Source organism: Mycobacterium nebraskense (assembly GCF_002102255.1).
GTDB classification, from domain to species: domain Bacteria; phylum Actinomycetota; class Actinomycetes; order Mycobacteriales; family Mycobacteriaceae; genus Mycobacterium; species Mycobacterium nebraskense.
In genome coordinates this window covers 1-56,392 of sequence record NZ_LQPH01000114.1, presented here as the reverse complement: position 1 = coordinate 56,392, position 56,392 = coordinate 1, and the positions used below count along the sequence as shown (strand labels likewise).

Annotated in this window: 54 protein-coding genes and 1 pseudogene; 40 read left to right on the top strand and 15 right to left on the bottom strand. The window is 62.9% G+C overall.

What is annotated here, in order from left to right:
• Nucleotides 1–653: 653 nt before the first annotated feature.
• On the bottom strand, nucleotides 654–1,109 hold the full coding sequence (locus AWC17_RS13625) for a nuclear transport factor 2 family protein (protein ID WP_009953895.1): 456 nt from the start codon (nucleotides 1,107–1,109) through the stop codon (nucleotides 654–656).
• A gap of 331 nt (nucleotides 1,110–1,440) precedes the next feature.
• On the opposite strand from AWC17_RS13625, the pseudogene istB reads away from it, so the two are divergent.
• From istB to AWC17_RS13600, 4 genes and pseudogenes are all read left to right on the top strand, one after another.
• Nucleotides 1,441–2,029, top strand: a pseudogene (istB, locus tag AWC17_RS13615) (IS21-like element helper ATPase IstB); the annotation flags it as partial.
• 834 nt (nucleotides 2,030–2,863) lie between these two features.
• Nucleotides 2,864–3,097 carry a hypothetical protein gene (locus AWC17_RS13610; RefSeq protein WP_014379546.1) on the top strand — a complete coding sequence of 78 codons (234 nt, stop codon included), beginning with the start codon at nucleotides 2,864–2,866 and terminating at the stop codon, nucleotides 3,095–3,097.
• A 140-nt stretch (nucleotides 3,098–3,237) separates the two neighbouring features.
• Nucleotides 3,238–3,717, top strand: coding sequence for a hypothetical protein (locus AWC17_RS13605; RefSeq protein ID WP_231614138.1), 480 nt, complete (start codon nucleotides 3,238–3,240; stop codon nucleotides 3,715–3,717).
• 203 nt (nucleotides 3,718–3,920) lie between these two features.
• Nucleotides 3,921–4,526 carry a TetR/AcrR family transcriptional regulator gene (locus AWC17_RS13600; RefSeq protein WP_225323321.1) on the top strand — a complete coding sequence of 202 codons (606 nt, stop codon included), beginning with the start codon at nucleotides 3,921–3,923 and terminating at the stop codon, nucleotides 4,524–4,526.
• A 272-nt stretch (nucleotides 4,527–4,798) separates the two neighbouring features.
• Here the strand turns inward: AWC17_RS13600 and dmpG are convergent, their stop codons facing one another.
• From dmpG to AWC17_RS13585, 3 genes are all read right to left on the bottom strand, one after another.
• Nucleotides 4,799–5,878: a 4-hydroxy-2-oxovalerate aldolase gene (dmpG, locus tag AWC17_RS13595; protein ID WP_009953902.1), complete on the bottom strand. Its 1,080-nt coding sequence runs from the start codon at nucleotides 5,876–5,878 to the stop codon at nucleotides 4,799–4,801.
• 48 nt (nucleotides 5,879–5,926) lie between these two features.
• Nucleotides 5,927–6,859, bottom strand: coding sequence for an acetaldehyde dehydrogenase (acetylating) (locus AWC17_RS13590; RefSeq protein ID WP_009953903.1), 933 nt, complete (start codon nucleotides 6,857–6,859; stop codon nucleotides 5,927–5,929).
• 405 nt (nucleotides 6,860–7,264) lie between these two features.
• Entirely contained in the window at nucleotides 7,265–10,729 is a 3,465-nt protein-coding gene (locus tag AWC17_RS13585; RefSeq protein ID WP_141224620.1) for an indolepyruvate ferredoxin oxidoreductase family protein, read from the bottom strand.
• Between the two features lie 157 nt (nucleotides 10,730–10,886).
• Here AWC17_RS13585 and AWC17_RS13580 point away from each other — a divergent pair, with 157 nt between their 5' ends.
• The 9 genes from AWC17_RS13580 to AWC17_RS13540 all read left to right on the top strand — a co-directional run bounded on the left by AWC17_RS13580 (nucleotide 10,887) and on the right by AWC17_RS13540 (nucleotide 18,064).
• Nucleotides 10,887–11,387, top strand: a complete 501-nt coding sequence (locus tag AWC17_RS13580) for an Lrp/AsnC family transcriptional regulator (RefSeq protein WP_014379553.1) — start codon at nucleotides 10,887–10,889, stop codon at nucleotides 11,385–11,387.
• Between the two features lie 311 nt (nucleotides 11,388–11,698).
• Nucleotides 11,699–13,102: an aromatic ring-hydroxylating oxygenase subunit alpha gene (locus tag AWC17_RS13575; RefSeq protein WP_009953907.1), complete on the top strand. Its 1,404-nt coding sequence runs from the start codon at nucleotides 11,699–11,701 to the stop codon at nucleotides 13,100–13,102.
• On the top strand, nucleotides 13,099–13,686 hold the full coding sequence (locus tag AWC17_RS13570) for a 3-phenylpropionate/cinnamic acid dioxygenase subunit beta (RefSeq protein WP_009953908.1): 588 nt from the start codon (nucleotides 13,099–13,101) through the stop codon (nucleotides 13,684–13,686). Before AWC17_RS13575 ends, AWC17_RS13570 begins: the two co-directional genes overlap by 4 nt.
• 50 nt (nucleotides 13,687–13,736) lie before the next feature.
• The gene (locus AWC17_RS13565) at nucleotides 13,737–13,994 is read left to right on the top strand and encodes a hypothetical protein (RefSeq protein ID WP_196771120.1); all 258 of its coding nucleotides are present in this window, start codon (nucleotides 13,737–13,739) and stop codon (nucleotides 13,992–13,994) included.
• The gene (gene hcaB, locus AWC17_RS13560; RefSeq protein ID WP_009953911.1) at nucleotides 13,991–14,797 is read left to right on the top strand and encodes a 3-(cis-5,6-dihydroxycyclohexa-1,3-dien-1-yl)propanoate dehydrogenase; all 807 of its coding nucleotides are present in this window, start codon (nucleotides 13,991–13,993) and stop codon (nucleotides 14,795–14,797) included. Before AWC17_RS13565 ends, hcaB begins: the two co-directional genes overlap by 4 nt.
• A gap of 37 nt (nucleotides 14,798–14,834) precedes the next feature.
• Nucleotides 14,835–15,032, top strand: coding sequence for a ferredoxin (locus AWC17_RS13555; protein WP_009953912.1), 198 nt, complete (start codon nucleotides 14,835–14,837; stop codon nucleotides 15,030–15,032).
• Nucleotides 15,032–16,276: an NAD(P)/FAD-dependent oxidoreductase gene (locus AWC17_RS13550; RefSeq protein WP_009953913.1), complete on the top strand. Its 1,245-nt coding sequence runs from the start codon at nucleotides 15,032–15,034 to the stop codon at nucleotides 16,274–16,276. The genes AWC17_RS13555 and AWC17_RS13550 overlap by 1 nt, the downstream gene beginning before the upstream one ends.
• A gap of 7 nt (nucleotides 16,277–16,283) precedes the next feature.
• Nucleotides 16,284–17,069 carry an IclR family transcriptional regulator gene (locus tag AWC17_RS13545; RefSeq protein WP_009953914.1) on the top strand — a complete coding sequence of 262 codons (786 nt, stop codon included), beginning with the start codon at nucleotides 16,284–16,286 and terminating at the stop codon, nucleotides 17,067–17,069.
• Nucleotides 17,066–18,064, top strand: a complete 999-nt coding sequence (locus tag AWC17_RS13540; protein ID WP_036390486.1) for a substrate-binding domain-containing protein — start codon at nucleotides 17,066–17,068, stop codon at nucleotides 18,062–18,064. Before AWC17_RS13545 ends, AWC17_RS13540 begins: the two co-directional genes overlap by 4 nt.
• Nucleotides 18,065–18,085: 21 nt before the next feature.
• Here AWC17_RS13540 and AWC17_RS13535 read toward each other — a convergent pair whose 3' ends face one another.
• From AWC17_RS13535 to AWC17_RS13525, 3 genes are all read right to left on the bottom strand, one after another.
• The gene (locus AWC17_RS13535) at nucleotides 18,086–19,066 is read right to left on the bottom strand and encodes an amidohydrolase family protein (protein ID WP_052955271.1); all 981 of its coding nucleotides are present in this window, start codon (nucleotides 19,064–19,066) and stop codon (nucleotides 18,086–18,088) included.
• A 28-nt stretch (nucleotides 19,067–19,094) separates the two neighbouring features.
• Nucleotides 19,095–19,670 carry a MarR family winged helix-turn-helix transcriptional regulator gene (locus tag AWC17_RS13530; protein ID WP_020415598.1) on the bottom strand — a complete coding sequence of 192 codons (576 nt, stop codon included), beginning with the start codon at nucleotides 19,668–19,670 and terminating at the stop codon, nucleotides 19,095–19,097.
• A 100-nt stretch (nucleotides 19,671–19,770) separates the two neighbouring features.
• The gene (locus AWC17_RS13525) at nucleotides 19,771–21,264 is read right to left on the bottom strand and encodes an aldehyde dehydrogenase family protein (protein ID WP_014379557.1); all 1,494 of its coding nucleotides are present in this window, start codon (nucleotides 21,262–21,264) and stop codon (nucleotides 19,771–19,773) included.
• Nucleotides 21,265–21,618: 354 nt separating this feature from the next.
• Between AWC17_RS13525 and AWC17_RS13520 the strand changes: the two genes are divergently transcribed.
• Genes AWC17_RS13520 through AWC17_RS13500 form a run of 5 tightly spaced genes read left to right on the top strand, consistent with a single transcriptional unit; the run spans nucleotide 21,619 to nucleotide 25,774 of the window.
• A complete protein-coding gene (locus AWC17_RS13520) occupies nucleotides 21,619–22,545 on the top strand; it encodes a VOC family protein (protein ID WP_009953924.1) in 927 nt (308 codons plus the stop codon).
• Nucleotides 22,545–23,339 (top strand): 2-keto-4-pentenoate hydratase, encoded by a 795-nt coding sequence (locus AWC17_RS13515; protein WP_047322053.1) that lies wholly within the window; start codon nucleotides 22,545–22,547, stop codon nucleotides 23,337–23,339. Before AWC17_RS13520 ends, AWC17_RS13515 begins: the two co-directional genes overlap by 1 nt.
• The gene (locus AWC17_RS13510; protein WP_009953926.1) at nucleotides 23,336–24,121 is read left to right on the top strand and encodes a 2-keto-4-pentenoate hydratase; all 786 of its coding nucleotides are present in this window, start codon (nucleotides 23,336–23,338) and stop codon (nucleotides 24,119–24,121) included. Before AWC17_RS13515 ends, AWC17_RS13510 begins: the two co-directional genes overlap by 4 nt.
• 4 nt (nucleotides 24,122–24,125) lie before the next feature.
• Nucleotides 24,126–24,323, top strand: a complete 198-nt coding sequence (locus tag AWC17_RS13505) for a tautomerase family protein (RefSeq protein WP_009953929.1) — start codon at nucleotides 24,126–24,128, stop codon at nucleotides 24,321–24,323.
• Entirely contained in the window at nucleotides 24,320–25,774 is a 1,455-nt protein-coding gene (locus AWC17_RS13500) for an aldehyde dehydrogenase (protein ID WP_009953930.1), read from the top strand. Before AWC17_RS13505 ends, AWC17_RS13500 begins: the two co-directional genes overlap by 4 nt.
• A 336-nt stretch (nucleotides 25,775–26,110) precedes the next feature.
• On the opposite strand, the gene AWC17_RS13495 is transcribed toward AWC17_RS13500, so the two are convergent.
• Nucleotides 26,111–27,076 (bottom strand): dihydrodipicolinate synthase family protein, encoded by a 966-nt coding sequence (locus AWC17_RS13495; RefSeq protein WP_225323274.1) that lies wholly within the window; start codon nucleotides 27,074–27,076, stop codon nucleotides 26,111–26,113.
• Between the two features lie 2 nt (nucleotides 27,077–27,078).
• A complete protein-coding gene (locus AWC17_RS13490; protein WP_009953932.1) occupies nucleotides 27,079–28,191 on the bottom strand; it encodes a cupin domain-containing protein in 1,113 nt (370 codons plus the stop codon).
• Nucleotides 28,192–28,559: 368 nt separating this feature from the next.
• Between AWC17_RS13490 and AWC17_RS13485 the strand changes: the two genes are divergently transcribed.
• Nucleotides 28,560–29,138 carry a TetR/AcrR family transcriptional regulator gene (locus AWC17_RS13485; RefSeq protein ID WP_009953934.1) on the top strand — a complete coding sequence of 193 codons (579 nt, stop codon included), beginning with the start codon at nucleotides 28,560–28,562 and terminating at the stop codon, nucleotides 29,136–29,138.
• Between the two features lie 29 nt (nucleotides 29,139–29,167).
• On the opposite strand, the gene AWC17_RS13480 is transcribed toward AWC17_RS13485, so the two are convergent.
• Entirely contained in the window at nucleotides 29,168–29,392 is a 225-nt protein-coding gene (locus AWC17_RS13480; protein WP_009953936.1) for a ferredoxin, read from the bottom strand.
• A 477-nt stretch (nucleotides 29,393–29,869) separates the two neighbouring features.
• On the opposite strand from AWC17_RS13480, the gene AWC17_RS13475 reads away from it, so the two are divergent.
• The 10 genes from AWC17_RS13475 (at nucleotide 29,870) to AWC17_RS13430 (ending at nucleotide 37,259) form a co-directional block, all read left to right on the top strand.
• The gene (locus AWC17_RS13475; protein ID WP_014379561.1) at nucleotides 29,870–30,097 is read left to right on the top strand and encodes a hypothetical protein; all 228 of its coding nucleotides are present in this window, start codon (nucleotides 29,870–29,872) and stop codon (nucleotides 30,095–30,097) included.
• A gap of 112 nt (nucleotides 30,098–30,209) precedes the next feature.
• Nucleotides 30,210–31,391, top strand: a complete 1,182-nt coding sequence (locus AWC17_RS13470; RefSeq protein ID WP_009953938.1) for an acyl-CoA dehydrogenase family protein — start codon at nucleotides 30,210–30,212, stop codon at nucleotides 31,389–31,391.
• Between the two features lie 34 nt (nucleotides 31,392–31,425).
• Complete coding sequence (locus AWC17_RS13465; RefSeq protein WP_009953939.1) at nucleotides 31,426–31,857, top strand: nuclear transport factor 2 family protein; 432 nt, start codon at nucleotides 31,426–31,428, stop codon at nucleotides 31,855–31,857.
• A 26-nt stretch (nucleotides 31,858–31,883) separates the two neighbouring features.
• Entirely contained in the window at nucleotides 31,884–32,291 is a 408-nt protein-coding gene (locus AWC17_RS13460) for a nuclear transport factor 2 family protein (RefSeq protein ID WP_009953941.1), read from the top strand.
• Nucleotides 32,292–32,328: 37 nt separating this feature from the next.
• Nucleotides 32,329–32,907 carry a VOC family protein gene (locus tag AWC17_RS13455; protein WP_009953942.1) on the top strand — a complete coding sequence of 193 codons (579 nt, stop codon included), beginning with the start codon at nucleotides 32,329–32,331 and terminating at the stop codon, nucleotides 32,905–32,907.
• Nucleotides 32,907–33,725, top strand: coding sequence for an SDR family NAD(P)-dependent oxidoreductase (locus AWC17_RS13450; RefSeq protein ID WP_009953943.1), 819 nt, complete (start codon nucleotides 32,907–32,909; stop codon nucleotides 33,723–33,725). Before AWC17_RS13455 ends, AWC17_RS13450 begins: the two co-directional genes overlap by 1 nt.
• Before the next feature lie 19 nt (nucleotides 33,726–33,744).
• Nucleotides 33,745–35,151: an aromatic ring-hydroxylating oxygenase subunit alpha gene (locus AWC17_RS13445; protein WP_225323276.1), complete on the top strand. Its 1,407-nt coding sequence runs from the start codon at nucleotides 33,745–33,747 to the stop codon at nucleotides 35,149–35,151.
• The gene (locus tag AWC17_RS13440; RefSeq protein WP_225323277.1) at nucleotides 35,148–35,744 is read left to right on the top strand and encodes an aromatic-ring-hydroxylating dioxygenase subunit beta; all 597 of its coding nucleotides are present in this window, start codon (nucleotides 35,148–35,150) and stop codon (nucleotides 35,742–35,744) included. The genes AWC17_RS13445 and AWC17_RS13440 overlap by 4 nt, the downstream gene beginning before the upstream one ends.
• A 100-nt stretch (nucleotides 35,745–35,844) precedes the next feature.
• Nucleotides 35,845–36,420, top strand: coding sequence for a YceI family protein (locus AWC17_RS13435; protein ID WP_029384520.1), 576 nt, complete (start codon nucleotides 35,845–35,847; stop codon nucleotides 36,418–36,420).
• Nucleotides 36,421–36,464: 44 nt separating this feature from the next.
• Nucleotides 36,465–37,259 (top strand): fumarylacetoacetate hydrolase family protein, encoded by a 795-nt coding sequence (locus AWC17_RS13430; protein WP_014379563.1) that lies wholly within the window; start codon nucleotides 36,465–36,467, stop codon nucleotides 37,257–37,259.
• A 4-nt stretch (nucleotides 37,260–37,263) separates the two neighbouring features.
• Here AWC17_RS13430 and AWC17_RS13425 read toward each other — a convergent pair whose 3' ends face one another.
• Nucleotides 37,264–37,866, bottom strand: a complete 603-nt coding sequence (locus tag AWC17_RS13425; protein WP_225323278.1) for a TetR/AcrR family transcriptional regulator — start codon at nucleotides 37,864–37,866, stop codon at nucleotides 37,264–37,266.
• A gap of 660 nt (nucleotides 37,867–38,526) precedes the next feature.
• A complete protein-coding gene (locus AWC17_RS13420; RefSeq protein WP_231614137.1) occupies nucleotides 38,527–38,922 on the bottom strand; it encodes an integrase in 396 nt (131 codons plus the stop codon).
• Between the two features lie 508 nt (nucleotides 38,923–39,430).
• On the opposite strand from AWC17_RS13420, the gene AWC17_RS13415 reads away from it, so the two are divergent.
• From AWC17_RS13415 to AWC17_RS13370, 10 genes are read left to right on the top strand one after another with little or no spacing between them, the layout of a single operon-like run.
• Nucleotides 39,431–40,201: an MlaE family ABC transporter permease gene (locus AWC17_RS13415; RefSeq protein ID WP_009953951.1), complete on the top strand. Its 771-nt coding sequence runs from the start codon at nucleotides 39,431–39,433 to the stop codon at nucleotides 40,199–40,201.
• The gene (locus tag AWC17_RS13410; protein ID WP_009953952.1) at nucleotides 40,198–41,058 is read left to right on the top strand and encodes an ABC transporter permease; all 861 of its coding nucleotides are present in this window, start codon (nucleotides 40,198–40,200) and stop codon (nucleotides 41,056–41,058) included. The genes AWC17_RS13415 and AWC17_RS13410 overlap by 4 nt, the downstream gene beginning before the upstream one ends.
• Before the next feature lie 36 nt (nucleotides 41,059–41,094).
• On the top strand, nucleotides 41,095–42,459 hold the full coding sequence (locus tag AWC17_RS13405; protein WP_080552511.1) for an MCE family protein: 1,365 nt from the start codon (nucleotides 41,095–41,097) through the stop codon (nucleotides 42,457–42,459).
• Entirely contained in the window at nucleotides 42,456–43,484 is a 1,029-nt protein-coding gene (locus tag AWC17_RS13400) for a virulence factor Mce family protein (protein WP_009953955.1), read from the top strand. The genes AWC17_RS13405 and AWC17_RS13400 overlap by 4 nt, the downstream gene beginning before the upstream one ends.
• Complete coding sequence (locus AWC17_RS13395) at nucleotides 43,481–44,806, top strand: MCE family protein (RefSeq protein WP_014379567.1); 1,326 nt, start codon at nucleotides 43,481–43,483, stop codon at nucleotides 44,804–44,806. Before AWC17_RS13400 ends, AWC17_RS13395 begins: the two co-directional genes overlap by 4 nt.
• A complete protein-coding gene (locus AWC17_RS13390) occupies nucleotides 44,803–46,131 on the top strand; it encodes an MCE family protein (RefSeq protein WP_225323279.1) in 1,329 nt (442 codons plus the stop codon). The genes AWC17_RS13395 and AWC17_RS13390 overlap by 4 nt, the downstream gene beginning before the upstream one ends.
• Complete coding sequence (locus AWC17_RS13385; RefSeq protein ID WP_009953958.1) at nucleotides 46,128–47,267, top strand: MCE family protein; 1,140 nt, start codon at nucleotides 46,128–46,130, stop codon at nucleotides 47,265–47,267. The genes AWC17_RS13390 and AWC17_RS13385 overlap by 4 nt, the downstream gene beginning before the upstream one ends.
• A gap of 1 nt (nucleotide 47,268) precedes the next feature.
• Nucleotides 47,269–48,723, top strand: a complete 1,455-nt coding sequence (locus AWC17_RS13380; RefSeq protein ID WP_026071521.1) for an MCE family protein — start codon at nucleotides 47,269–47,271, stop codon at nucleotides 48,721–48,723.
• A gap of 42 nt (nucleotides 48,724–48,765) precedes the next feature.
• Nucleotides 48,766–49,371, top strand: coding sequence for a hypothetical protein (locus AWC17_RS13375; RefSeq protein ID WP_009953960.1), 606 nt, complete (start codon nucleotides 48,766–48,768; stop codon nucleotides 49,369–49,371).
• A complete protein-coding gene (locus AWC17_RS13370) occupies nucleotides 49,368–50,030 on the top strand; it encodes a hypothetical protein (RefSeq protein WP_009953961.1) in 663 nt (220 codons plus the stop codon). Before AWC17_RS13375 ends, AWC17_RS13370 begins: the two co-directional genes overlap by 4 nt.
• 694 nt (nucleotides 50,031–50,724) lie before the next feature.
• Here the strand turns inward: AWC17_RS13370 and AWC17_RS13365 are convergent.
• Nucleotides 50,725–52,371, bottom strand: a complete 1,647-nt coding sequence (locus AWC17_RS13365) for a ParB/RepB/Spo0J family partition protein (protein ID WP_047322052.1) — start codon at nucleotides 52,369–52,371, stop codon at nucleotides 50,725–50,727.
• A gap of 1,115 nt (nucleotides 52,372–53,486) precedes the next feature.
• Between AWC17_RS13365 and AWC17_RS13360 the strand changes: the two genes are divergently transcribed.
• Nucleotides 53,487–54,338, top strand: coding sequence for a hypothetical protein (locus AWC17_RS13360; RefSeq protein ID WP_047322051.1), 852 nt, complete (start codon nucleotides 53,487–53,489; stop codon nucleotides 54,336–54,338).
• Nucleotides 54,339–54,608: 270 nt separating this feature from the next.
• Here the strand turns inward: AWC17_RS13360 and AWC17_RS13355 are convergent, their stop codons facing one another.
• Complete coding sequence (locus AWC17_RS13355; protein WP_047322050.1) at nucleotides 54,609–54,869, bottom strand: hypothetical protein; 261 nt, start codon at nucleotides 54,867–54,869, stop codon at nucleotides 54,609–54,611.
• Between the two features lie 504 nt (nucleotides 54,870–55,373).
• Entirely contained in the window at nucleotides 55,374–56,246 is an 873-nt protein-coding gene (locus tag AWC17_RS13350; protein ID WP_082147492.1) for a pentapeptide repeat-containing protein, read from the bottom strand.
• Between the last annotated feature and the right edge of the window lie 146 nt (nucleotides 56,247–56,392).

The following is a 56,392-nucleotide window of genomic DNA, read 5'->3' as shown; positions in this document are numbered from 1 at the left end:
GCCACCGCATAGGATCATCAACGCAAGCGAGCGGAACCTATGTCAGACCACTTTTACACCGCTCCTGGGACGCCACCAGTCGGCCGGGGCGAGGGCTACGGGCAAGTCATGGGTGAGGTCAAGAGTGACGTCACCCCCAACGATGAGTTCGCGGCTAATTACCTAGTCTCCTATGCGGTTAACTTGCTTTGCCCTGAGCTGATATGGCAGCTGCGGAACTCAGCCGCTGGCTACCAACCTCCGGGCGGAGCATCCGCGCCCGGTACCTATTACTGAGGCAACCTTTTTGTACTCACTCAGGGCCTGACTACCCGCACTCGATGTTACGACAAGCGATGGCTCGCAGGCAGCCACCGGGTCTGCTGCACGATCAGGTCTACATGTCACCTATCCGTGCAGCAGACCCGTGTTCTGCACCAAGGATATTGGCGTCTGCGACTGAAGAATCGCGTGTGTCCACTAGACTGGCTGGTGTGCGGGTCACATTAGACCGGGGTCGATCGCGAGCGCCTTCCAGCACTTAGGTCATTATCGGCGAGCCTGCGTTACCCTGACCACTTATCTTCTAGATAGATCGTCATTGAATCCTCTTGTCTGCGAGAGGATGTCCCGTGTTCAGTGGAACTTCGGTGGCGCTCAGTGAGCATCGGCGGTTACTCCTGGCGGGTCCGGTCGTCGGCGTAAAGCCCTGACGGCAATCGTTCGTCGTCAGGCAGCGCGTCGCCGGTTTTCACCGTGATGTGCTTGGACAGTAGCCAGCGCCCATTTTCACGACGAAGGTGATCGTGATAGCGCCCTACAAACGACATCTCGGCGGGGCCCTCTTCAGGTACCAGCGACACGATCACATCGCTCCAGGCTCTGGCATCGTTTCCATAGATCTCGATTACCGGTGCGTACACGAAATGTTTGATCCTGTGCGGGATCTTCGGTTGCGTCCCGGGCAGTCCCTCGATGATCTCTTTGCGCCCCCGAAACGTGTTTCCACCCCACGGCAGCACACCATCCGGGCAAAATAACGCCGCAAGTTCGGGCCATCGACGCTCATCGAGTAGCTGAGCGTGCAACGCGATAACGCGTCTGATCGCTTCGTAGTCGTTCACGACCATCCTCTCTGAAGGCGCACAAGCACCGATTTAGCCGACTAGGGCTGGCCCAGCAACAACTCGAAGATATCCCGAGCTCCGTGGAACTTCGGTGGCGGTCCGGTGAGCACCAGGTTGCGCCTGTTGACGACGGTTGAAGACCCGGCCAGTTGCGACGGTTGAAAAGTAGGCCACCCGATCAGATTGGATGGGGTGATCTCTTGGAAGACTGGGCCTTGATCAGGCATCTTCACCGCAGCGAGGGTTTGTCGCAGCGGGCTATCGCACGACAACTTGGCATCGCGCGTGACACCGTGGCGGCCGCGGTGGCCAGCCATGGTCCGCCGAAGTACGAGCAGGATTCCCGACCCGCAAATCGTTGGGGGACATCAACTTCGATCATCAACCCGCACTCAACCGGGACATGGTCGCTCATCTGGGTACAGGGGCGTTCCTGGGCAAGGCCCGCAACGTGGTGCTGCTCGGCCCGCCGGGCACTGGCAAGACCCACCTCGCGATCGGGTTGGCGATCAAGGCCGCACAGGCCGGGCACCGAATCGCGTTCGCCACCGCGGTGGACTGGGTCGCCCGGCTCAAAGGCCGCCCACAACGCCGGGCGACTACCGGCCGAGCTGGCCAAGCTGCGCCGCATCGGGCTGCTCGTCGTCGACGAGGTCGGCTACATCCCCTTCGAACAGGACGCCGCGAACCTGTTCTTCCAACTGGTCTCCCGCCGCTTCGAGCACGCCTCGCTGATCTTGACCTCCAACCTGCCCTTCGCCCGCTGGGGTGATGTGTTCGGAGATCAAGTGGTAGCCGCGGCCATGATCGACCGCATCGTCCACCACGCCGACGTCCTGACCCTCAAAAGCTCCAGCTGCCGCCTCAAAGACACCGGAATCGACACCTTGCCCTCCGCCAGAGCCGACAACACGGCACAATAACCACGACCACGTGGCCTACTTTTTCACCGTCGCTCCTGGCCTAGTTTTCGACCGTCGTCAACAGCGCCCACCTCGTCATCGTGCACGACAACTCCAGGTTCGGAGATCTCACGTTCCGGCGCGGCAGGAAGCGTCGGTCGGTGCGGGTGCACACTTTTCGACCGGAATCACCTGCTCACTTTTCGACCGGAACCGACAGACCGGCACCCGTCGTCCGCCCAGCGCCTTGACCGCGCTACTGGAAGCGGCTGAAGAAGCTGCTCGAGGGCGCATTGATTAAGGTGTCGGGCGGTGGCCAGTCGAAACTAGATACCGTCTCGGTGCGCGACATGCTCGCGGCGTCTGATCGCTGGCGAGCGCGACGCCCGACGACTCGCTGACTACCCAGTGCCCGGATGCGGATCAAACACGGCGCCTTGATTGGCACCCTCTGAGCGCGCGGATCGACACCTTCAACACTGGCGAGGATGACCAACTGGGCGCCCTCACCAATGTGGCAGCCGAAGCGGCGACTCCACTGCCAGCGGGGCCGGCGGCGGGCCAGGCCAGATCGTCGTCGACGACACCATCGCCGCCCGGCCGAGCGCCAAAGTCCTGCGGGCCTTCGCGCAGCGCGCTACGCTGCGCCAGGTTGTTGGAGTGCGGGTCGATACTGTCGTGGCCGCCTCGGCACTGCCAACCCGAGACGGAGATCGAGGATCGTTACCTGCCCCTATACCTGGAGCGTAGAGGCCGGTTGGATGATTACCTGCAGCGAATGCCATCTGGGCCCATGGGTTCGCCACCGGCGCGTGGACGCGCTGCCGCGCTGCGGATATGTGGAGGTGATCGTGAATGGCTACCAGTGGAGATGACGTCGACCGGATGCAGGCGGCGATCCTGGCGGCCATGATGGACCACGACACGTCAGCCTTGAGCACTCGTGATGATGACTTGTCCCGCATCAGCGTCGCGGCCCTGGTCGCTGACGACGCCCTCGGGCGAACAGTGTCTTCGCGTGACGACATCCGCATAAGGGGCGACGGCGTGACCGGGGTGTCGGGCGGGTGTTCGAAGTTGCCTGCGTGATGGCCGGATTTCAACGCCTGGCCACCGCGGTCGGGGTAGCCCAACAGGGCGATAAAGCGCTCGGACACCAACTCGACGCCGATATACGCCGCCGCACCGACCTGCTGCTGAGGTCCCCACCCGGCGCCGGATCGATCATTTTGACCCTCACCCCCGCGACCTCACCGATCGCCGAAACCGGCCACGACGGCGGAAAGGTCGGCATGTTCGCCGAACTCTCGAAACTGAAGGCCAGTTGCTCGACACCGCAACCGGTACGGCGATCGATGTGTTCAGCGCCGCCAACGACATCGGACCCAGCCCGCACCATTGGGCTTTGTGCAACAGCTCACCGAGATGGGCCGCGTACTGCCTCAGCCCTACGCGATCTGTCCAAAACGCTGGACCGCGCCCGCTGCGACATCGAAATCGACTGGCAGCAACCATCGCGCGCCATCCACCGCGTCATGGTGTCGTCAACTGCAGCCGCCCACGTCGCCGCCACTGTCGAAACGCCGACTTCGATGAACAACCCGTACACATCTTCGGCGAATACCGCGCTATCAACGCCGTCTCGTGGCTCATCCAGCAAGACGACGGCGACACCATCACCGGCAAACTCGGAGAAATGGGATGGATGAAGCCGCCGGCCTCGCCGTCGGCGACCGCGTCGGTATCGAGGCTCATGAATATCGAAAACATCCGCGGCGGCAGTATCAAACCGCCTACACCGCCCAGCCGTCCACGGCTCGGCGACCGACATTGAGTCTAAGTTAGCCAGGAGGCTTTATCCTCCCGGCGAGCCGGTGGTCCAATCGCTTTAGCAAATGACAGAGGAGAGCAAATGGCTGTTGACCGCCAGCGATCCAATAGTGCTGTGCAGAAGATTCTGACAGGCACTATGAAGGCGCTTAACCGAAAGGGCACCCAGAAGCTCTCGGTGAGTGACATTTGCGCGGCGTCACAGGTAGCGCGTGGCACTTTCTATCGTTATTTCGACAGCAAAGACGACGTTTTGAGGCACCTGGGACGCCACTTCGAGGAGGGCGCCGCAGAGGCGTTCGCAAAAGCTATCGCGGCTACTCCCGATCCTTCATCGCGGGTCAAAGTCGTTATGGATACTCTGACCGGCTATAACGCCGCCGGAGCGGATCTGACTCGGATGTTTGACGTAGCACCAGAGTTCACGTTGTCGTTAATCCGTGACATATTCCCGAACTTGATTGACTTGGTCGTCGAAGCGCTTGGTCCGGCCACCCACGAGTCACCGCTGGTGATGAGTGGAGCATTGACGGAACGCCAACTTGCAGATCTCTTTCTGCGCAGTGTGATATCGACTTTGCTCCTGCCCGGAAGCCAGCAGGATGAGGTTCCCGCGGTCGTGACGGCGCTGTTCGCCGCGAGCCCAAACAGCACTGAGGCAAGGCCGGCAGCGGCGACCTCTACCTGATCGGAGGACTCGGCGAGGCCGCACGGCAGTCCCGTACCGGCACTTCGTCGAATGGTGAGTAGGCAGGGCCAAGGCACCCGGCGAAGCCGGGTCATGCGGTATCTGTTTGAGATGCGGATCACGCGGCGGTGTCGGTAACGACTGCTTTGCCGTCGCGGATGACGAGATGCTGACAGGTGTGGCTGTGGTGGTGCGCGAGCCACGTAGTTGCCTAACTGTGTGTGCTCACCGCCTTCGGCCACGCGAGTCGCCTGATGCTCGAAAGAATTCGGTTAGGCCCCCTGCGGTGTCTGGTCAACGGTGACGGCCTTGACGGTGTGGTGCTCGCGTTTGATCTCCAGCGCGATGTCGATGAGCTGGTCTTCCTGGCCGCCGATGAGTTTGCGCTGGCCCGCCCGGTGCAGCAGCTGGTGGGCCGGCACACCGTAGCGCTCGGACTGGCGGATGGCGTGCTTGAGGAAGCTCGAATACACGCCGGAGTAGCCCATGATCAGGGCGTTGCGGTCGAGCAGGCACTCGGCGGGCATGGCGGGGGCGACCACCTCTTCGGCGGCGTCGGCGATGTCGAAGAAGTCGATCCCGGTCTTGACGCCGATCTTGTCGAACACCCCGATCAGGGCTTCGACGGGCGCGTTGCCGGCCCCGGCGCCGAACCGGCGGCAGGAGCCGTCGATCTGCTTGGCGCCCGCCCGGACGGCCTCGACGCTGTTGGCGACGCCGAGCCCGAGGTTCTCGTGGCCGTGGAAGCCGACCTGGGCGTCGTCGCCGAGCTCGGCGACCAGCGCGGCGACCCGGTCACGCACGCCCTCGAGGACCAGCGCCCCGGCCGAATCGACCACGTAGACGCACTGGCAGCCCGCGTCGGCCATGATGCGGGCCTGGGCGGCCAGCTTCTCGGGGGTGATGGTGTGGCTCATCATCAGGAACCCGACGGTCTCCAGGCCCAGTTCGCGGGCCAGCCCGAAGTGCTGGATCGACACGTCGGCCTCGGTGCAGTGCGTGGCGATCCGGCAGATCTCCCCGCCGTTGTTCTGGGCCTCTTTGATGTCCTCCTTGGTGCCCACACCGGGCAGCATCAGAAAGGCGATCTTGGCTTCTTTGGCCGTGTCGGCGGCCAGCTTGATCAGCTCCTGCTCGGGTGTCTTGGAGAACCCGTAGTTGAAGCTCGAGCCGCCCAGGCCGTCGCCGTGGGTGACCTCGATGACGGGCACCCCCGCGGCATCCAGGGCGGCCACGATGGCGCCGACCTCGTCGGTGGTGAACTGGTGACGTTTGTGGTGGGAGCCGTCCCGCAACGACGTGTCGGTCATCCGGACGTCCCAGATCGGGTTGAAGAAGATGTCAGAAGTCATAGCGCCGCTCCTCCTCATCGCTTCGCTCTGCATCGTCGACGGCGCGGCTCATGATTGCGCTCCTCCGGCCGTCGCGCTCAAGGACTCCTTGGCGATCTCCTCGCCGACTTTGGTGGCCGCGGCGGTCATGATGTCGAGATTTCCAGCGTAAGGCGGCAGATAGTCGCCCGCACCCTCCACTTCGACGAACGTGGTGACCAGTGCCTGGCCCCCGGAGTGGATCGACGGGTCATCGAACTGGGGCTCGTTGAGCAGCCGGTAACCCGGCACGTAGGTCGCCACCTCGGCCACCACGTCGTGAATCGACTTGGCGATCGCGTCCCGGTCGGCGTCCTCCGGGATGGCGCAGAAGATGGTGTCGCGCATGATCATCGGCGGGTCCGCCGGATTCAAGATGATGATCGCCTTGCCACGCTTGGCGCCGCCGATGGTCTCCACACCCCGGCTGGTGGTCTTGGTGAACTCGTCGATGTTGGCGCGGGTGCCGGGGCCGGCCGACAGCGAGGCGACCGAGGCGACGATCTCGGCGTACGGCACGCCGCCGAGGTCGGCGACGGCGCGCGACACCGCGTAGACGATCGGGATGGTGGCCTGCCCGCCGCAGGTGATCATGTTGACGTTCGGCGCGTCCAGGTGCGCGCGCAGGTTGGCCGGCGGGATCACCGCGGGGCCCACCGCGGCCGGGGTCAGGTCGATGGCCCGGATGCCGGCGGCCTCGTACTTGGGGGCCGCGTCGCGGTGCACGTAGGCGCTGGTCGCCTCGAACACCAGGTCGGGCTTCTCGGACTGGGCCAACAGCCAGTCCACACCCTCGTGGGTGGTCTCCAGACCCAGCTTGCGGGCCCGGGCCAAACCCTCGCTCTCCGGGTCAATGCCGACCATCCAGCGCGGTTCCAGCCAGTCCGAACGCAGCAGTTTGTAAAGCAGGTCAGTGCTGATGTTCCCCGACCCGACAATGGCGATGGACGACTTAGACGGCATATGTGCTCCTCATAATGGCGTGCAGCGTTTGAAAAGAATTGGTTCAGCCAGCGCGACTGGAATCTCCGACTGAGCCCGAACTTCACCCGGCCGCCGTTGGTCGTGGTTTGAGGTCGACCCTGGCCACGTCTCCGATGGCGGCAACAGGTGGACGCCCAGCACGAGAACCACGGTGACCCGAGCAGGATTGGGCTCCAGCGTTGCAGTTCACGCCGAGCCCGCTGCGGATTAGCGCTTCATTGCACCGACTTCGGGGATGTGCGCGCGCACAGCAAGTTCCGGATCGGGTACCAGGGTTAGTCGGCGCAGCTGACCGGGATGCGGTCGGCGCGCCAGGATCATGCGTTGTGGTCGTGTTCCAGCACGCGGCCCCGGCTGCGCCAACAACAAGCCGCCCGTCGTCCGTCACGTGAGCGGCAGCGCGTCGGTAGCGATCCCAAGTTCGTCGAGACGTGCCAGATAGGCGCCAAGGTTACGCACCTTGACTTCCTCGTAGCCGCGAATGAGATCGGGGGCTGAGGCGACGGCCAGTGCCCATTCGTAGGAGTCGCGTGTGAGCGACCGCAGGAGGTCGTTGATGGTTGCTTCGTAGTGGGTGATCAACCGACGTTCGAGCCGTCGCATCTCGGTGTAGCCGAAGGGGTCCAGAGGCGTTCCCCTGAGACGTTTAGCCTTCGCCAGGAGCCGAAGCGCTACGTGGGTGCGCGGACCCATGCTGATCTTCTTCTTGCGACCGAGTGCCTTCAATATCGGTGGGTGCAGCTTGAAGGTCAGGTTTTCCCCGCCGGGGACCTGTGACCGCACCGATGCGAGGAACACCGGGTCGGTGAGCATGCGGGCGACCTCGTACTCGTCCTTGTATGCGATGAGCTTGAAGAAGTTTCGGGTTATGGCTTCAGACAGGTCGGTGCGCTCGGTGATTTCGCGCTCCTGATCCCACGCACGTTGTGTCAGGTTGATCAGCCGAGCAGCCGTGTGGTCGTCCTGGTATGCGACCAGGTCCGCCGCCCGCCGTTCCAAGAGTTCACGCACGGCGCCCGTGACCGTGCTCGTCGTGAAGAGATGGCTCGGCACCTGAGGCGTCGGGTCGTCGGCCGGGTCTGCGGTGGCGGTCCGGAATTCCGCGGGGTTGGCGACGGCGACCCGACCCCACCTGAAGGCCGCTTGATTCATCTGCACGGCGACCCCGTTGATCGAAATCGCGTCCTCGATCGCGGCGGCGGTCACCGGGAGCGCGCCGAGTTGATACGCGGCGCCGACCAAGAGAAAGTTCGCGGTGGTGGTGTTTCCGAAGAGGCGTTCGGCGGCGGCCAGCGCGTCAAAGGACACGAGCGACCGAGTCCGAACCTTCAACCGAGACAGCAGCGAGTCATCGCTCGGGTGCTCGACGGCGGCGTCGTAGACCATGTCGCCGGTGGGCGTCCTGCTGGTCGAGGCGACCGCGACGGTGCGAACCGGGTTGCTATAGCGGATGTTCTGGGAATCGACGGCCGTGAGCAGGTCGAAGGCCAGTATGCAATCGGCCGCCCCGGCGCTGATTCGGTTGGATGAGGGGACGGCTTCGGTACTGAGCCGTAGGTGGGAGGTGACCGGTCCAGCCTTCTGGCTGAGGCCCGTCTGGTCCAGGCCCTCGGCGTAAAAGCCGGTGCGCAGGGCGGCCATCGCCAGCACCTGGTTGACGGTCACGATTCCCGTTCCCCCGATGCCGGCCAGAAAGACGTTGTAGACACCGGAGATCGGTGCCACCTCGGGGTCGGGCGCGTATGGCGGGATGGGTCGCTCGATCTCAGTGGAAGGGCCCTTTGTCGCGGGCATTTCCACGGTCACGAATGACGGACAGTTGCCGTCCAGGCAGGAGTAGTCGGTGTTGCAGGTGCTCTGGTCGATTCGGGTCTTGCGGCCGAGTTCAGTTTCGACCGGCTGAACCGACAGACAGTTGCTCTTGACGCCGCAATCGCCGCAGCCTTCACAGACCGACTCGTTGATCACCACCCGAGTGCGCCGGGGCGGCAGCATTCCGCGCTTACGCTTGCGGCGGGCTTCTGCCGCGCACTGCTGGTCGTAGATCAGTGCCGTGACGCCTTGGGTGTCACGCAACAGACGCTGTGCCTCGTCGAGGCGATCGCGGGGCCACAGCAGCACTCCGTCCGCGAACACCGCACCCTTGTGTCGCTCGGGCTCGTCGGCGCAGACGATCACTTTTGACACACCGTCGGCGATGAGTTTGTGGGTGAGTTCGGGAACCGTCAGTCCTGCCGCGACGTCCTGGGCTCCGGTCATCGCGACCGCGCTGTTGTAGAGGATCTTGTAGGTGATGTTCACACCGGCGGCGACACATGCCTGCACCGCAAGCTGTCCAGAATGAAAATAGGTTCCGTCGCCGATGTTTTGGAAAATGTGTCGGACATCGGTGAACATCGCCTGGCCGATCCATTGCGCGCCCTCGCCTCCCATCTGGGTGAGGGCAGTGACCGCAGAATCTGTTCGCGAGGACATTGTGACTAGCGTGTGACAGCCGATTCCGCCGCCGGCCAGCGATCCGTCCGGCACCGCGGTGGAGCGGTTGTGTGGACAACCGGAGCAGAAGTAGGCGGTCCGGGTGGAGGGCAGCACCGTCAGGTCGAGCGCCGGCGGCGGGGCGGGCGCGAGTGCCACCCGTTCCTTCAATACCGCGCGAAGCGGTACGAGCAGGCGTGCGGTGGTGAGTTCGCCATCCGGGGGTATCAGCGTGCTCCCGTTGGACGCCTTCTTACCCAGGATCTCGGGCGCCGCGCGGCGGCCGTAGAGGATGTCCTTGACCTGCGTCTCGACGAACGCCGATTTGTCCTCGACCACCAATATCCGCTCGACGCCGTCGGCCAGGCGGGAGACAATTTGTGGGTCAAGGGGATAGGGCATACCGATGCGCAGGATGCGGATGCCTGATCGGGTCAGGGCCGGGTCGGTCAACCCTAGGTCGACGAGTGCCTCGCGCACCGTGTCGTAGGCCGTGCCGACGGCGACGATGCCCAGCCATGCCTGCGCGGGATCAACCTCGATACGGTCGAGGTCGTTGGCGGCGTTGAATGCTCGCACCATCGCCCAGCGGGGGCCGTATAGGTCCGCCTCGGCGAGCAGGCTGTCCGGCGGAGCGGCGCAGATGCGTTGGCGGTAGGTCCAGGGTCGGCCGTCCCATTCAATGGTGGGGACGGTGATGTCGAAGTCGGAGAAGTCGCGGTCCAGCGTCCAGAGTCCGTCTGCGACGTCGGCGACGATCTTCATGGCAGCCCAGCATCCCGAGGCGCGCGACAACGCGATGCCGTACATGCCGAACCTGATGACCTCTTCGGCATTGCGGGGGAACAGGATCGGCATCGATAGGGCCGCCAGGGATCGCTCACTGGCGACCGGGAGGCTCGAGGACTTCGCGCCGGGGTCGTCACCGACCAGGGCGAGCGCACCGCCTGCGGGGTTTGCCCCATACATCGCTCCGTGGCGCAGGGCGTCGCTGGCGCGGTCTAGCCCAGGGCCCTTGCCGTACCAGACACCGATCACCCCGTCGTAGCTGCGGCTACCACGGGGCAGGTCATTCTGGCTACCCCACACCGACGTGGCGGCGAGTTCTTCGTTGACTCCCGGCACAAGGTAGACATGATGCTCGGATTCGAGGTTGGGCAGGCTGGCTAACAGCTGGTCCAGTCCGCCAAGCGGACTGCCCTGATACCCCGAGACGAAGGTGGCGACGTGGTGGCCATTGCGGGCGTCCCGTTCGTGCTGTTCGACCATCAATCGAGCGATTGCTTGCACTCCAGTCAGCAGGACTGGCCCGGAGGATGGCCGGTACCGCGCGTTGAGGTCGGGGTCGGGCCCGGCTGTACAAAGATCAGTCAAGGTGATGCGCCGTTCAGGGGTTAATGAGTCGCGGGTGGCATGTGGTTCGAAAGTTCCTATCAGGTTGGTCTGGAATGGATTTCAGGTCAACTAATCTTGTTTCAACTGAGCAAATAGTTCAGTTGTACAGGTAAAACAACTTAGTGGGGTGACTCGAATGTTCAGCATTGATCGGCTCGACGTCGATCTGCTCGAGATGCTCGCGCGCGACGCGCGGGCCGGAGTCCTGGAACTGGCGTCCAGGCTGGGCATTTCGCGTAACACCGTGCAATCCCGGCTGAAGCGACTCGAAGAGGGCGGGCTGGTCGCCGGCTACCGCCCCGAACTCGACCTCGCACGGATCGGAATCGCCACGCAGGCCTTCATCGGACTCGAGGTGCAACAGGGCCGCCTCGGCCCAATCGTGGAAGCTCTCATCGGGATACCTCAGGTGCTGGAGATCCACGCGACCACAGGGCGCGAAGATCTTCTGGTCCGCGTCGCTACCGAGACACAGGCCGGACTCCAACAGTTGATCGAGCAGGTGGTCGGTATTCCGGGGGTGGTGCACTCGACGACGACGTTGGCGCTGACGACTCCGCTGACCTTTCGGGCCGTGCCGCTGCTCAAGGACATGACGCGCAACGCGGGTTGGGGACGGTCGACGCCGAAGGATTGAGGGGTCGGCGGTCGGGGCTGGTTCGCTGTCAGCACCGTACCGGCGGGCAAGGGTTACCTATTGAACACATATTATGCAATCTGTACTATCCATAGTAGACGTTTCGTCATCTGAGCTGACTTATTCGTACCCGCGGGGCCAACGAACGGAGAGTTGCGACCAGGCATGGGTATCGATCCCGTCGTTGTGGGACAGGCGTTGTCCAACGTAGCCCCCGATCATAGGACCCAACTCATTTGCAGCTCATGTCTTCCTGCAGAGAGCGGTCCTGCCACCAAGGGGGCGTTGCCCCGTTGCAGAAGGAAGGTGTCATGACCGACCAGTCCGTGGTCCTCGATGAGGTTCGCCGAGGCATGATCCCGGCCCACATCTATAACGACCGGGAGATCTATGAGTTGGAGAAGCAGCACATCTTCGCCCGGGCGTGGATTTTCGTCGGCCACGAATCGGAGATCGCACAGCCAGGAGACTATGTCGTGCGGCGGATTCTCGAGGACTCGTTCATCATCACCCGCGACGAAAACGGCAATGTCTGTGCGCATTTCAACATGTGTCTGCACCGCGGCATGCAGGTATGCCGGGCGGAGATGGGCAACGCCTCGCACTTCCGTTGTCCGTATCACGGATGGTCCTACCGCAATGACGGCAGGATCGTGGGATTACCCTTCCATCAGGATGCTTACGGCGGCGAGGAAGGATTTGCCCGCAAGGGACAACGGCTTCTGCCGGCTCCCAACGTTGCCGTCTACAACGGCATGATCTTTCTCAGCCTGAACGCCCAGGCGCCGCCACTGGAAGATTACCTGGGGGACTTCCGGTTCTACCTCGACTTCTACACGCGGCAGAGCTCGCGTGGCATTGAGCTGCACGGACCACAACGCTGGCGGATCAAGGCCAACTGGAAGATCGGCGCCGAGAACTTCGCCGGCGATATGTACCACACGCCCCAAACGCACACCTCGGTGGTCGAGATCGGGCTCTTTCGTGAGCCCAACGCGCAGAAGCGCAAAGAGGGCGCGCTGTACTGGGCCGGCAATGGCGGCGGAACCACCTACAAACTGCCTGACGGATCGTTGGTGGACCGGCTTCGGTACGTCGGCTATCCCGACCAGATGATCGAGCGGATGAAGCAGAGTTGGTCGCCGGAACAGATCGCCCTTATCGGTACCGACGGCTTCATGTTCAGTGCCGCAACGCTGTATCCCAACCTGTCATTCGTGCACAACTGGCCGAAGGTCGCCGACAGCGACGATGTGCTTCCGTTCATCACGCTGCGGCAGTGGCAGCCGATCAGCGAGGACGAGACCGAGGTGCTGTCATGGTTCGCCGTGGACGCCGACGCCCCGGAAGAGTTCAAGGCGCTGTCCTACAAGGCCTATCTCATGTGCTTCGGTAGTACCGGCATGTTCGAACAGGACGATGTCGAGAACTGGGTGTCGCTGACCAACACCGCGGCCGGCTCGATGGCGCGGCGATTACTGCTCAACAGCCGGATGGGTCTGCTCGCCGATGACTCGGAGGTAGCGCCTCCACTGCCTGCCGACCGATTCAGCGGACCGGGTATCGCCCGTCAAGGTTACAGCGAGTTCAATCAGCGAGAGCTCTTGCGGCGCTGGGCAAATGATCTACAAGCAGGTTCTGCTGAGACGGCACGCCCGGAACCATCCGACGGTGTGACGGTCAATGGCGGCCCCGGGACAGTGACGCGAGTATGAGCACCGCCCCCGACACCCATTCCAGCCGGTCCCGACTCGGAGGGTCGGCATCGCGCGTCACCCGGACAGGCAAGACACTGCGATTCGACGATGAGCGGCACCTGGTCGCCCACCAGTGGCTGGTGGACGAGTCCTATCTGCTGGACGCACAAGCGTATTCGCAGTGGCTCGAGGTTCTCTCTGAGGACATCCACTATCTGATGCCGGTCAGGGTCACGACGGCACTGGCCGCCGGCTACGACACTTCGCCTGGCATGGCACATTTCGATGAAGACAAGTACTCGTTGTCTCGCCGGGTAGCCCGCTTCCTCACCGAACACGCCTGGACCGAGGATCCGCCGTCCCGGCTGCGCCACCACCTGTCGAACGTGCGGACCTTCGCTACCGACGACCCGGACCACCTGATCGTCGAGTCCGCCACCCTCCTGTTCCGGAGTAGAGGCGACGTGCGGGAAGGTGCCTTTCTATCCGCGGGCCGGGAGGACCTGCTGCGGCTCGAGGGCGAGCAGTGGCGGCTGGCCCGTCGCATCATCTCGGTCGACGAATCCGTCATCCGGATGCAGAATCTGGCGGTGTTTCTGTGACGCCCCCCGAGCGTGAGCAGACTGGCTCGCCGGGCGCGGCACGCAGTGAGCTGCTCAAACATGTTGTCGGCGAACCGATCACAATCGGTAACGAGTTCAGTGAGGTGCGCCTCACCCGGGTCGATACCCGCAACGGCTCGCGGCTGCTGATCGAATCGCAGAAGTCCGGGCAGTGGGTGGCGCTGTGTCCTCTCGAAGTCGAGGCCCTGACGTGGCAGTCGACCGCGACATTCTCGGCAATGATCGGACACCCCTTCGGATCCCTGGTCGACGAGCGGTCGGGTCAGTCCGCTCCGGAGTCGTGGTGACCGGCTGGCTCACCGGTCGGCGGGCTCTTGTCGTGGGCGCCGGTTCGGGGATCGGCAGGGCGGTGGTCGACGCCTTCCTGGATGAGGGTGCGCGCGTGGCTGTTCTGGAACGCGATGAGGAGAAGTGCTCGGCGCTGAGCGCCCAGCATCCCGACGTCCCCGTGGTGTGTGGCGATGCGAGCTTGCGCGCCGCCAATGACGCGGCCGTCGACGCCGCTGTCGAGGCGTTCGGCGGTCTGGACGTGCTGGTCAACTGCGTTGGGGTGTTCGACTTTTACCGCAGCATTGAAGAAATCGACGTGGACGTGCTCGACGAGGCATTCGACGAGATCTTTCGCGTCAACGTCAGAAGCTACCTGCATTCGGTCAAGGCGGCGCTTCCCGCGCTGCGTGAATCCGAGCGGCCCGCCATCGTGCTGACCGAGTCCACGTCCGGGTACTACGCGGGGCGAGGTGGGGTGCTCTACGTGGCTTCCAAATTCGCCGTCCGCGGATTGGTCACCGCGCTATCTCATGACCTGGCGCCGCAGATCAGGGTCAACGGTGTTGCCCCCGGCGCCACCCTGGGTACCGACCTTCGCGGCCTGGCCGTTCTGGGCATGGCGGACCGCAGCATCTCGAAAGTGCCCGGTCGTGCCGAAGAGATGTCGGCGCGCGTTCCCCTGCAGGTCGCCTTGTCCGCTGAGGACCACGCGTGGAGTTACGTTTTCCTGGCATCGCATCGCGCCCGTGGCATCACCGGCGACGTGATCCACCCCGACGGAGGCATGAGCGTTGCCGCGGCCCCGAGGAAGCGCAGTTGAGCACTCGCACCGCACGATCGGAAGAGAGGGGACAACTATGCCCAGACTCCACGCTGACTACCAGTCGTGCCAGGGTTATGGCAACTGCGTAACCGGCGCTGCCGACACCTTCGATGTCGACGACGACGGCGTGGTGGTGCTGTTGCGCGACACCTTCGCAGAGCCTGAGCGCTCACGAATCGAGGACGCGGTTGGCAGTTGCCCCGTGAACGCCCTGAGCATCGAGGCCGACTGATGTCCGGGCAGACCGTCGTCATCGTGGGGTCGTCCGTCGGCGGAGTGCGCACCGCGAAGGCGCTACGATCCCAGGGCTTCGGCGGCCGAATCGTGTTGATCGGCCGCGAGAGCAATCTGCCCTACGACAAGCCGCCCCTCTCTAAGCAGTTCCTCGCAGGCTCGTGGGATCAGAGCCGGCTGACGATGCTCACCGCGGAGCAAGCCGACGAGGCCGGTATCGAACTGCGCCTCGGCAACGCAGCTGAGCAACTTGATCTTGCTGATCGAGCGGTGGTCCTCGCCGACGGCGCGCGCGTCCCATTCGACATCCTGGTCGTCGCCACCGGCGCTGATGCGCGACCGGCCCCGTGGCCGGTGGCCTCCGGCGTTTATCTCGTGCGGACGCTCGACGACAGCCGTGGACTGGCTCGCGCGCTGGCGGCCGCCGGACCGGTGGTAGTCGTGGGCGGCGGGTTCATCGGCGCCGAGGTGGCCTCGACTGCGCACGCCGCGGGGCGGAACGTGACCATCGTCGATCCGCTCACCGCGCCGATCGGCCGGATCGTCGGGGCTGAACTCGGCGCCATCCTCACCAGCGTGCACGCGAGGCACGGGGTGCAGACGCGATTCGGCGCCGGTGTCGAGTCGGTCGATGGTCGCGAGGGCGATCTTCGCGTCACCCTAACGAGCAACGAGACGCTGCGCGCGGCCATCGTGGTCGTCGGTATTGGCGCCATCCCCAACGACGCCTGGCTATCCTCCTCCGGACTGCTGATCGACGATGGCGTGGTGTGCGACGAATTCTGCCGCGCGGTAGGGCATCCGGGCGTCTTCGCGGTCGGTGACGTGGTGCGCTGGCGTCATCCTGGGCATAAGGAAGATGTACGCGTCGAGCACTGGACCAACGCCGCCGAGCAGGCCGCCTGTGTGGCCCACAACATCACCCACCCCGACGAACTGCGTTCCTACGCTCCGACCGAATACGTGTGGAGTGACCAGTACGACTGGAAGATACAAATCGCCGGGCGGCCGCACCGAGCGACGCTCGATCGGATCGTTGGCGACCTGGACGTCGACCCGCCGCAGAGTGCAGCAGTATTCGGCGATCAGGACGGGATGCTGACTGCGGCTGTCACCGTCAACTGGCCGAAGGCCTTGATGCTGTGCCGCAGAATGATTGGCGCGGGAACGACCGTCGCCGACTGCCTGGCGGAAGTGGAACGCTTACCGCAGCTCAACGTAGGCCAATCGGCCGGAGGGTGATCACCGGATGACTATGGAAGCAGAACCGATCGTTGCCCGGGCATACGGGCCGACACCCCAGTACCCCGTGGAATCGGTCGACAACGCCTTGCAGATCGTCATGCTCCTGGCGACCCGGAATGAACTCCGGCTTACCGATGTGAGCGCCTACCTCGGCGTGGCGAGTTCAACGGCGCACCGGCTACTCGCCATGCTGTCCTACCGCGGACTGATCCGCCAGGATCCGAAAACTAGGGCCTACCGTGTAGGACCGGGTCTGGATCTGCTCGCCTTCAGCGTGCTGCGCCAGCTGGATGTCCGCGACCGTGCCCGGCCGGTGTTGGAAAAACTGAACGCCGGTCTAAGGGAAACCGTGCATCTGGGAAGGCTGGAAGGCGCCGAGGTCGACTTCGTCGCCTCCATCGAGAGTCCGCAGGCGCTGCGGGTGTCTAACCGTCTGGGCGTGGCGATGCCCGCACACTGCACGTCGACCGGCAAGGCGTTGCTTTCCGCTCTTGGGCCCGGGGAGCTCGACCGGCTCTATCCCCACGCCGATCTGATCCAGATGACGCGGAATTCCATTGCATCGAGGGTGGCGCTCGATGCGGAGCTCGCCGAGGTGCGCAAGCGCGGGTATGCCATCAGTAATGAAGAGGGCGAGGTGGGCGTGATCTCCATCGCAGTAGCGCTGCGCGGCGGATCGTATGCCCTCAACGCATCGGTGCCCGTCAGCCGAATGACTAAGCGCTTGCGCAGAACAGTGCTCAGTGAGCTGATTGCTGCTACCGATGAGATCGATGGACTGCTGCCATGAACCGGGCAGAGCGTCTCGAATTGACCTACGGTGGCGAACTTTATGACAGAACGCGTCGCCTCTACACGGGCGAGGTCGCACCTGAGGGTATACGGATGCGCTACCTGCACACCGCGATCGAAGACCTCTTCTGGCGCCAGGGCAAGTACGGCGAGTTCGACGTGGCCGAGTATTCGATGGGCGCATACCTGTCCACGGTTGACGATCCCGATCGGCCTTTCGTCGCCCTCCCGGTCTTCCCGTCTCGGCTTTTCCGCCACTCCAGTGTCTACGTGCGCGACGACGCGAATGTGTCCGAGGCGGCCGACCTCAACGCCGGCGTCATCGGGACCCCCGAATGGAGCATGACCGCCTCGTTGTGGATGCGCGGCATACTGGGCGAGCACCACGGTGTCGATCTCGCGTCGATCCGTTGGCGCACAGGTGGTCTCGAGGAGCCGGGTCGTCAGGAGAAGGCGCCGGTGACACCCCCTGCCTATTTCGACGTGTCCCGCATCGACGACGAGGACACCCTCAGCGAACAGCTGATCCGCGGTGAACTGGACGGACTGATCACAGCGCGTGCCCCACGGGCGTTCCTGCAAGGCGATCCGCGGATTCGACGGTTGTGGCCAGACTTCCGTGCCGTGGAGCGCGCCTATTTCGAGGCGACTCAGATTGTTCCGATCATGCATGTGGTGGTCGTCAAACGTTCGGTGTTGACCGCTCATCCATGGGTGGCCAACAACCTCGTCGATGCGTTCGAACGGGCCCGCAAACCCGTACAGCGGGAGCTTATCGACACCGCAGTCTGCACGACCAGCCTGATATGGGAGTCCTCCTACGCGGAAGCAGAAAAAGACATTCTCGGCGATCCCTTCCGCTGCGGCGTCGCTGAGAACCTCGCCGCCCTACAGGCACTGCTGGCCTACGCGCACGAGCAGGGGTTCAGCGAACGCCCGCTGCGACTCGAGGATGTGTTCGTACCGTCGACCGTCAGCGCAGCGCGCGTGTAGCCCCAACAAACCCGCTGTGACTCAGGCGAGTCCAAGGATCCTCTCGGCGGTCAGCACGCTGACCGCCGAAGTGACCGCGTCGGGGAGACCGGCGCCGAGCAGGGCCGCTCCTGCTGGTCGTTCGGCGATGGCGAACGGATAATCGGTGCCGACCACCACCCGATCTGCCCCGACCCGCCCGACCAGAGCCGCAACCGCGTCCTCGTCGAAGAGCAGCGAGTCGTAATAGAAGCGGCCGGCATAACTCGACGGACGGTCGCTGCAGTACGTCACTGCCGATGAGTTCTCCCAGAATCGCTCGATTCTCGGAAGCAGTGCCAGAAATGCACCTCCGCCGTGAGCGAGCAGAATGTCGAGGTTGGGATGGCGGTCAAGAACGCCGCCCATCACCAATGACGCTGCAGCCGTCGCCGTCTCAGCGCCCATTCCGATGGAATCGGCGAGACCGTGCTTCGTGAGCCGATCCGAACCCAGCACCTGCCACGGGTGTACAAAGACCAGAGCGCTGTGATCGGCACAGGCCGCGAAGAAGGGATCCAGCGCGCGGTCGTCGAGATTAAGTCCGCGGACGTTCGAGCCGATCTCGACACCAGCGAGGCCGAGAACCTGCCGAATTTCGACGACCATCTCCGCGGCCCGGTCCGGGTCCTGCAGCGGGACTGTGCCCAGCCCGCTGAACCGCGCCGGATATGCGCGAACCGCGTCGGCGATCCATTCGTTCTGCACCCGCGCCATCTCGGCCACGCCATCGGCGCTCAGACCATAAGAGAAAGTTATCGGTATGGGTGAAATAACCTGTCTTGCAACGCCGTCAGTCTCCATGTCGGCGAGTCGTCGCTCCAGGTTCCAGCATTGGTCCGTGATCGAACGAAAGTGCCGGTCGCCGAGCATGATATCGGCGCTACACGGACCGGTTTCCACCAGTTCCAGCCAGGAACCCGCGAAGCGTCGGCCGAAGTTGGGTAGGGAGCGGGGCAGGCCATGGGTGTGGAGATCGATCACAATATCGCCTGAAAAGACGCCGGTAGTCTCATGAAGACACCTGACCACGGAGCCTCGGGCGTGGGCGCTTGAGATCGGCGCCATTGGTGACGGTCTGGCAGTTCTGTTCGATCGAGTCGTAGAACTTGCCGAGCAACGTCTGCAGCTGACGCTTCTGCGGGGGTGTCAGATCGCTCATCAGGGTCTGTAGGTATGCCCAATGTCCGGGCAGAAACTTGCGTAGAAAGGCGCGGCCGGGTTTACCGATGCGGATCAGGAAGGACCGACGGTCATCGGGATTCGTTATGCGTTCGACGTAACCCCGCCGCGCCAACCCGTCCACGACACCGGTCAGGTTAGCCGGCAGCACGGAGACCGCCTGACCAAGAGCCCCCATCGTCAGCGGCTCCGAGGCGCGGTCGAGCACCGTGAGGATATTGAGCTGGCTGATGTTCAGGTCATGCGGCAGTAGTTCGCTGACGTGAGCCCGCTCAAAGGCGGTCGCGGTACGGAACAGCGCCAACGTCAGTCCCAGGACTGCGGTGTCGAATCCCGGATCCTCCCGGTCGGCCGCCCTTGCGATCTCCTCGGCGATCGAGCGTGGGTTACGGGGTCGTCGCGGCATGGGATCGCCTCCCGATTTGATCACGATTGTGGATAGTTCCGGTTCTGTACAGTACCGACGTCAACAAATTTGTCGCGGTGTCGGGTGAATGGTTTACAACTCACGGGAGAGGAATGTTGACGGTCTTGGTCTGGAGGTAACTCTCCAATTCCTCGACTCCCTCTTCGGTACCTGTTCCGCTGTCCTTGCGCCCACCGAACGGCGCACCCAGAAAGTGGCTGCCGCTGCCGTTAATCCACACATAGCCGGTGTCAAGCCTGTCTGCCACCGAGACTGCGGTCGTGATGTCGTTGCTCCAGATCGCGCCGGTTAGACCGAACGGTAGTGCGTTGGCCTGAGCGATGGCGGCGTCAAGATCTGTGAATCGCAGCACCGACAAGACCGGGCCGAAAATCTCCTCACGGGCAACGGTCATCGACATGTCGACGTCGGCGAAGACCGTCGGCTCGACGTAGAAGCCCGCCTCGAATTGCTTCCCCGGCGGCCGTCCGCCGCCGGTGACCAAGCTAGCCCCTTCGCGTTTCGCGACGTCGATGTAGTGATTCACCTTGTCGAACTGCGCTTGGGATACCAGGCATCCCATCTCGGTGGCCGGATCCAGCGGATGACCGATCCTGATCGACTTCAATCGCTCGACCAGGCCGGAAACCACCTGGTCGTGAAGTGACTCGTGAAGAAAGAGCCGGGTCGTCGATCCGCAGGACTGTCCCTGGCTCCAATGACAGTTCATGCCGAAAGCCGCGCCCTCGACGACGGCGGTCGGGTCGGCGTCTGGGCAGACGATCATCGCGTTCTTGCCGCCGAGTTCCAGGGTGACGTGTTTGATGCCCGCCTCGGCTGCCGCGGCCATCACTTTCTGGCCAGTGGGGACGCTGCCGATGAGTGCGATGCGCTTGACGTCGCGGTGTCGGACCAGTGCGTCTCCCGCCACCGCACCGCTTCCCGAGATGATGTTGACAACGCCGGGCGGAAACGACTCGAGAACCACCTCGGCCATCAGCAGGGAGGACAGCGGAGCCTGATCGGGCACCTTGAGAATCAGTGTGTTGCCGGTGATCAGCGGAGCGCCTACTTTGGCGGCGGCGAACAGGATGGGGTGGTTATAGGGAATTATCCGCCCGACCGCGCCGTACGGTTCTTTGCGGGTCATCAGCCAGCTGCGCGTCATCGACGGAAGGGTGTCGCCGGTGACGCTGAAGGCCACCGCCGCGTGGTAGTCGAGCCACCGGCTAGCCATAATGACGTCGCCGACCATGGCTGTCACGGGATTGCCGGTGTCGATAGCGTCGAGCAGACCGAAATCGGTTGCGCGGGCACGCAATCTCTGCGCGAACGACCTAATCATCTCCGAGCGCTCAAGCAATGTGGTGCCGCGCCATTGCGGGAACGCCGCCACCGCCGCCGCGACAGCTGCGTCAACGTCGGGGAGGCCCGCGGCAGGAACGCGGGCGATGGTGGAGCCGTCATGCGGGGCGGTGATCTCCATCGCCGCGCCGTCAGCGGCGCTGACGCGGTCGCCCCCGATGAGCATCCGCCAGTCACGGTCGAGCAGCCTAGCGACGTCCGTCTTGTTGCTTTCGAGAGAGGATTGCACGTGCTATGCCCACTTTCTGGAGGACCACTCGTCAGCGTAAGCCGACTCTAGCGGTTAAACCTGCCGTTGAGCCTATATCCACAAATATTTCATAACTATAACTAATTCGGACGCTACCGCACACCGCTACGTGGCCGCGACCAGGTCACGTAATGGCCTGTTGCGCAGGGCGAATCTTGCGACTTCGATCCGACAGGGGTCATTGCGCTCGCCACCTCCCTAGGTGTGCAGGGACGGCTTTGACCCGAAGGGCAGTACGCAATATAGTTCACAAGCATAAGTAAAAACCGAGTGGCGCATCTGGGATGTCGCGGTGCGGGCTGAGTTGCCTCGTCAGGTTCAGGAAGGTCGGAGATGATCGAACTGCAGGACATTGCTTACGTGCGATCGGGGGTGACCGATCTCCAGCGTGCGACCCGCTTCGCGGTCGACATCGTGGGACTGGATCCGGTCGCGCAGGACCAAGGTGTCACCTATTTGCGGGCCGACGGCCGTCATCACTGCCTAGCGCTGATCGAAAGCAACCGGCCCGGCGTCCTCGCATCGGCGTTCTCGTTGCGAGACGATGCCGCGCTCGAGTCAGCCGAAGTCGAGTTGCAGCAGTACGGCTGCACGGTTTCGCGTGGCACCGAACAGGAAGCGCGACACCGACATGTTCGCAATTTCATCGCTTTCGACGACCCCTTCGGCAATCACGTCGAATTGGTCACGGGCCAGAGCACCCTGGCGCGTCCGATCAACTTCGGTCGACCCGCCGCAGGTATCACGGAGTTCGGCCACCTGTGCCTCGATGCCCCCGATGTACGGGCTGCGCACGCCTTCTGGTCTACGGTGTTCAGCGCCAAGGTGTCCGACTGGATCGGTGAGGGCGCTTGCCTGATGCGAATAGACCCCGTCCATCACAAGCTCGCGTTCTTCCAGAGCGACGCGGGACCAGGCTTCTGTCACATCAACTTCCAGGTCGAGACGCTCGACGATGTGATGCGCAATTGGCGATTCCTGCAACAGAACGATGTGCAGATTCTGCATGGGCCAGGCCGTCACCCGACGTCGACGGCCATCTTCGTCTACTTCCTCGGGCCCGACAACCTGACCTACGAGTACTCATTCGGGGTTCAGTTGATTGAAGACGAGGCGTGGACCCCCCGCATGTTCGAGCTCGGAGAGCCGGGCTCGATCGATATGTGGTTGGGTCCAACCCAGCGGACCGTCTCCCAGAGTCAACTCGTAGGCCGCTCGACAGCATCGCTTTCTGTCGTTGCGCCTGAGCTCAGCGTGTGATGCGTACCGAAGAGTGCCATCAGATGGCCGAGGAGCTGCTGGCGGCCTACCAGACGCGCAGCCCGATCGCCCCGCTGACCGACCGATTCCCTGACTTGACCGTGGCGGAGGGCTTCGACATCCAGCGAGCACAGGTCGACCGGTGGATGGCCGAAGGCCGGATCATCAAAGGCCACAAAGTTGGCCTGACCTCTGCGGCCATGCAACGCCAAATGGGGGTGAATCAACCGGATTTCGGTGTCTTGCACGACCAGATGTTCCACCCAGAGTCCGATCCCATCCCGGTGACTGCTTTCCTGCAGCCGCGTGTCGAACCGGAGATCGCCCTAGTAATCAAGCGTGACCTTGCCGGTCCCGGCGTGACAGTCGCCGAGGCCCTGGCCGCGGTGGACTTCGTGCTGCCGGCACTGGAAATCATCGACAGCCGCATCGCCGACTGGCGTATCAGCGTCGCCGACACGGTTGCCGACAACGCCTCGTCGGGGGGAGTCGTGCTCGGCGGGCGTCCTGTTCGACCCACAGATGCGGACCTTCGGCTCCTCGGATGCAACCTGTACTGCAACGGCGAGGTGGTCGCGACGGGTGCCGGGGGAGCGGCGCTCGGCTCGCCGGTGATATCGCTGGCATGGCTGGCCAACACCCTGGGTCAGCAGAACGACTGCCTGAGAACCGGTGATGTCGTGCTGCCGGGTTCGGTGACCGCGGCACAACCGGTGCGACCAGGCGATGTCTGGACCGCGCAGTTTGCCCAACTCGGGCTCGTCACCACACGTTTCGCCGCAGGAGAGTCGTGAATAAATGGACCGTTGATCGGGCGGCCTCCGCGCTGCTTGACGCAGAGGACACGCGAACCGCCCGCAACCCGATCACCGATGATTGGGCCGACCTCGACCTGAGGACCGCCTATGCGGTTCAGGACGAGGCGTTGTGCCGCCGAGTCGAGCGTGGTGAAAGCGTCGTCGGTGTGAAGCTGGGCCTGACGTCTCGAGCCAAGCAGCAGCGAATGGGTATTTCGTCGCCGCTCGTTGCGTGGCTGACCGATGCGATGACGCTGCCCGCCGGGGCGCCGTTGCCGGCGGGCGTGTTGATTCATCCGCGCGTCGAGCCGGAACTCGTCTTCGTCATGAAGGAGCGGTTGAGCGGTCCCGGTGTTACAGCGGCACAAGCGATGTCAGCGGTGGGGCACGTCTACGCGGGCATGGAGATCATTGACTCCCGCTATCGCGATTTTCGGTTCACGCTGCCTGACGTCGTCGCCGACAACGCCTCATCGGGTCGATATCTGACGGGCCCAATCGGATTGCCGCCGGAAGAACTGGACCTCTCACTGGAGGCGTGCTTAGTCGAAGTCGACGGCGTCATCGTCGACAGCGCCACCGGAGCCGCGGTTCAAGGTCACCCTGCGGAGGCGCTGGCGCTGGCGGCGAACGTGCTCGCCGACCGGGGGTTGGCGATCGAACGCGGTTGGATTGTGCTCACCGGCGGGATGACCGATGCGGTTGCGCTCGGTCCTAAAAGCGTTGTGAGAATGCATTTTTCGAACCTAGGCTCACTGGTCGTCCACGAAGGGAAGTAACGCGATGCCGTTAGTCGAAGTCACCCTGGTCCAGGGCCGGGCACCACACCAGTTACGCACGCTAATCAGCGAGTTGACCGACGCCGTCGAGACGGCGCTGGGCGTCTCACGTTCCGCCATCCGGGTGGTCCTGCGTGAAGTTCCCGATACCCATTGGGCCGCCGGTGACGTGACCATCGCCGAGCGCAACAAGAGTTCATGATCATGACCGAGCTCATACCTCACGTCATCGATGGTGAAGAGACCGAGTCGGCCAGTCAGGCGTGCTTCGACACCGTCGATCCGTGGACCCGCCAGCCGTGGGCCAGGGTGGCGCTCGGCGGCGCTGAGGAGGCCGCCCGGGCCGTAACCGCGGCGCGCCGGGCCTTCGACGAAGGCCCCTGGCCACGAATGGGTTTGGCTGAGCGGGGCGCGATTCTGCACCGGCTGGCCGATCTAATCATCGAGCATCGCGACGAGCTGGCCCTCGCGGACACCACCGATATGGGAAAGCCGATCACCGACACACGAGGCAACGACGTGCCGCGGTCTGCGCAGAACTTCCGTTTCTTCGCAGACCATGCGCGGCTCTCAGCCGGTGAAGCACTGCCGATGGACACCGGTCACCATGCCTACACCAGATTCGAGCCGGCGGGTGTCGTCGCCGCGATCGCACCGTGGAACTTCCCGCTGATGCTTGAGACGTGGAAGGTCGCGCCGGCCCTCGCGTGGGGAAACACGGTCGTCCTCAAACCTGCCGAGGACACTCCCGCGTCGGCGACCATCCTGGCGAGACTTGCCCTGCAGGCCGGGATGCCCGATGGCGTCCTGAATGTCGTGCACGGATATGGTCCCGATTCTGTGGGATCCGCGCTCACCGGCGATCCCCGCGTTGACAGGATCACCTTCACCGGCGAAACCGGTACCGGCAGAACCATCGCGGCGGCGGCGGCGGCCCACCTGACCCCGGTAAGCCTGGAACTGGGCGGAAAGGGTGCCAACCTGGTCTTCGCCGACGCCGACCTCGACAGCGCGGTGAGCTGGTCGATCCGGGCCATCTTCTCCAATGCCGGGCAGGTGTGCCTCGCCGGTAGCCGCCTGTACGTCCAGCGGCAGGTCTACGACGAGTTCTTGGCACGTTTTGTGAGAGCCTCCGAATCGCTGATTGCTGGAGATCCGAAAGCCGTTGACACCCAGGTTGGACCGCTGGCCTCGCAAGAACACTGGAAGAAGGTCCGCTCCTACGTCGAGGGGATCCCCGCCGAAGGGGGCACCATGCGCACGGGTGGTCAGGGCGAGGGGTGGCTCATCCACCCGACGGTCGTAACCGACCTGCCTGCAACCGCGCGCCTCTGCCGTGAAGAGATCTTCGGCCCCGTCGCGGTCGTCGCGCCGTTCGACACCGAGGCAGACGGCATTGCTGCAGCCAACGACACACCCTACGGGCTAAACGCGATGTTGTTCACCGAGAACCTCTCGCGTGCCCACCGCGTGGCAGCCGCGCTGAACGCGGGCACCGTGTGGGTGAATTGCTTTTTCATTCGTGACCTGCGGGCGCCGTTCGGCGGGGTGGGTGATTCCGGAATCGGCCGTGAGGGTGGCACATTCAGCCGCGAATTCTTCACCGAGCCGAAGGCGGTGGTGATGGCGATCAGTGACGGTGGCACCGCCTAGGACGTCGCTGATGTAGTGACCTGCAGCGGTGCCGGAATTGGCGGTCCGTGCTCGCGACTTATGACACGGGGGGCTTGAAGTTGAACGGTGCAAATCAGCCGATCTCGGGCACCCGCCGCACGATCCGAAACACCCCGTCATGGCCCCACCGTGCTCGGCCGGCAGACGGATACTGCCCGCAGACAACCGATCGCCGACCAGCAGCAGCACTTCATCAAATCGACCCAGCTGGTATCCGTCTAAGTGCCTTGCATGTGATCCTCGTCGCCCATCCGCGCCAAACCTGCTCCCGCCCAACGAAACTCAGTCACTAGAACGGAACCGTCCTAGGTCACCTCAGCGCAAACCGCGGTGCTTCTGCTCCAGTTCCGCCCACCGGCGGCCGGTCTCCTCACCGCCAGCGACCATGTCGGGCGGAGCATCGGTGTAAGGCGGCCGACTGGGCCCGCAGTCGATCAAGCCCGCTCCGCGGAACCGGCCACGCCCGACCGGAATGCTGTAATCCATGAAGCGCGACATGTCACCGCCGAACTGCGGGGCCAACGCCCAGTTCACCTGCTCGGAAATGCGATCCGCCTGTGCCCAGTCCTCGGACAGCACGGCGCGCGACAGCGCAGCCAACGGGGACGGTGCACAGGCCACGTTCCCCGACCAGCAAGCCGTGGCCCTAGCGGGAAAGCGCTTGGCAACGCGGACCCAGTCGCTGTCGAGGGGCAGCACGGCAACCTTGTCGCCGAAGGCCTCGATGTCGCCCTCCAGTGTCGGTCCGCCTGCGTGCTTGGTCGCCACGACCTCGGGCGCATCGGCAAGTTGCCGGTAGGCCTCGACGCTAATCTTTCCTTTGAACGCGGCGGGGTTGTCATAGATGACGACCGGTACCCCGGGCAACGCCTCGGTGATATCGCGATAGAAGCGCACGATGCCGGCGTCGTCGAGCGGCAGCCACATCGGACGACCTACGAACAGTCCGTCGGCGCCCACATCGATCGCTTCGCGACCTCGTGCGATGGTGTCGCGGGTGTTCAACGTCGTCACGCCGGCGAAGAAGGGCACCCGACCCCGGATCGTCTCGGCGACGCAGGACGAGAACTGAAGCCATTCTTGATGAGTCAGCGATGCGCACTCGCCGAAGGTTCCGGTGGACATCACGAGCTCGATCCCGGCCTCGACGACCTGCTCGACCATTTTCTCGGTCTCAGCGACATTGACGCTGTTCAGGCAGCGCCAGTCATCGGCGTCGCTGGTCGCAGGCGTCGGAACGATGCCCACGATCCCTCTGATGTCTGCACGGGTGATCGTCATGGTCATACCCTCTTATTCGCCGGGGATGCCAGATCGCCTGGCACCGCGGGATACGGCTGGGTACCGAACGAGTGACGCGGCTCCTCGCGGTACATTCCGAGCACCTCGAGCATGGGAGCGTCGGTTGCGGAGAAGAGCACGGCGTCGACCTCGGAGGACCGGTTCATGTGGGCGTGCCACATCCAGTTGGGCACTACAAACGAGTCGCCGGCAGACCATTGAATTTCCTCGTCACCGACAACTGTGGTGCCTTCGCCTTCGACGACGTAGTAGACCGCACTGGAAGTGTGGCGGTGGCGTTCGGTGCACAGACCCGGACGGAGCAGCTGTGCGAAGCAGTCGATAGTGGGCAGTGTCGGGCCCCCGCTGATCGGGTGGGCGTAGTGCAGGATGACGCCGTCGAACGGGCTTCCGCTACTGTGGCGATGCGTGTCCAAGGCGGCCCGAACCTCGCTCCACGCGTAACGGAACGGAATCCGTTCACCCTGTCGAGCTTCCCACGCGGGGCGTATGTGGGAGGCGCGACTGCTGGTGAAGGCAGCAGCGTCTTCGTGCAACGGCTGCGTGCGCCCACCGAACGGTTCGAAGAACATCTGCCGCAGGTAACCCATGAGCGGTACGTCGAGGATGTCGACCCAGACGCCGCGTTTGTCGCTTTCGTTGTGGTGATCGTGCCAGGAATAGGCCGGCGTGATGATCAGGTCACCGTCCTCCATCGCAAGTTTCTCTCCGTCGACCGCGGTGAACAGGTCGGGGCTACCGTCCACGACGAAGCGCAAGGCGTTGATGGAATGCCGGTGCGCCGGGGCGATCTCGCCAGGCAGGGTGATCTGCATACCCATCGCCAAGGTCTGCGTCGTGCCGTTGACGTCAGGAGCCGGGTTGATGAAAGTGAAGTTCCTGCGGGCAGTTTCGCCGGACACCGCCGTGCACATCTCGGTCAGGGCGCGATCCGCGAGTTCCCATGACCACCGGAACGGCACACCCGCCGGGACGGGACCGTCGGTGAGCTGGACCAGCTGCGCATCGTACTGCCACTGGCCACGGAGGTGCAGTTCGTCAAGCTTCCTGTCGAACTGTGCCAGATCTGAAGCGGGCTCCTGTGTAGTCGTCATAATCCCTTGTCCTCGTGAAGAAACCGTGGCTGTTAGAGACAGGTCGCGATCGACCGCGCCGCTGGTCAACCGAAGGGTCCCGGCGGCCTCGAGCGTCGATGCCTCGGGTCGGCGGGACCACTCCCGGTGATGATGACGCAGCGCTGACGCTAGCACCGGCCGCAGCCGTCCACAAGACACTTAGTATGGTTTGTGTCTAAACAGTACTTCTCGTACTACGCCTTTTATGCAGGCGGTAGCTTCTGGCAGGCCGTCGACCGGGGGATCGTGATCCGTTTCAAAAAGAAACGCCTAATGCTGTGGATCCCACCTCTTCCTCTGCAGGGCGGGAATACACTCTGCGAAGCGGGAAGACGAGGAGGACCCTGATGGCGGCGAACGGCGACATGCTTGCGCGTATCTTCGATGCGACCACTACGACGTTGGCACGCAGTGGCGCCAAAGCGCTTTCGATGACCGACGTCAGCGCTGAAGCGGGGATCCCCCGCGGAACGCTGTATCACTATTTCGGTAGGAAGCAGGACCTACTGTATGCGGTCGGCGTACGAGTCGTGAAGCTGTTCGAAGGGGCGGTAGTCAACGCCGTCGAAGAGCGGCCCGAACTCGACGTTCGTGTCCGGGCGGTCGTAGAGGCAATGATCGACGTCGGCCGGGCGCATCCGGAAATCATGCAGGTGATTGCCCTTGAACCGGGCTTCGGAGTGGACTTCTTGCAGCAGATCTTCCCGGAATTCGTCGGCGTGCTGGAAGAGCTACTGGCGCCGGCGCTGAGCTTGACCCTTGGCGTGCGGTCCATGGGTATGACCAGTGGTCAACTCTGTGAACTCATCCTTCGAATCGTAATGTCGGCGTACGTCTTTCCGACTCGCGATGTGGCCGACCTGCCGCGCGCGATCCTGGCAATGCCATATCTGGCCCGGTGGACTCCCGACCAGTACCTGGTTTGAAACCTGAGGCGACCCCAAGCGTCGCCACGTCACTCGCCCGCGTCGGCGCGGCGCACCGTGATGGCGCTGTCAGGACACGCCTCCGCACCTCGGCAAGCCTGCGCCTCGAGTTCAGTCGGCACGCTCTCAGGTGCCACCGCGTATCCGGCGTCATCGATCGAGTAGACGTCGGGACCTTCGGCGGCACACAGGGTGTAGCCGCAGCACTTCGACCGGTCGACAGTGATCAGAAGGGGTAGCTGGCTGTCTGCCATGATGATCGGCTCCTCCGGTGGGCTGGGACGTGAAAACTACCCGAGGCAATTTCCAGCATTAGACATACTATACAGATGGTGTCTTAATCGCATATTGTCTCTCACGTGCGAGTGCGCGATCGCCATAGGAGCGCGGGCCAGCTGACCCGAAACAGCCTGCCACGGAATTGAATTCAGTGTCATCCGCCCCGGACCGCTACGTACGGGTCTGGGTGCTTTCCCTGTGGAGTGACCGCTGTGTGCGGCGTCGGCGCAGAAGGCAACCCAGTCAGCATGGCGGTGACCTCGTTCGTCTCGCTGTCGCTGGATCCGCCGTGGGGTGGCAGTCTGCCTGCCGAGCGCGTCCTTCTCCGGAGGATGCCTGCGTTCGGTATCGGGCACGGGCGACCGCTTCAGCGACATCGACCGGGAGCCTACGGGCGATGGGGTCGCGTTCGTGCCAGGTGCCTGGGGTGTGGGTGGAATGGAGGGTGTTCGATGAGGTTGCGGGCGGCGACCAACACCATCGCCGCGTTGAAGATTCATCGGCTGCACCTCAAGCCCGGCATTGCCCCACAGGTGTTACGCGGCAGCGAATTTCGTCGGCTCGAGGTGGCCGTGAGCACCAAGGTCGCGTCGGGCCCACTCGGACGGTCCGATCAGATCACCGGTGCGCGTCGGCTCCCGTGCGAAGGAACTTCAGCCAAGACCTTGACCACACGGTGACGATGAACACATAATACAAGTAATGTTCAAATAGGACTTTTCATTCAAGTAGGCCGACGCGAGAACAAGCAGGCTGGCGAAGCCCTAACCATGGTCAATTGGAGGACCCCACATGACAGCCCTCGAGGCCGAGACCACCACCGTGCTGGACGCCGTTCGGGCGCTCGTTCCCGAGATCGCCCAGCGCGCGGATGAGATCGAGGCGGCCAAGCTGATCCCAGCCGATTTAATCCAACGGCTCACGGATGCAGGGGCTTTCAGGATGTTTGTGCCTCGCCAGTACGGCGGCGAAGAGATGACCCTCCTCGAGGCCATGGCTGTCATCGAAGAGGTCGCGAAGGCCGACGCCTCGGCCGGGTGGACCGTGATGATTGGTGCTGACTTCGCGCCGGTATTCGGCCGTTTTCCCCAGAACGTCCTCGACGGAGAAATTTATCCAGAAGGACCCGACACCATGGCCCGCGGGGCGTTCGCGCCCAAGGGTGTGGCGATCCGCACCGACGGTGGCTATCTCGTCAACGGTCAGTGGCCCCTCGCCAGCGGTAGTTATGAGCACCAGTGGATGATGGGCAGCTGCATCGTGCTGCAGCAGGGCGCGCCGGTCATGACCGACGCGGGTGTGCCCGAGATGGTGCTCGCGATGGTGCCTGCAGAGCAGGCTGATTTCGTTCAGACATGGGATTCTGTTGGATTGCGCGGGACGAGCAGCAATGACTTTGTGCTCAAGGATGTATTCGTTCCCGATGAGCATGTCGGTAACTTCTTCGGACCGGCCACCGTCGACACCACGCTGTTCCGGTTGCCTATCCGCTTGGCGCTCGGCCCGACCCATGTCGCGGTGGTCGTGGGAATCGCCGAGGGTGCTCTGAGCGACCTTCGTCAGTTGGCCAAGACGAAACGACCCGCGTTCAACCCCACGATGCGACTGGCTGAAGACCCCGTATTCCAGTACCGGCTAGGGCAACTCGACGTCCGGTTGGGTTCGGTTCGTGCGCTGGCCGAGAAAGAGGTCCGGCTGATGTGGGACGCAGCGTCGGCAGGCGAACCCATCTCGCCGCTGCAGGCCACCCGCCAGCGCGCAATGGTGGCACGGGCCCACACCGAGTGTGTCGAGATCGTCAACGAGGCGTTCGGACTTGCAGGCAGCACCGCCATGTACAACAAGTCGATTTTGCAGCGACGCCTTCGCGACGTGCGGACGGCGGCGCAACACGCCGCCGCCAGTGGAGAGATCTACACGATCGTCGGGGCGCTGCTCGCGGGAGAGGACGTCCCGCCGGCCGCCTTGGCCTAGCGGTGGGACATCCGACACGATGACAACAGACGCGATGACGCCGCAGGACGTGACGCTCCACTGGGAGCTCAGCCGCCTGAACAACGCTTTCGTCTACTTTATGGACAATGGTGAATTCGATTCAATGATCCGGCTTTTCACCTCTGACGCGGTGTTTGACCGGGCCGGAATCGTCCATCACGGCCATGAGGAGATGCGTCAGGGGATGCGTGATCGGCCGAAGGTGACCACTCGTCACTTGTTGACGAACTTTTATTTGACCAAGGCCGACGACGACTCCGCGGAGGCGGTGGTCTGCGCCATGGTTTATCACGGTCCGCTCGCGAATGACGGCGAACCGGTGGTCTACGCCACTGACAACGGACGAGTCATCGAGTTTCACGACACGTACGCCAAAACCCCGGAGGGCTGGCGCATCTCGTCACGGATCGCGCGCCCGATCTTCACTCCCGAGGTATGGCCGTGACCGGCAGGACAACGGAAGCGAGTCCCATGGCTGAGAACCAGCATGATGTGTTGGCCACCGTCGAACGGTTCGTCGCCGCGCTGACGACTGGCGATGCCGCCAATCTCGACGCGCTGTTCACGGACGACGCGGTGATTTGGCACAACTACGACCAGGTCGAACAGCCGGCCAGGCAGGCGCTTGCCGCATTGGCCGGGCTGGCGGCACTTGCGCCCCGGTATGAGATTGCAGGTCGCGACTTGGTCGGCGACGCCTGCGTTCAACGCCACGCGGTCCACCTCACGCTGCCCGGAGGCCAGCAGGCCTCCATCCCCGCCATCCAGCGAATCTCCGTGGTGCACGGTCAAATTCGGCGGATCGACGAATACATGGATTCGGCCCAAATGGCGGCCGCAATGCAAGCATTACAAGCCAGCCCGCAGACCCCGGTGTGACCGGACCTATATCCCAACCACGAGAAGGACGCTCCCGATGCCCGCAATCACAGACAAGTTCACCGGTGAACCTGTCCTGAAGCTCCAGCGCCTGGGTCACGGCACCCTCGAGACCATGGATCTGGCCAGGGCGCGTCGCTTCTATGAGGAAGTGCTGGGCTTGGAGGTGATTCAGCCGAGCAGCAGGTCGATGATGATCCGGCTGGGAACCAACCACGCCTACGCCGTGGTGGAGACCGGCAAGGCGAGCACGATGACCATGCTGGCACACAACGGGCTCGACGTCGGCAGCGTGGAAGAGGTCTACGCCGCGCACGAAAAGCTGCTCGAGATCAAAGACCAGTGGGGAATCAAGCAGATCACCGAGCCCCGTCACATGCACGGCGACACGTCCTTTTACTTCACCGATCCCGATGGCAACTGGTGGGAGATCGTGGCGGTCCGCGAGAATGGCTACGCTGCAGACTTCGCCGATCGGGACCGGGATCTCACCGGTCTGCACGAGTTCGACGGCGAGACGGGAAACGTGAACTTCAGCCACACCCACGATCCCGACTTCCGCGGACGGGTCCGTCAGGTCATCGAAGCCAAAGCCGCACCCGAGAGCACCGCATAATGGGCCGGTTGGACGGTAAGGTCGCCGTCGTCACGGGCGCCGGCAAGGGAATCGGCTGCGGTATCGCTCGCCGGTTCGCCCGCGAAGGCGCCAAAGTCGTGGTCGCCGAACTGGATTCGGATGCGGGCAAGCAGGTGGTCGGGGACCTCGTTGAGCTCGGTGGCCAAGGGTTGTTCGTGCAGACCGATGTGTCCCGAAAGACCGATATCGAGGGCGCCATCGCTGCCGCCCAGGAGTCCTTCGGCGGCTTGGACATTCTGGTGAACAACGCCATCGCTCTGACGCCGGACGTCCCTTTGGAGTACAAGACGGACGAAATGCTCGAGCAGACGATGAAAGTCGGGCTCTGGAGCGTCTGGTGGGGCATGCAGACCGCGTTCCCACTGTTGAAGGACCGCGGCGGAGGCCGCATCATCAACTTCTATTCGATCGACGCGGACGACGGCCACTGGGTGCACGCTGATTACAACACCGCGAAGGGTGGCGTGCAGGCGCTGACACGGACCGCCGGGTTCCAATGGGCCCGGCACAACATCTGTGTCAACGCCATCGCTCCGATAGCCGCATCGGCCGCATTCGAAAAGATGGTGGCCGACAACCCAGAACTGGGTGCGGCGATTCCAACGATGATTCCGATGGGACGCATGGGTGATCCGGAAGAGGACATCGCCCCGGTGGTGGCTTTCCTGGCCAGCGACGAAGCCCGCTTCATCACCGGGGCCACGATCCCGGTTGACGGCGGCCTGCACGTGCCTCGGGTGAACACCAAACCACCGGATCCCTCGGTGTTCGACTCTGCGCCGGCCAGTGGGCAATAACTAAGGAATAGGAGCAAAAATGACTATAGATGAGGTGAAACACGCTCCGACCGGACCTGTTCTTTCGGACGGGACCCCGCTGTCGGAGCTGATCGACAAAGACTTCCGGGAGGTATCGCTTCGGGTTCTGACCGACCCCGAGCTTTACCAACTGGAGCTGAAACAGCTGTTTGCCAAGGCGTGGACGGTCGTGGCGCACGAGGACGAAGTCCCAAATGTCGACGACTACGTACTTCGGTATGTCGGCGAAGATCAGGTGATCGTCAGCCGGGCGGCGGATAACACCTTCACGGTGGCGCTCAACGTGTGCGCACACCGGGCTGCCAAGGTGTGCCGGTTCGAGGCCGGCAACGCCAAGACATTCCAATGTGCCTACCACGGTTGGGTTTACAAGTCCGACGGCAGCTTCGTCGGCGCACCCATCGCTCGGGAGGACATGCACGGGCTGTTGCGGCCCAAGTCTGAGCTTGGTCTGACCAAGGGTCGGGCAGAGACCTACTGCGGCATGATCTTCGTCACCTTCGACGAGAACGCCCCGACCCTGCGCGAGTACCTCGGCCCGATGACCTGGTACTGGGACCTGATGTTCGACCGCACGCCCGGTGGTATGACGGTGCTCGGCCACCCGCAGCGGTTCATCATCAAGGCGAACTGGAAGAGCGCCGCCGAGCAGTTCGCCGGAGACATCTTCCACACGCTGTCGCTGCACCGTTCGATGCAGGAACTGCAACTGCTCTCCACCGAGGGCGAGTCACAGGAGCCGGCAATGGCCGGCGTCAGCGCCAGCCACAAAGGCCATTTCGTGCGGTGCTTCGATCTGACCAACGAGCACTACGTCAATGCCCTCAAGGGCAAAAATCTTGCGGACATGTCGCCGCTGGAGCGGCTGCACCTGGTTCCCCCGCCGGGGATGTCACCGGAGATGGTAAAGGGGCTGCCAGATCGATTCGACGATGGGCAACTGAAGATCCTTGCGGGGTACACCCCGCAGGTCGGTCAGCTGTGGCCGAATACGGCTGCGCTTTGCATGCCGTTCCAATTCCCCGACGGCACCCCGTCGGCCTTCCTCAGCTGGCGGGTCTGGGTACCCAGGGGACCGGAACACTTCGAGCTGTTCCATTGGAGTTTGGTCGAACGCGACGCGCCTGAGGAGCTCCGCGACACCGTGAACCTGATGACGGCGGCCACCTTTGGTATCAGCGGTTTCGTCGAGGCCGACGACACCGACACGTGGCCCATGCAGACTTATGCCTCCAAGGGTGCGCTTGGAGCCCAGCAGAAGCTGCGTTACCAGGCGATCACCGGCGAAAACAAGCCCAGTGATTGGCCGGGTCCGGCGCAGGTCTATGCCGGGTTCCCGAAGGATGACACGCAGTGGAATTTCTGGCTGCGCTACAGCGAGTTCATGGAAGGGAGAGCGTGGTGACCACGGAAGCAACTCGAGAACGGGTGGTGCCCGCCGCACGGGCAACAATGGGGACCGTCGACTACCCGACGCCTAAGGGCAAGCGGATCAAGGTCACCGACCCGCGGCACCTTGAGATCGTCGCGTGGCTGGAAGACGAGTCGACCCTTCTCGACGAGGACGACCTGACCGGCTGGCTGGCGCTGCTCGCGCCCGACATCATCTACCGGGCACCGGTGCGGACCACCCGCGATCACCGGACCAAGGGGGTGTTCGAGGCGGAGATGTACCACTTCAACGAGAACATCATGACCCTGATGTTGAAGCTGATGCGATTGACCCAGACCGACAGCGCCTGGTCGGAGAATCCGCTGTCCCGGACGCAGCGGATCGTGCACAAGGTGCGGTCATACGAGACCGAAAAGGCAGGCGAATACGAGGTCTTCAGCTCCATCGTGCTCATCCGGTCGCGCTATGACGAGCCGGCACTGGAGTTCCTGCCGGCCCGCCGGGTCGACACCATCCGGACGGGTGACGAGTGGAAGCTCGCAGCGCGGACGGTCTATTTCGAGCAGGCCACGCTGGGGGTGCAGAACCTGGCCGTCTATTTGTAGTCCGTTACCCGTATCCGGTCCTCAGTAAAGCTGACTACCTATCGAGATGTTGGCTGAGTGTCTACCTGCATGGCCGGCACTCTGACGTCAAAGGTGTGAATTGTCTTCTGCAACAGACGAGATGCCCGGTTATTTGCCTGGCATTTGGGCAATCGATCCAGCGCGGTCCGGTCTCACCTTCTCGGTCGGCCACCTCGGGGTGCACACCGTGCGTGGGACGCTCAGCGTGTCAGGCCGGATCGTCATGGCCGAAGATCCGCTCGATTCGGCGGTTGACGCGACGATCGACCTCGGCTCGGTCAACACCGGAAGCAAGGGCCGGGACGAGGCGATCCGGTCGGCGCACCTACTCGACGTATCCAGCCGGCCCACGGCGACCTACCGGTCCCAGCGGCTGGATCTCGCCGAACCTCCCGGTGAATTCCTGCTACATGGAGATCTGGAATTGCTGGGTGTCACGCGGGAAGTACCGATGCGGATCCGGCTGCAGCGCTCCACCTCTGGTGGTTCGCACCAGCCGGTCATCACCGCGGCGGGCGAGTTCACCCGCCGCGACTTCGGGTTGATATATCAGGCCCGGCCGCGCTTCCTCGATCGCGCGATCTCGTCGAGTGTGGGCGTTAAGGTACGGCTCGAGGCGGCGTCAGCCGCCGCGACCGAAGGGATAGGACGCTGAAAATCGCAAGGATTCATCGAGGGGGCGCCGACGTCTGGGGTCTGGTGGACGTCGATGCCGGTACCGTGCAGCCGATTCGGGGTGGTATCGAGGAGTGGGGTTCGGCGGCTGCCGATGGTGCGGCGCATTTCGAGAAGGTCGGTCCTCCGTTAGCGATGACCGACGTTCGCTGGCGACCACCAATCACCCCTACGTCTACGATCATCGGGGTCGGTATGAACTACTGGTCGCACCTGGAGAAGCTGGGTGTCACCGAGCGTCCGAAGACCACCTTGGGGTTCCTCAAACCCCAAGTGGCGATCATCGGCCACGGAGACGTCCTGGCGAATCCTTCGATCACGGAGCAACTGGACTTCGAGGTCGAACTTGTTGCGGTGATGGCGAAGTCGATGAGTCACCTCGGCGAGCAGCCAACCAGCGCGGTGCTCGGCTACACAGTCGGCAACGATGTCAGTGCCCGTGACGCGGCCACGCCTCTGAGTGGTGGGCTGGACCTGTTTTCCATCAAGGCACTCGGAGGGGCGACGCCGGTGGGGCCGTGGATCACCACCAGGGACGAGTTCGGCGGGTCAGGCCAGATTGATGTCGCCATATCGTTACGCGTCAATGGTGAACTGCGCCAGCATGACCGCACCGGCAAGATGATCTTCAGCATCGACGAATGCCTTGAGTACATCATCGAAAGGATGCCGCTCACCGCCGGTGATATCGTGTTTACTGGCACGACCGACGGGGTGGGGTTCGAGGACGGCCGATTCCTTGGTGAGGGCGACGTGGTTGAGGCGGAAGTCGAAGGAGTCGGCGTACTGCGCAACGTCGTTGGCGCCAGATTAGGTTGAGATCTCAGCCCACGGCTCGTCGCTGTGAACGGAAGCGCGACTTTCTGGGTTTGAGTCCACCTGACTCACCGAGCACGACGAGAATGTCGCGGAACCTCCGATAGTCGCGCGAAGGCATGAAGTAGTGCGAAAACGCCATCCGCACGATTAAGTCCGCAATCTCATTCAGTTCGGCCGATCCATTGAGTACGGCAGGGCTGTCGACCAGTGCAGGCTCCAACGCATCGCTCAGAACACCGGAGAGCTGAGGCGCAACCCGCTTGATATAGTCCACAACGAATCCCGGTTCAAGTTCTCCGATCTGCATTGTGGCAGGGTTCTCCAACCAAAATCGCAGCATGACGTCAATGACGATCAGCAAGCGGTCAGCTGGCCGCGGGTTCGCCTCGATCGCGGCGTCGAGGACCGCCTGCAGTCGCGTGACGAAATGGTCGCCCAACGACCGAAGGAGTTCGTCCTTATTCTTGAAATACCGGTATAGCGTCCCGGTAGATACGCCGGCTTCGTGCGCGATATCGCTCATTGCTAGCTTCTTGGGGCCTTGCCGAGCAATCGCCTTCAGGGCACCGTCGAAGATACGGGCCTCGGTACCTGCCCTGGACGCCAAGGAAAAAGCCTTTCAGGAATGAAGCAGCTGCCGCTGCCGACCAACATTTAAACGATTATATCGCAGCTCGATTATTTGAAGCGGGTGTCACGGGCCAGGCCGTGAGCACCTCGCGCAGCCAGCGCAGCTCGATCAGGCCGAAGGCCGGCCGGCGGCGCTAGCCGTTGGACTGCGGACCAGCACCTGCACCCGCCACACGACGTCGCCGGCATAAGCGTTGCTGCCGGTGGAATGGGTCCAGTCTCGTTCCAGATAACGGTGTAGTGACGGAACAAGCGCGCGATAGCAAGGTTATCTTGCGCGCCAATGGTTTCACACACCGTTCAGGGTCGGCTCGGCGGCCCGCGCGGTCCCCGTCGAGGTGACTGAGGAGGAGCCCGAACCGGCAACTGATCCAGCGGAGTTCGAACCTCATCGCGGCGTTGCAGTGCTAAGCGCAGCTCAAAGCCCACCAGCTCGGGCAGGCCACCAAGCGGGGCTGGTGGGCCGCAATCCGCGGCCTCTCGCGGACGACCGGGGAACCGGCACAGTGCTCGCCCCGGCGGCGTCCCCGGTAGTTACAGCCTCTATGGCTCGCCGCTTGTCCTCGGCCCCGCGCATGCAGTCAATTACGGTCGAGTCCAACGCGCCTTGGCCAAAACCTGTTGTACACACCGAGATTCACCGCGGAGCACCCAGTTCCTGGCCGCCGTATGATGGCGGGACATATGCGCCCGTACCGCAAAGCCGCAGTCGGTGGCCAGCCGCGCAAAGCACCGCTATGTGCACGATATGTGATCGGCGCACCCAGCGGTTCTCGTGGTAGAGGGCGACGAACACCATGTCGCAGTCGGCGTCACCGAGGATGTCCATACGTTCGATCTGGTAGTCCGCGTACCTCGATAGCACCGCTTGGGTTGCCGGTACGGTGCGGGGAAACCGCGATTTCGCCAACGCGCCACTGGAATTGGGCCGGTGCGGCACATCTACCTGGGCGTCCAGCACCGCACAATCCCCACCGCGCGGATTGGGAGGCAGTTCCAGAATCGGGTCGGCGAAATCCGAGCGTCTCCCCAATCCGTCGCCCCCTCACGCAGACAACCGGTCGGTGACGGCCTGCTCGAAAACCCCAGTCTGGCGCAGAACCGCCAGACTGATCTAGGACCACTCCACCCCCTGATGGATGCTTGACAAAGTTTTGTTATGAAAATAAAGTTCTGCTACCAGACTCTACGAATCGGGGAGGGTTCTCGTGGTCCCAAGCTCACTGCAGAGGCTGCCGATCGGCGGCATGAAGACGGTGCCGTCGGCCCCAAACATTTCAGCTTCTCGGCTTTGGTAGACCGCCATGTTCTGAGCGTGGCGGTGGGAATCAGGTTGGTAGGCGGTTTGCGGGTGGGGATGAGTCGGCTGCCGAACAGTCACCTTGGGGGCCCTGCGGTCATCTTCAAGCACCGGCTGCCTACGACAAGTACGGCAAGTTGAACCTTGTGGATGTCATTGGAATGCGAGGGGACGGACGAGATCCGCTGTGGCCGCCCATCGGTACAGGTATCACCATGGCGTGTGATGTGAACGGAGGCCGGTGTTGATCTCGCCGAATACCTTCGCCAAACCGGTTCGCTCCGTGGGAGACTTTTTTGCCCTGGCGCTTGACACATTGTTGCAGATACCGCGGCGCCCGTTTGCTGGGCGCGAATTCCTTTTGCAAAGCTGGTTCGTTGCCAGGGTATCAATAGCGCCGACGATGATGTTGTCAATTCCTTTCACCGTGCTCACGGTGTTCACAATAAATATTCTGTTGATCGAGTTCGGTGCTGGAGACTTTTCTGGCAGCGGCGCGGCACTGGCCACGGTCACGCAGATTGGCCCGCTTGTCACGGTGCTGGTGGTTGCCGGTGCCGGCGCAACAGCGATGTGCGCCGACCTGGGTGCACGCACTATTCGTGAGGAACTCGACGCGCTGCGCGTGCTCGGCATTAACCCGATCGGATCGTTGGTAGTGCCCCGCGTGCTCGCGGCCACCTTCGTCTCGTTGCTGTTATCCGGCGTGGTAATCGTAACCGGCCTCGTTGGTGGGTTCGAGTTCTCCGTCTTTGTCCAGCACGTTACGCCCGGGTCCTTCGCCGCAGGATTGACGTTGCTCACCGGCGCGCGGGAGTTGGTCATCGCGCTAGTCAAGGCTGGGCTGTTCGGTCTGACCGCCAGTCTCATCGCGTGCTACAAGGGCATCTCGGTGGGCAGGGGGGCGGCCGCCGTCGGTAATGCGGTGAACGAAACGGTGGTCTTTTCCTTTATGTCGTTATTCTTCATCGACGTCGTCGTGACCGCGGTGGGCGTGAAGGCGACATCATGAGTAGCCGCACGATTGCCAGCCAGCTATTTCCGCGATTGAGCTACACACTGGATGGCTGGGTTGCGGGCTGGCGGCGCATCGGCGCGCAAGCGCGTTTTTACGCGAGAACTCTGGGCGCGATCCGGGACGCCTTGTCCTCCTATAAGCACGAGACTTTGCGCATGATCGCCGAGATGGGCTTAGGCGCCGGCGCGCTGGCGGTCATTGGCGGCACCGTGGGAATCGTTGGCTTTCTGACACTATCGGGGGGCTCCCTCGTCACGATTCAGGGCTACAGCTCATTGAGCGGTATTGGTGTGGAGGCGTTGACTGGTTTCGTTTCCGCCTACGTTAACGGCCGTATCGTCACGCCGCTAACCGCGGTAATCGGCCTGTCCGCCACCATCGGGGCCGGCACCACCGCGCAACTGGGTGCAATGCGGATTAACGAGGAAATCGACGCCCTCGAGGTGATGGGCATCCGCTCGATTGCTTATTTGGTTTCCACCCGGGTAATTGCGGGCGTGGTAGTAGTGATCCCGTTGTATTGCATAGGGCTCTGGATGTCCTTCTATGCTGCCCGGTTCGCCACAACCTCCGTGTACGGGCAACCGACGGGCGTCTACGACCACTATTTTTCGACATTTCTACAGCCCACCGACATCATCTGGTCGCTTCTGCAGGCAGTCCTGATGGGCCTCGTGGTGATGCTGGTGCATACCTACTACGGCTATACCGCTTCCGGTGGGCCCGCCGGGGTGGGCGAAGCCGTGGGTAGAGCGGTGCGTAGCTCAATGGTCTCCGCGGTATTAGTAATTTTATTCTCCTCGCTTGCCATTTACGGCAAGACCGGCAATTTCCACTTCTCGGGTGGATAGCCCTGATTATGCCCAACATCGTTAAGGGATAGCGCAATGAAACCTTCGTCTTCAGCAGACGATGCTCACCTGGGGCGCTGGGCGACCATCTCTTGCGGAGTCATCGTTGCGCTGATCACCTTAGCGACCGCATTGTTCAATGGGACATTCCGTTCCTTCGTTCCGCTGACATTGACCTCTGATCGCTCCGGCCTTGTCATGGAGCCCGGCGGCAAGGTGATGCTACGTGGCGTACAAGTAGGCCGCGTCGCCTCGGTAACCGGCGGGACCGAACCAGTCAGTCTGCAGTTAGAGATCGACCCCGATCAGGTCAGAAATATTCCGGCAAATATCGAAGCCCAGATCAAAGCCTCAACGTTGTTTGGCTCCAAGTACGTCGATCTGGTCTACCCCGAGAATCCCAGCACCAAGCACATAGCCGCAGGCGCGCTCCTGCGATCCCGCAATGTCAGCACCGAGGTCAACACCGTTTTCCAGAACCTCGCCTTAGTGCTCAAACAAATCGACCCCGCCAAGCTCAACGCGACTCTGACCGCGTGGGCAATCGGTCTGCGCGGTGAGGGCCAGACCATCGGGCAGGCCATCACCGACGCCAATCAGGTGCTGCTGGCGCTGAATCCGCGCATGGGCACTGTGCAGCAAGACCTCCGATCGCTGAGCGGTTTCAGCGACGCCTACAGCGCCGCCGGACAAGACATCCTGAGGACGCTCGCGGCCGTGAGTACCACGAGCGCGACCGTCACAAGCCATACATCGGCACTCGACGCCTTGCTGCTGAATGCGATTGGTCTGTCGCAGTCCGGTACCGATCTAATCGCGCCCAACCAGAGCAACTTCGTCCGTGGAATCAACCTGCTTGAACCAACGACAAACCTACTGATGAAATACAACCCCGAGTACACCTGCATGCTTCTCGGCGCCACCTGGTATGTAGACAACGGTGGCCGGGACGCGCTGGGTGGTTCCAATGGTTACTCGATGATTGTGGATGCCGCCTTGCTGCTCGGCGACGACCCATACAAGTACCCGCAAAACCTGCCAATTGTGGCCGCAAAAGGCGGACCCGGCGGCAAGCCGAGTTGCGGGTCACTGCCCGACCCCAGCAAAAACTATCCGGTCCGTCAACTAATTACAGACACTGGTTGGGGTACCGGACTCGACATCCGGCCGAACCCCGGCATCGGCCATCCCTGCTATGCGGACTACCTGCCGGTGACGCGCGCCGTGCCGCAGCCGCCCAGCATTCGCGAGTGCATCCCGGGTCCGGCACCGGGGCCGATCCCGTACTCCGGCGCTCCACCGTACGGTGCAGCGCAATACGGACCGGACGGGACACCGCTCAACCCACCGCCACCCGGGCCGCAACACAGTCCGTCCGACACGTCGGGAACACATCCATGAGAGACAACCTGGGAAGCGCCGTCTGGCGGCTCGCCATCTTCGCAACGGTCTGTCTGCTAAGCCTCTTTGCGCTCTTCGCGGTGTTCGCGCAGCTGCGATTCCAGAAGGACAAGACCTATCATGCCGAGTTCACCAACGTGGCCGGCTTGAAAAGCGGCGACTTCGTGCGCATCGCCGGCGTCGAGGTCGGCAAGGTCAAAAACATTTCAATCGAGCAAAACGCGTTCGCAGTGGTCGAGTTCTCCGCCGACGAGTCGGTCGTGCTGACCCAGGGCACCAAAGCGGTGATCCGTTGGAGCAATCTAGTCGGCGACCGGTTCCTGGCTCTCGAGGAGGGTGCCGGCGACGTCAAACCACTCAAACCGGGGCAGACTATCCCGCTGGCGAGGACCGCCCCGGCGCTGGATCTCGACGCGCTGATTGGGGGCTTCCACCCGTTGTTCGAGGCGCTAGACCCCGCACAAGTCAATGCGCTTACCGGCCAGTTGATCTCGACTTTCCAGGGTCAGGGCGCGACTGTCAGCTCATTTCTGGCGCAGACTGCCACGCTGACGAGCACCCTTGCCGACCGCGACGAGCTGATCGGGCACGTGATCGCCAATCTCAACACCGTGCTGGCCTCCCTCGGCGATCAGCACGACCAGTTCGCTAAGGCGGTCGATTCGTTGCAAGAGCTCATGAAGGGGCTCGCGGCCCGCAAATCAGACATCAGTAACGGCGTGGCCCACATCAACGCAGCATCTGGTTCGATCGCCGACCTGCTTCGACAGGCTCGCCCGGCCCTGCAGAACACCATCCATCAGGCTGACCGAGTCAGCGGGATCGTCCTCGCTGATCACGATTATTTCGACGACCTCCTCAACACACTCCCCGACGCCTATCAGGCGTTGGACAGGCAGGGGCTCTATGGCGACTACTTCTCCTTCTATCTGTGCGATCTGCTGCTCAAGGTCAACGGGAAAGGCGGCCAACCCGTCTACATCAAGCTGGCTGGCCAGTCTTCGGGAAGGTGCACGCCGAAATGAAATCCTTCGCCGAACGTAACTCCTTCGTCGTTGGTATCGTCGGCTGCGCCGTGACGGCTGCGGCGGTGCTGGCGGCAACCGAGTACGACAAGCTGCCGTTCTTCTCCGGCGGCGGCCAGTATGCGGCCTACCTTGCCGAGGCCGGCGGCCTCAAGACAGGGGCCGCCGTACAAGTCTTCGGTGCCCGGGTGGGTCAGGTGTCGCGCATCGACCTTGACGGACCCCGGGTGCTGGTGAAATTCACCGTTGCGAAAAACATCCGGCTTGGAGACCGCACCGAGGCAGCGGTCAAGACCAAAAGCGTCCTGGGCACCAAGGTCTTTGAGGTCACCCCCCGCGGGGACGGCCGGCTGTCTGAACCGATTCCCCTCAATCGGACAACGCCGGCCTATCAATTACCTGACGCGCTTGGTGATTTGGCAGACACGATCAGCGGCTTGAACACCAATCAGTTATCCGGTTCGATGGCAACGCTGGCGCAGACATTCTCCGACACCCCGCCGGATCTCAAGGCAGCAGTTCAGGGCGTCGCCCGGCTCTCACAAACCCTCGACATGCGGGACGGGCAGCTGCGCAACTTACTGGCCAACACCAACAAAGTCACGGGCGTGCTGGCCGACCGCGCCGCCCAGATAGCCAGTTTGATCGCCAACACCAACGCCTTGCTGATCGAGCTAAAGAACCAGAGCAGCGCACTGGATTCGATCTCCTACAACGTCTCAGCACTGTCAAAGCAGCTGTCTGAGTTCATCGCGGAGAACCACGCCCAGTTGCGCCCGGCGCTGGACAAGCTCAACGGCGTGCTGACGATTGTCGACAATCGCAAAGATCGGGTGCAGAAGTCGATTCGAATGCTTAACGCCTACGTGATGTCGTTGGGTGAGGCGGTCGCCTCGGGCCCATTCTTCAAAGGCTATGTGGTCAACCTGCTTCCGGGACAGTTCGTGCAACCATTCATCGACGCCGCATTCTCCGATCTTGGTCTGGACCCCAGCGTCTTGCTGCCTTCGCAGCGCACCGAGCCGCCGCTGGGCCAGCCGGGGACGCCTCCTCTGCCGGTTCCGTATCCGCGCACCGGCCAGGGCGGGGATCCCAAACTGACGCTGCCCGATGCGATCACGGGCAAACCTGGCGACCCTCGCTACCCCTACCGGCCGCCGTTGCCCCAGCCTCCCCCTGGGGGGCCGCCGCCCGGCCCGCCGGCTGGTTATGAGCCCGCGCCCGATCGTCCTTCTGCGCCGGTCCCGCGACCGTCCAGCGGAGGGCCAACAGGCGGACCATCGCCCGTGCCCGTCGGGCCGCCCGGGGAGGCAGGACGGTGAGGGCACCGCGCAAGGCTAAGACGGGCCTGGCCGTCGTCCTGAGTCTGTTGCTCATCGGCGGCCTTATGACCGTTCAGCGCGCGTCTGATCAGATCGACCGGACGAACATCATCGGGTACTTCGCTAACAGCAACGGTGTGTTTGCCGGCGACGAGGTGCTGATCCTGGGTGTACCGGTAGGGAAAATAGCGAAAATCGAACCGCAACCCCAACGGGTGAAGATAACTTTCTGGTACGACCGCAAATACAAGGTGCCCGCGAACGTCAAGGCCGTGATCGTGTCCCCGGCGCTGGTTACTTCGCGGGCTATTCAGCTCACGCCTGCCTACGCGGCGGGGCCGGCCCTGCGCAACAACGCGGTGATTCCGGAGGAACGCACCGCCGTCCCCGTTGAATGGGACGACTTGCGCACACAGCTCGACAAGCTCACGCAGACGCTGCAGCCGACTCAACCAGGCGGCGTCGCTCCGCTGGGATCGTTAATCAATACAGCCGCGGACAACCTGCGCGGCCAGGGCACCGACATCCGCGACACGGTGATCAAATTATCGCAAGCCTTCTCGGTACTCGGGGACCACAGCAGCGACATTTTCGGCACCGTAAAGAGCTTGGCGACAATCGTCTCGGCCCTTCAAAGCAGTTCGGATTCGATGAGCCAGCTGAATCGGAACCTGGCATTTGTGACCGGATTGCTTGCTAATGATCCCGATGAAGTAGCCGCGGCGATCAGGGACCTCGATACCGCCGCCGGCGACGTCCAGCGTTTCGTGGCAGAAAACCGCGCGGCCATCGGCGTTACGTCAGACAAACTGGCATCTCTTTCCGGGACGGTCACCGACAGCCTCGACGACATCAAGCAGACCCTGCACGTCCTGCCGACAGCACTGGCGAACTACACCAACATTTGGCAGCCCACGCAAGGGGCGATAACCGGTGCGCTGGCGGTCAACAACTTCGCCGATCCAATCTCCTTTCTGTGCGGAGCCGTACAGGCGGCGTCGCGGCTGAATAGTCAGCAGGCCGCGAAGCTATGCGTGCAGTACTTGGCCCCGATCGTGAAGAACCGTCAGTACAATTTTCCCCCGCTGGGGGAGAACCTGTTCGTCGGCGAAAGCGCTCGTCCGAACGAGGTTACGTACAGCGAGGACCGCTTGCGTCCGGACTACGTGCCGCCAAGTCCGGATGCCCCGGAAACCACGGCGGCTCCGGCCGGGCAACCAGCGCCGGCCCACACCGCCCCGCCCTCGCCCGCCGAGGTGGTGGCAACCACCAACCCCGCCCAGGGGCTTTCCGGCATGATGGTCCCCCCAGAAGGGGGATCATGAGACGGTCCCGCTGGGTGGGCGTCACCGCAGGCCTGCTGGTGGCGCTCGCCGGCAGCCTATTATCGGGCTGCGGCTGGCGAGGCCTGAACTCCATCCTATTACCCGGCACTGCAGGCGGCGGCCCTGGCTCCTACGAGGTGAAGGCGCAAATGCCGGACGTCGTCAATGTCCAGCCGAACTCCCGCGTCCAGGTAGGCGACGTGACGGTCGGCACTGTCACTAACGTTGAACGTGAGGGCTGGCATGCACTGCTCACCATGCGGCTCGACGGCAACGTCAAACTCCCCGCCAACGCCACCGCCAAGATCGGTCAGACCAGCCTCCTCGGCTCGCTGGAGGTCGAACTCGCAGCGCCCACCAATGTCCCGGCCGAAGGCAGGCTGCGAAACGGGTCCCTAATTCCGCTCTCGGCCGCGGGCGAATACCCGACGACCGAGCAGACGCTGGCTGCATTGTCGCTAGTCCTCAACGGTGGGGGCCTGGGCCAGGTTCAAGACATCACCAAGACGTTAAGCACGGCGTTTGCGGGACGTGAGAAGGATCTGAAGAACCTGATCCAACAACTGGACCAGTTCATCGGTCATCTCAACGAGCAAACCGACGACATCATCAAAGCCACCGACAGCGTAAATAACCTCGCGGGACAGTTCGCCGAACAGAAACCCGTCGTTGACCGATTGCTAAGCACCCTTCCCGACGCGCTGGCGGTGCTCAAAGACGAGCGGGCAAAACTGGCCGACGCGGCCGACCAGCTGGGCAAGTTCAGCGCGCTGGCCGCCGACTCCGTCAATCAGACCAAAGATGCGCTCGTCCAGGAGTTGAAGGACCTCGGCCCGGTACTCGAATCGCTGGCTAACGCGGGTCCCTCCCTCACCCGCTCGCTGAGCTTTTTTACGGTGTTTCCATGGGTTAAAGAGCCGCTCACCAACTGGCTCCGGGGTGACTATGCCAACCTCACACTCATTGTTGACCTGACGCTGAGCCGGATTGATTCGGCGCTATTTACCGGCACCCGATTTGAGGGGAACTTGACCGAACTGGAATTGCAGTGGGGTCGCACCATTGGACAGCAGCCCAGTCCGTACACCAAGGGCAACCCACTCATCATTCCCTATCACCTGGATCAAGGACCGTAACATGCGTTTGGGCCTTCAAATCTGGATAAAGCTGAGCATTTTTGCTGCGGTGTCGGGCATCGCCGCCGCGGTGACAGTCTTCGGCTACATCAAGGTCGAGAACTTGATACCCGGTCTTGGGCAGTACAAGGTGACCGTCCAACTCTCACAAGCTGGGGGTCTATATAAGAGGGCGAACGTCACCTACCGCGGCACCTACGTCGGCCGGGTCAAGGACGTACGGATAACCCCCACCGGCGTCGACGCCGTGCTCCTCCTCAAATCAGGGCTCGACATCCCCTCCGATCTCGACGCGCAAGTCCACAGCCAATCGTCCGTCGGCGAACAATACGTTTCACTGCTGCCGCGCAACGGCAATTCCCGGCCACTGCGTGACGGTGACGTGATACCGGAGAACCACACGTCGGTGCCCCCGGACATCAACACACTGCTCAATGCGACCAACCGAGCCTTGGAGGCGATCCCGCGCGACAACCTGAAAACGGTGATCGACGAGAGCTACACCGCCGTCGGTGGACTCGGCCCGGAACTTTCCCGCATCGTCAAAGGATCCACCGCCCTGGCCACGGACGCGAGGAAAAACGTGGACTCTCTCACCGCCTTGATCGACCAATCACAGCCGGTGCTCGACTCACAGGCCGGCACCTCGCCCTCGATCCTGGCATGGTCAAAGCATCTCGCCACCATCACCGACCAGCTGCAAGGCCATGACGCAGCCGTCGCCGGTGTACTCGAAAAGGGCGGCCCGGCCGCCAACGAAGTACGTCAACTTTTCGACCGGCTGCGGCCCACCCTACCGATCATGCTCGCCAACTTGGTCAGCATCGGTCAGGTGGCCGTCACCTACCGGAACGACATCGAGCAGTTGTTAGTACTGCTGCCCCAGGCGACCGCGGTTCAGGCCGGCGGCGACGTACCCAATATGGGCACCAAACAGGCTTACCGGGGCTATTATCTCGACTTCAATCTGAACCTGAACCTGCCCCCACTATGTACCACCGGCTTCCTGCCGGCTCAGCAGCACCGAGTGCCCGAAGTAGATTACCCGGATCGCCCGGCAGGTGACCTGTATTGCCGGGCCCCCCAGGACTCGCCCTTGGCCGTGCGCGGCGTGCGCAATGTGCCCTGCGAGACGGTTCCGGGTAAACGCGCACCCACGGTCAAGATGTGTGAAAGCAACGAACATTATGTGCCGCTTAACGACGGCTTCAACTGGAAAGGTGACCCGAACGCCACCCTATCGGGCCAAGGCATCCCGCAGCTGCCACCCGGCTCACCGCCAGCGGTTGCGGGCCCGCCCGCCTCGGCGCCGCCGCCGATCGCCGCCGCCCAGTACGACCCGGCCACCGGCACCTACATCGGGCCCGACGGGCATCAATACACGCAATCCGATCTAGCCCAAACCGCGCCCAAGGATAAGACATGGCAAACAATGCTGATGCCGCCGGGCAGCTGACGAATATGACGCGCAGAACCACGACGACGGACGGAGCACGGTATGCGTGAGGCGGTTGACTTCCACGCGTCCCCGGGCGGCGACGTCGTCGACGCGGATGGGGACACCATCGAGTCTGATATAGACCCCACGGAGAACGCATCTACACCACGCTCCGCAGAATCGGTGTTCCACCTGCGGCCGACAATTCGCGTCTGTCTGACTATCGTCGTTGCCTTGTCTGTGTTGGTTGGATGGTTGGGATTTCGCAGCTACCAGACGCATCAGGCGCAGATCCAGCGAAACCAATTTCTGCAAGTGGCCAGGCAGGGCGCGCTGAACCTAACTACGATCGACTGGCGGCATGCTGACACCGATGTACAGCGCATCCTGGATGGGGCGACAGGACAGTTACACGACGATTTCGCCAAACGGTCGAAGCCGTTTATCGAGGTCGTCAAGCAAGCCAAAGCCATCACGGTCGGTACCATCAGCTCGGCAGGGCTGGAGTCGGAGACGGCCGACACCGCCCAGGTGCTGGTGGCCATGACTGTGCAAACGTCAGACGCCGCTGCGTCTGATCAGGCGCCACGAGCATGGCGAATGCGGATCTTCGTGCAGAAGACCGACGGTCAGGTCAAAGTCTCCAACGTCGAGTTCGTGCCATGAAGTTTCCGAAGTTGCTCCGCCGCGCGGACGATCACACCAATGTCGCCTCATCGGAGGAAGCGCCTGCCACGCCGGGCCCGACGGCGATCGCCGGGGACAAGCCGGACACCGATGTTGCGACTACCGAGGTCGACGAGTCAGGCGACCGTCAAAGTTCGACACCTGCGAAGCATCACATCCGCTGGGCGCGGGCGATCGTGTACGCACTACTGCCCGGCCTCGCGCTGTCGCTGGCCGTGGCCGCAGGCTTCCTGAAGTGGCAGGGCGGCTCCGCGCGCACCGCTCAGTTGGCCGCCACGGAATCCGTGCGTACCGCCACCGAAAGCACCATCGCTCTGCTGTCGTATCGGGCCGACAGCGTGGAAAAGGACCTCGAGGCCGCCCGGAGCAGACTCACCGGCAAGTTCCTTAACGCCTACACGTCACTGACCCACGACGTAGTCATCCCGGGAGCCAAGCAGAAGCACATCTCTGCGTCGGCCACGGTGCCGGCCGCAGCGCCGATAGAGGCGACCGGCAGCCATGCCGTCGTTTTGCTGTTCGTAAACCAGACCGTCACCATCGGCCAAGATTCGCCGACCAACAGCGCCTCCAGCGTCCGAGTCACGCTCGACAAAGTCGACGGTCGGTGGCTGATCGCTGAGTTCGATCCCATCTGAGCCCACGGTGATGCTGCACCAATCGTTTTCCTGCGGATCCGCCACCAATATGAGAATCTCATTAGTCGCGCTGGGCTCCCGAGCGAGGCTCCGTCAGGCCGCGGCGCGAGTCGCGAGCCAGTGGGTGCAGGAGTCGCTGCGCCAGATCGGCTTCGCTATGTAGTGGGCCCAGGGGGCGAGGCACTCTACATCGACCGTCATGATTTTCCGAGCGGACGAATTTGGGAGCGAGGGGCGTCGGAGTCAGCGCAAACTACCGATAGTCTGACTCGGCCTCGGAGATAAGCGCCCGGGTCATTTACCCCCCTCGGGCCAAACTCGTTGATACGCAGTGTGTTAGGCCCCGGCTGACACCGACACGACGCGTAATGTCCTAAAGCGCTGTCACAGCGACACTTTCGTGTCACCCAACGTGTCATCTTAACAATTGGAATCCTTCGGCGGGCACGATTTAGCGAAATCGTTGTCCCGGCGGCCGTTGCGATACGAAACCAAGCCAGGTCGCGCATTGAAATTCAACACAACCCTCTGGTTTTAGGATCCGCCACGAAGATGAGAACAATATGTCCGCCATTTCCATGAGAATTCTAGAGACCTGCATGTCAGGGCATCGCCGTCCGCCACGCAGCTTGAGAACCTACAGCCGCGAAAGGTGGGGCCAGAACCGACGTCCTGACCCCACCCGAGAGACGCGTTACTCCTTCACCGCATCGGCCAAGTACTGCTCGTACACGTCATCGGCGCTCTTGGCCTTGGTCACAACTTCCTCGACGGGGGCCAGCGGGTAATCGTTGTCGGCGAGCCAGCGCAGATACTCGCTGCTGCCCACGTGGTGGCCCCACCAGCCTGTGTTATTGCGCCAGGCGTCTTTGGGGGTCCGCGATTCCAGAGCGCCGAGCACCAGGGCCAGCGTGAGCACCTGGGCGCGCCCGTCGCCATTGGCGGGCAGATCGGCCACGAGCTTGGCCACGGCTTGGCCGCTGTCCACACCGAGCAGTTCGGCGGTGGTGTCCAGCGCGTTGTTGTTGGTGAGCAACGCGTTGTCACGAGCCAAGCAGTCAGCGACGAACATGGCCGCACCCTTAGGTGGGGTCTTACGCGCCAACAACTTTTTGACGAACTCTCGCCGCACACCGAGAGCGGCATCCCCGAGTTTGTTGAGCGCTAACACTTTCCGGCGCTCCCGCTTCTCGGTCTCGGCCTTGTCAAGCGCGGCTTGCTGACGTGCGGCCTGGCGAGCCTCGTCGTCCAAGTCGATCGCGTCGCCGGTGTCGGTGTCCACCAGTCCGGCCTGCCGCGCGAACCAGCTCTGCGGGGTCAGTGCTGCGGAACGGTAGTCGAGGCAGTAGTAATCGGGGGTGAACACCTCCTTGTCGGTGACCGTGTTGGCGTGGCGCAGCCCCTCGGCGGGTGTGGCGTCTGGCTGATCCTCGGTGTCCCAGTCCACGCTCTGTTCGTCCACGACCTCGCCGGTTTCCACGTCGCACAGGGCGGTGTCGTCGACGAGAAACACGGCCCAGTGGGCGGGGTTGGTGACAGCGGTGTCGTCGGCTTCGTCACCTTCGGCGGTCACCAGGTGGTGCAGCGGTATACAGGCCGGGTCCCACGACTCCGGGCGCTGCTCGAGGATGGTGAACCCCTTATCGGCGAAAGGCTGGGCGGCGTGGGCTCGGGCCTGGGCGGTGTCGCGTTCTTGCCGGAGCTGGGCGACCGTGTGCTCGAACCAGGTCCCCCCCGCCGACCTCATTAGCCGGTCCACCGCGCCGGGTATGTCCTCGAACTCGGTGATCGCAGCGGCTTCGGTCAGGCTGAGTTGACCGCTGGCCAGGGCGTCCATGGCGGTGGCCGACCGTGCTGCTGTGTGAGCAGCCTTTACGGCGTCCTTGCCGACAGATAACCGCTTGGCCACTTTGGCCACCGACAGCCCTGCATCGATCATCTGCTGGATGCCGCGTGCCCGCTGGGCGTCGGTGAGATCGCGCTTCTGATCGTTCGTCACGATCTGGTGCACGATGCGGTCGATGGTCTCCTGGCTGGCATCGGAGGCGGTGGACGGCAGCACGTAGACCGGAACGCTGGTCAAGCCGACCTCGCGGGCGGCAAGGGTGCGCCGCTGCCCGTTGCGGACCCGGATGACCTCGGTCCGCTCGGGGTCACGCACAGCCGTGATCGGCACCAGGACTCCGTTTTCGGCGATGTTAGCGATGAACGCCTTGCTCAATCCTGCGTCGTCGCGGACGTTGTCACCGATGTCGAGCAGCGTCGGGTCGAGGTGTTCCAGCGTCCCGATGGTCTGGTCGACGGCGGCGGCGTTGCTGTCGGTGTTGGTTGTGTCGGTCATGGTTGAACCTTTCTGTGTGCGGCAGGCGTTCACATGGCCGCCTGCTCTTTTTGCCTTCTGGCAATTGAGATTTGGCCCGGTATAGGGGCGCGGAGTGCAAGGTCCGGGCGCGCAGTTGGCCGCCGCGAGCGAAGCGCGCGTGTCGGGTAACTGCGCGAGCCTTGCGCCCGGAGCGAAGCGGAGGCCGTGGCCTTGGCGCGCAGCGAACCGCCGGGCAACAATCGAAAAAGCCAGAAAGGCAGACGAATATCGGCTTGGGCCGGGACGGTCCAAGCTGTTCAGTAGCGCCGCAGGCGCTTCAACTTCACTTCGACGCTACGATCGCGGAAATGGGACTTCGGCAGACCCGGCGTGGATGGGAGGAACCCCGCCCATCACGATGCCCCGAATGCGCCGCGGAGCTCGGCCCCAACCAGGTGCTTGTCGGAGTAGCGCACTGCCGCTGCGGACGGATGCACCGTTCCCACTCTTGTCGGCGCTGCGAGCACACGATTTACACTCCGCCCCTGGGTGATTCATGCCTGTTGCAGTCGCTTGACGACCGTCGATGAGAGACCAGGCCCATACGCCAAGTGTCTTGGTCTTGTCCAGGCGACCTCGGGAGCTGCGCGCGTTGGTAGGGTGGGAAGACCTGCGCCGGCATCGCCGGTCATACGCGACACGCCGAACCAGCTAAGCAGTCTTTTGCTGATAACCGTCAATTGATCGGAGCCACCGCGATATGGGCACCCCCGTTTGCTGAACGTAGGCAAACCAGTGCGAGTACCAGCCTGGGAATGCGCGGAATGTCCTGGGTGCCTACCTTTGCCGGCTTCGCCGGCTGAGCTGCGAAGACCCTGAAACGCACCGGCAGTTTCGTGCGGCCGGGCTCAAGGGTCACGAACTGAAATTGCCGCTGAGCTGTAGCGTTGAGGTAGCTAACCGGCCAGAGGCGGGGGGACTTGACCCCCTAAGTCCCGTTTTCACCGCAGACCCAGAGCTCACGGGCCGCGAAATCGAAGGTCAGTTGCCCGCGCCCGGTACCTGGGTAGAAGCGCGGGTCGCAAACGGGCGCGCCTAGTACACCGCGTTTTCACCGAAATTCCACCGGATTTTCGGCTGTAGCGAATTCCACGATGGCGGCCCTACCCGACCGGGGCAGCCGCGACGATTTGCCCATAACGCCTGCCGACGCGGCACGGCGCTGGCTGTTTATGCATCTGGACAGCGGTTATACGGGCGGCCGGCGGTTTTCTGCGGACGCTGAGAAGAGGTGGACCGCCTATCGTCAGGAACAGGCATCGACTCCAGAGCAAAGGACACCCATCGTGAGCGCACCGTTTGACCATCCGCTCGATATCCGGACCGACGAGCTGATCAGCGAGTTCATCAGCGCGATGGATTCGGCCGGCATCGCCGAGCAACCACACATCTTCGGTACCTTCCCGACTGATGGTGGCGACTGGCTTCAACCGATGCACGACGTCACCGCCGAGGGCTGGTATGTCCCCACCACATTTGGGCCGGCGCCGGGATACGTCATAACCCGAACCGCAACGATGTACCCCCTGTCGCAGCCAAGGGAACTCGCGCAGACCGCCGTCGCGCGGGAACCTGAACTTGCACTGCCAAGTGTGAGCAAAAATCCGGGCCTCGCGGAGTGGACCCTGTTTCTACACAACTGCATCCAAGAAGCTGCCCGGGACATCATCGACCGCGCCCTGTGCGCAGAGAACATCGACGATAGAGCTGGAATCATGACCGTCGAGTTCATCTCTCAGATGCGCGCTCGTGAAATCGCGCCCACCCGACAGCTTTCGTACACCTCGGCCAGGAGCTGCTGGACGGGGGCATGTGCGAGACCGACCTGGAAGCAGAAACAATCAGCGGAGTGGAGACTGATGGCTGGCTACTGGAACCGCCGCGTGATGCAGAGCTTTTCGACTACACCAACGAGCCGGTGCACCGCGCTAGCCGCTCCTACGTGATTACTCCTCGAGCTGAAAGATTCCTGCTACGCCAACCCAGCTCGCTGGCCAAGTCTGGTGCGGGGGTTCCTATAGTTTGCGTTCCGAGCGCTAGCAGGCATCCCTCGGTCGGCCCGCTGAACTTCGATGTTCGGGAAGATCGAGCAGAGATTTTCGATGAAATCGAGGACTACATCGCAGTCATCTGCCATGCGCTGAACCGGCTTGACGGCATAATCGACGAGTCGGAGATCGGGTGAAGCATCACGGGGCGGTGTTTCAAGTGGAAGGTCAGGTCAGCACATCGGGGCCGAGATAGCGAATGACCGGGGTTGCGCCGTCAAGGTCCCACAGGATCAGGTAATCACGGTCGGGGTCGGGGATGGTGATCGCCCATAGCCGGCCGGGCCGGATGAGGCGCCGGCGGACCGCCGCGGCAGCAGAATCGGCTTCGATGCGGTCGAGCCATTCGTCAATCCGCGCCGCTAAGGCGGGGTGGGCGTCGTAGAGCCGCACCAATTCGTCGTGAGGCTCCGGGTCCATCTCCAGCACATTCAGATCCTACCCCAATACCCCGTTGCCCCTAAGCCCCAATTGAACATCTGGGGCAAGGCGGGTTATCATTGACTATGTGGAACCCGTGGTGATTGAAGTGGATAGTCGGCGCCGAATCAGTCTGGGCAAACTAGGCCACCACGACAAGTATCTGGCGACCGAGCAGGCCGATGGAACGATCGTGTTGGAACCAGCGGTCATCTTGAGTGCAGCCGAACACGCTTATCTACGAAATCCATCGCTGCAGCGGCAAATTGAAGACAATCGAGCCCATCCCGAGCGGCGGCGCGGGAGGCCCTCTCGCGCTTAGGTTCTCTCCCAACTGCTTACCGCTTGCAGTCATCACCACTGCCCGCTATGAGAGAAGGCGGAGGCAGTCAAGCAGATAATGAGACCTCAAAGTTGCCGGGCGGCACGGGTGGTCGAAGGACAGTGGTAACTGCGTTTTGGGATGCCCCTATCGTCGCCCGGGCTTTCCGTACAAACCACCTGCCTGGCGGCTCAGAGTTGGTAGCTACCGCCCTGAATGGAGATGTGCGATCCAGTCAAAACCGCACCATCCCAACGGGTTTTCTCAATCAGAATGTCAGTAAGGCGGGCACCCGTCAGGTTGGCACCACGAAAATCGACGTTGTAAAGGGTTGCGCCATCCATGTCGGCTCCGGTGAGGTTCGCACCGCGGAAGTCGGTCGTTTGGGACCCGTTTAACTGGCATTGTCGCAGCTTCGCGTTCGTTAAATTCGCCCCCCGAAAATCAGCGCCACCGAGCGCGGTTTTGTAGAAATCCGCTCCTACGAGAACTGCGCCGAGCCATACCGAGTTACCGGCCTCGGCTTCGGAAAGGCGCATTCCGCAGGCTCGCGCGGCGGGCGCGGTCACGTGCGCCAAGTTTGCCCCCAGGGCGTCGAAACCATCGAGTTCTGCTCCGGTGAGGTCCGCCCCCGCGAGGACTGCCCCCAAGGATGCGGAAGCACCTATTAGCCGTGCTCCTACCAGCTTTGCCTTCTCGAAACTCGCCGTGCCAAGCCTGGCTCCGGTCAGGTCCGCGCCGGCTAGGTGACACCCGTCGAAGTCCACCGGCTGGGCTTGGCTGAAGTCAGCACCCCGCAGATCCGCGCGCGTGTAATCGGTTAGTCTGCGCAACAACAATGCCAACACCTGCGCGGCACCGCTGCGGACATGGTCTGAAACTCGGTAAGCCCCATCGCCTCGGACTACCGCACAGCACAGGTCTGTTGCGGCCCGAAGCACAGACGTTGTGGCCCCTTCGGGGCCGACCAGCTCAAACAGCGCTTGGAGTCCACGGCTGTGTGACTTTGACTCTTGTGCGCGCAAATCGTCGACGACGGCCTGAAAATCACGATCGGTGTACATATCCGCATTGTCGTGCAAGAGTGCGACACGGCGGTGGTTTACCCGTCCGGCCGCCCGGTGCGCCGCCGGTGTCCGTTCTCATTGAATCTGGGGCACATTTACTAGTCTGACCTGCATTGCCCCAGATTGGATGAGAATTTCGATCG

Coding starts and splice junctions, on each gene's coding strand:
- AWC17_RS13405 (WP_080552511.1), top strand. CDS start 41,095: ATGAAACCTTCGTCTTCAGCAGACGATGCTCACCTGGGGCGCTGGGCG.
- AWC17_RS13485 (WP_009953934.1), top strand. CDS start 28,560: ATGGCGGCGAACGGCGACATGCTTGCGCGTATCTTCGATGCGACCACT.
- AWC17_RS13500 (WP_009953930.1), top strand. CDS start 24,320: ATGATCATGACCGAGCTCATACCTCACGTCATCGATGGTGAAGAGACC.
- AWC17_RS13545 (WP_009953914.1), top strand. CDS start 16,284: ATGACTATGGAAGCAGAACCGATCGTTGCCCGGGCATACGGGCCGACA.
- AWC17_RS13385 (WP_009953958.1), top strand. CDS start 46,128: ATGAGACGGTCCCGCTGGGTGGGCGTCACCGCAGGCCTGCTGGTGGCG.
- AWC17_RS13580 (WP_014379553.1), top strand. CDS start 10,887: ATGTTCAGCATTGATCGGCTCGACGTCGATCTGCTCGAGATGCTCGCG.
- AWC17_RS13490 (WP_009953932.1), bottom strand. CDS start 28,191: ATGACGACTACACAGGAGCCCGCTTCAGATCTGGCACAGTTCGACAGG.
- AWC17_RS13520 (WP_009953924.1), top strand. CDS start 21,619: ATGATCGAACTGCAGGACATTGCTTACGTGCGATCGGGGGTGACCGAT.
- AWC17_RS13475 (WP_014379561.1), top strand. CDS start 29,870: ATGAGGTTGCGGGCGGCGACCAACACCATCGCCGCGTTGAAGATTCAT.
- AWC17_RS13495 (WP_225323274.1), bottom strand. CDS start 27,076: ATGACGATCACCCGTGCAGACATCAGAGGGATCGTGGGCATCGTTCCG.
- AWC17_RS13375 (WP_009953960.1), top strand. CDS start 48,766: ATGCGTGAGGCGGTTGACTTCCACGCGTCCCCGGGCGGCGACGTCGTC.
- AWC17_RS13445 (WP_225323276.1), top strand. CDS start 33,745: ATGACTATAGATGAGGTGAAACACGCTCCGACCGGACCTGTTCTTTCG.
- AWC17_RS13400 (WP_009953955.1), top strand. CDS start 42,456: ATGAGAGACAACCTGGGAAGCGCCGTCTGGCGGCTCGCCATCTTCGCA.
- AWC17_RS13465 (WP_009953939.1), top strand. CDS start 31,426: ATGACGCCGCAGGACGTGACGCTCCACTGGGAGCTCAGCCGCCTGAAC.
- AWC17_RS13590 (WP_009953903.1), bottom strand. CDS start 6,859: ATGCCGTCTAAGTCGTCCATCGCCATTGTCGGGTCGGGGAACATCAGC.
- AWC17_RS13540 (WP_036390486.1), top strand. CDS start 17,066: ATGAACCGGGCAGAGCGTCTCGAATTGACCTACGGTGGCGAACTTTAT.
- AWC17_RS13410 (WP_009953952.1), top strand. CDS start 40,198: ATGAGTAGCCGCACGATTGCCAGCCAGCTATTTCCGCGATTGAGCTAC.
- AWC17_RS13360 (WP_047322051.1), top strand. CDS start 53,487: ATGGCGGCCCTACCCGACCGGGGCAGCCGCGACGATTTGCCCATAACG.
- AWC17_RS13555 (WP_009953912.1), top strand. CDS start 14,835: ATGCCCAGACTCCACGCTGACTACCAGTCGTGCCAGGGTTATGGCAAC.
- AWC17_RS13515 (WP_047322053.1), top strand. CDS start 22,545: ATGCGTACCGAAGAGTGCCATCAGATGGCCGAGGAGCTGCTGGCGGCC.
- AWC17_RS13460 (WP_009953941.1), top strand. CDS start 31,884: ATGGCTGAGAACCAGCATGATGTGTTGGCCACCGTCGAACGGTTCGTC.
- AWC17_RS13625 (WP_009953895.1), bottom strand. CDS start 1,109: ATGGTCGTGAACGACTACGAAGCGATCAGACGCGTTATCGCGTTGCAC.
- AWC17_RS13600 (WP_225323321.1), top strand. CDS start 3,921: ATGGCTGTTGACCGCCAGCGATCCAATAGTGCTGTGCAGAAGATTCTG.
- AWC17_RS13550 (WP_009953913.1), top strand. CDS start 15,032: ATGTCCGGGCAGACCGTCGTCATCGTGGGGTCGTCCGTCGGCGGAGTG.
- AWC17_RS13610 (WP_014379546.1), top strand. CDS start 2,864: ATGGCTACCAGTGGAGATGACGTCGACCGGATGCAGGCGGCGATCCTG.
- AWC17_RS13480 (WP_009953936.1), bottom strand. CDS start 29,392: ATGGCAGACAGCCAGCTACCCCTTCTGATCACTGTCGACCGGTCGAAG.
- AWC17_RS13450 (WP_009953943.1), top strand. CDS start 32,907: ATGGGCCGGTTGGACGGTAAGGTCGCCGTCGTCACGGGCGCCGGCAAG.
- dmpG (WP_009953902.1), bottom strand. CDS start 5,878: ATGACTTCTGACATCTTCTTCAACCCGATCTGGGACGTCCGGATGACC.
- AWC17_RS13530 (WP_020415598.1), bottom strand. CDS start 19,670: ATGCCGCGACGACCCCGTAACCCACGCTCGATCGCCGAGGAGATCGCA.
- AWC17_RS13380 (WP_026071521.1), top strand. CDS start 47,269: ATGCGTTTGGGCCTTCAAATCTGGATAAAGCTGAGCATTTTTGCTGCG.
- AWC17_RS13395 (WP_014379567.1), top strand. CDS start 43,481: ATGAAATCCTTCGCCGAACGTAACTCCTTCGTCGTTGGTATCGTCGGC.
- AWC17_RS13575 (WP_009953907.1), top strand. CDS start 11,699: ATGACCGACCAGTCCGTGGTCCTCGATGAGGTTCGCCGAGGCATGATC.
- AWC17_RS13455 (WP_009953942.1), top strand. CDS start 32,329: ATGCCCGCAATCACAGACAAGTTCACCGGTGAACCTGTCCTGAAGCTC.
- AWC17_RS13370 (WP_009953961.1), top strand. CDS start 49,368: ATGAAGTTTCCGAAGTTGCTCCGCCGCGCGGACGATCACACCAATGTC.
- AWC17_RS13470 (WP_009953938.1), top strand. CDS start 30,210: ATGACAGCCCTCGAGGCCGAGACCACCACCGTGCTGGACGCCGTTCGG.
- AWC17_RS13350 (WP_082147492.1), bottom strand. CDS start 56,246: ATGTACACCGATCGTGATTTTCAGGCCGTCGTCGACGATTTGCGCGCA.
- AWC17_RS13365 (WP_047322052.1), bottom strand. CDS start 52,371: ATGACCGACACAACCAACACCGACAGCAACGCCGCCGCCGTCGACCAG.
- AWC17_RS13505 (WP_009953929.1), top strand. CDS start 24,126: ATGCCGTTAGTCGAAGTCACCCTGGTCCAGGGCCGGGCACCACACCAG.
- AWC17_RS13570 (WP_009953908.1), top strand. CDS start 13,099: ATGAGCACCGCCCCCGACACCCATTCCAGCCGGTCCCGACTCGGAGGG.